General features: G+C 55.7%; 53 protein-coding genes and 1 pseudogene (1 of these 54 running past the window's edge). 33 read left to right on the top strand and 21 right to left on the bottom strand.

All coding sequences use genetic code 11. The annotated features are described in order from the left end of the window. From NUV89_RS00280 to NUV89_RS00260, 5 genes are all read right to left on the bottom strand, one after another. On the bottom strand, window positions 1–680 hold the 5' portion of the coding sequence (locus tag NUV89_RS00280) for a GGDEF domain-containing protein (protein ID WP_257779833.1). It extends 505 nt beyond the left edge of the window; the window shows 680 of its 1185 coding nt (coding positions 1–680); the start codon lies at window positions 678–680; its stop codon lies off the left edge, out of view. A 98-nt stretch (window positions 681–778) separates the two neighbouring features. Next, entirely contained in the window at window positions 779–1183 is a 405-nt protein-coding gene (locus NUV89_RS00275) for a hypothetical protein (RefSeq protein WP_257779832.1), read from the bottom strand. 146 nt (window positions 1184–1329) lie between these two features. Beyond that, on the bottom strand, window positions 1330–1860 hold the full coding sequence (locus tag NUV89_RS00270) for an adenylate kinase (protein ID WP_257779831.1): 531 nt from the start codon (window positions 1858–1860) through the stop codon (window positions 1330–1332). Window positions 1861–1924: 64 nt separating this feature from the next. Continuing rightward, complete coding sequence (locus NUV89_RS00265; protein ID WP_257779830.1) at window positions 1925–2293, bottom strand: hypothetical protein; 369 nt, start codon at window positions 2291–2293, stop codon at window positions 1925–1927. A 59-nt stretch (window positions 2294–2352) separates the two neighbouring features. After that, a complete protein-coding gene (locus NUV89_RS00260; protein WP_257779829.1) occupies window positions 2353–2916 on the bottom strand; it encodes a hypothetical protein in 564 nt (187 codons plus the stop codon). Window positions 2917–3341: 425 nt separating this feature from the next. Here NUV89_RS00260 and NUV89_RS00255 point away from each other — a divergent pair, with 425 nt between their 5' ends. From NUV89_RS00255 to NUV89_RS00185, 15 genes are all read left to right on the top strand, one after another. After that, on the top strand, window positions 3342–5318 hold the full coding sequence (locus NUV89_RS00255; protein ID WP_257779828.1) for an FAD-dependent oxidoreductase: 1977 nt from the start codon (window positions 3342–3344) through the stop codon (window positions 5316–5318). Window positions 5319–5396: 78 nt separating this feature from the next. Further along, window positions 5397–6284, top strand: coding sequence for a nitrilase family protein (locus NUV89_RS00250; RefSeq protein ID WP_257779827.1), 888 nt, complete (start codon window positions 5397–5399; stop codon window positions 6282–6284). A gap of 13 nt (window positions 6285–6297) precedes the next feature. Further along, window positions 6298–7494, top strand: a complete 1197-nt coding sequence (locus NUV89_RS00245; RefSeq protein ID WP_257779826.1) for a hypothetical protein — start codon at window positions 6298–6300, stop codon at window positions 7492–7494. A gap of 408 nt (window positions 7495–7902) precedes the next feature. Beyond that, the gene (locus NUV89_RS00240) at window positions 7903–8457 is read left to right on the top strand and encodes a phage tail protein (protein WP_257779825.1); all 555 of its coding nucleotides are present in this window, start codon (window positions 7903–7905) and stop codon (window positions 8455–8457) included. Window positions 8458–8494: 37 nt separating this feature from the next. Continuing rightward, window positions 8495–9067: a phage tail protein gene (locus NUV89_RS00235; protein ID WP_257779824.1), complete on the top strand. Its 573-nt coding sequence runs from the start codon at window positions 8495–8497 to the stop codon at window positions 9065–9067. 27 nt (window positions 9068–9094) lie between these two features. Further along, window positions 9095–9646 (top strand): phage tail protein, encoded by a 552-nt coding sequence (locus tag NUV89_RS00230; protein ID WP_257779823.1) that lies wholly within the window; start codon window positions 9095–9097, stop codon window positions 9644–9646. Further along, window positions 9643–10173 (top strand): GNAT family N-acetyltransferase, encoded by a 531-nt coding sequence (locus NUV89_RS00225; protein WP_374684447.1) that lies wholly within the window; start codon window positions 9643–9645, stop codon window positions 10171–10173. The genes NUV89_RS00230 and NUV89_RS00225 overlap by 4 nt, the downstream gene beginning before the upstream one ends. Before the next feature lie 181 nt (window positions 10174–10354). After that, entirely contained in the window at window positions 10355–14506 is a 4152-nt protein-coding gene (locus NUV89_RS00220) for a putative Ig domain-containing protein (RefSeq protein WP_257779821.1), read from the top strand. A gap of 305 nt (window positions 14507–14811) precedes the next feature. Further along, window positions 14812–17469, top strand: a complete 2658-nt coding sequence (locus NUV89_RS00215) for a LuxR C-terminal-related transcriptional regulator (protein ID WP_257779820.1) — start codon at window positions 14812–14814, stop codon at window positions 17467–17469. Window positions 17470–17639: 170 nt separating this feature from the next. Beyond that, window positions 17640–19724: a hydantoinase/oxoprolinase family protein gene (locus NUV89_RS00210; RefSeq protein ID WP_257779819.1), complete on the top strand. Its 2085-nt coding sequence runs from the start codon at window positions 17640–17642 to the stop codon at window positions 19722–19724. A gap of 13 nt (window positions 19725–19737) precedes the next feature. Beyond that, on the top strand, window positions 19738–21396 hold the full coding sequence (locus tag NUV89_RS00205; RefSeq protein WP_257779818.1) for a hydantoinase B/oxoprolinase family protein: 1659 nt from the start codon (window positions 19738–19740) through the stop codon (window positions 21394–21396). Between the two features lie 63 nt (window positions 21397–21459). Beyond that, complete coding sequence (locus tag NUV89_RS00200) at window positions 21460–22350, top strand: hypothetical protein (protein ID WP_257779817.1); 891 nt, start codon at window positions 21460–21462, stop codon at window positions 22348–22350. Between the two features lie 33 nt (window positions 22351–22383). Continuing rightward, entirely contained in the window at window positions 22384–23205 is an 822-nt protein-coding gene (locus tag NUV89_RS00195) for an aspartate/glutamate racemase family protein (RefSeq protein ID WP_257779816.1), read from the top strand. Window positions 23206–23226: 21 nt separating this feature from the next. After that, a complete protein-coding gene (locus NUV89_RS00190; protein WP_257779815.1) occupies window positions 23227–24096 on the top strand; it encodes an MFS transporter in 870 nt (289 codons plus the stop codon). Window positions 24097–24120: 24 nt separating this feature from the next. Then, window positions 24121–25920, top strand: coding sequence for an AAA family ATPase (locus NUV89_RS00185; RefSeq protein ID WP_257779814.1), 1800 nt, complete (start codon window positions 24121–24123; stop codon window positions 25918–25920). 115 nt (window positions 25921–26035) lie between these two features. Here NUV89_RS00185 and NUV89_RS00180 read toward each other — a convergent pair whose 3' ends face one another. Next, complete coding sequence (locus tag NUV89_RS00180) at window positions 26036–29830, bottom strand: hypothetical protein (RefSeq protein WP_257779813.1); 3795 nt, start codon at window positions 29828–29830, stop codon at window positions 26036–26038. A gap of 238 nt (window positions 29831–30068) precedes the next feature. Between NUV89_RS00180 and NUV89_RS00175 the strand changes: the two genes are divergently transcribed. Continuing rightward, window positions 30069–30554, top strand: coding sequence for a hypothetical protein (locus NUV89_RS00175; protein ID WP_257779812.1), 486 nt, complete (start codon window positions 30069–30071; stop codon window positions 30552–30554). A 291-nt stretch (window positions 30555–30845) separates the two neighbouring features. Next, window positions 30846–31436 carry an ImmA/IrrE family metallo-endopeptidase gene (locus NUV89_RS00170; protein ID WP_257779811.1) on the top strand — a complete coding sequence of 197 codons (591 nt, stop codon included), beginning with the start codon at window positions 30846–30848 and terminating at the stop codon, window positions 31434–31436. Window positions 31437–31469: 33 nt separating this feature from the next. Here NUV89_RS00170 and NUV89_RS00165 read toward each other — a convergent pair whose 3' ends face one another. The 3 genes from NUV89_RS00165 to NUV89_RS00155 all read right to left on the bottom strand — a co-directional run bounded on the left by NUV89_RS00165 (window position 31470) and on the right by NUV89_RS00155 (window position 32912). Continuing rightward, a complete protein-coding gene (locus NUV89_RS00165; RefSeq protein WP_056789399.1) occupies window positions 31470–31682 on the bottom strand; it encodes a hypothetical protein in 213 nt (70 codons plus the stop codon). Between the two features lie 12 nt (window positions 31683–31694). After that, window positions 31695–32102, bottom strand: a complete 408-nt coding sequence (locus NUV89_RS00160; protein WP_257779810.1) for a hypothetical protein — start codon at window positions 32100–32102, stop codon at window positions 31695–31697. 252 nt (window positions 32103–32354) lie between these two features. Continuing rightward, a complete protein-coding gene (locus tag NUV89_RS00155) occupies window positions 32355–32912 on the bottom strand; it encodes a hypothetical protein (protein WP_257779809.1) in 558 nt (185 codons plus the stop codon). 298 nt (window positions 32913–33210) lie between these two features. Between NUV89_RS00155 and NUV89_RS00150 the strand changes: the two genes are divergently transcribed. The 3 genes and pseudogenes from NUV89_RS00150 to NUV89_RS00140 all read left to right on the top strand — a co-directional run. After that, the gene (locus tag NUV89_RS00150) at window positions 33211–33678 is read left to right on the top strand and encodes a transcriptional regulator (protein WP_257779808.1); all 468 of its coding nucleotides are present in this window, start codon (window positions 33211–33213) and stop codon (window positions 33676–33678) included. Window positions 33679–34003: 325 nt separating this feature from the next. After that, window positions 34004–35005, top strand: a complete 1002-nt coding sequence (locus tag NUV89_RS00145; RefSeq protein WP_257779807.1) for a metallophosphoesterase — start codon at window positions 34004–34006, stop codon at window positions 35003–35005. A 68-nt stretch (window positions 35006–35073) separates the two neighbouring features. Further along, a pseudogene (locus NUV89_RS00140) lies at window positions 35074–35682 on the top strand (histidine phosphatase family protein); the annotation flags it as partial. A gap of 845 nt (window positions 35683–36527) precedes the next feature. Here NUV89_RS00140 and NUV89_RS00130 read toward each other — a convergent pair. Next, window positions 36528–36776 (bottom strand): CsbD family protein, encoded by a 249-nt coding sequence (locus NUV89_RS00130; protein WP_082340961.1) that lies wholly within the window; start codon window positions 36774–36776, stop codon window positions 36528–36530. Window positions 36777–36963: 187 nt separating this feature from the next. Here NUV89_RS00130 and NUV89_RS00125 point away from each other — a divergent pair, with 187 nt between their 5' ends. Genes NUV89_RS00125 through NUV89_RS00115 form a run of 3 tightly spaced genes read left to right on the top strand, consistent with a single transcriptional unit; the run spans window position 36964 to window position 38236 of the window. Next, entirely contained in the window at window positions 36964–37173 is a 210-nt protein-coding gene (locus NUV89_RS00125; protein WP_257779806.1) for a hypothetical protein, read from the top strand. Beyond that, the gene (locus NUV89_RS00120) at window positions 37170–37637 is read left to right on the top strand and encodes a hypothetical protein (RefSeq protein ID WP_257779805.1); all 468 of its coding nucleotides are present in this window, start codon (window positions 37170–37172) and stop codon (window positions 37635–37637) included. The genes NUV89_RS00125 and NUV89_RS00120 overlap by 4 nt, the downstream gene beginning before the upstream one ends. Window positions 37638–37690: 53 nt before the next feature. Then, complete coding sequence (locus tag NUV89_RS00115; RefSeq protein ID WP_308220179.1) at window positions 37691–38236, top strand: SH3 domain-containing protein; 546 nt, start codon at window positions 37691–37693, stop codon at window positions 38234–38236. A gap of 173 nt (window positions 38237–38409) precedes the next feature. Here NUV89_RS00115 and NUV89_RS00110 read toward each other — a convergent pair whose 3' ends face one another. After that, window positions 38410–38658 carry a hypothetical protein gene (locus tag NUV89_RS00110; protein ID WP_257779804.1) on the bottom strand — a complete coding sequence of 83 codons (249 nt, stop codon included), beginning with the start codon at window positions 38656–38658 and terminating at the stop codon, window positions 38410–38412. Between the two features lie 650 nt (window positions 38659–39308). Between NUV89_RS00110 and NUV89_RS00105 the strand changes: the two genes are divergently transcribed. Continuing rightward, a complete protein-coding gene (locus tag NUV89_RS00105; protein ID WP_257779803.1) occupies window positions 39309–39983 on the top strand; it encodes an HAD family phosphatase in 675 nt (224 codons plus the stop codon). A 677-nt stretch (window positions 39984–40660) separates the two neighbouring features. Here the strand turns inward: NUV89_RS00105 and NUV89_RS00100 are convergent. Both NUV89_RS00100 and NUV89_RS00095 read right to left on the bottom strand, forming a co-directional pair. Further along, a complete protein-coding gene (locus NUV89_RS00100) occupies window positions 40661–41800 on the bottom strand; it encodes a glutathione-independent formaldehyde dehydrogenase (protein WP_257779802.1) in 1140 nt (379 codons plus the stop codon). A gap of 195 nt (window positions 41801–41995) precedes the next feature. Next, complete coding sequence (locus tag NUV89_RS00095) at window positions 41996–42841, bottom strand: SDR family oxidoreductase (RefSeq protein ID WP_257779801.1); 846 nt, start codon at window positions 42839–42841, stop codon at window positions 41996–41998. A gap of 245 nt (window positions 42842–43086) precedes the next feature. Here NUV89_RS00095 and NUV89_RS00090 point away from each other — a divergent pair, with 245 nt between their 5' ends. Continuing rightward, the gene (locus NUV89_RS00090) at window positions 43087–43290 is read left to right on the top strand and encodes a hypothetical protein (RefSeq protein WP_374684449.1); all 204 of its coding nucleotides are present in this window, start codon (window positions 43087–43089) and stop codon (window positions 43288–43290) included. A gap of 7 nt (window positions 43291–43297) precedes the next feature. Here the strand turns inward: NUV89_RS00090 and NUV89_RS00085 are convergent, their stop codons facing one another. After that, window positions 43298–43546 (bottom strand): hypothetical protein, encoded by a 249-nt coding sequence (locus NUV89_RS00085; protein WP_257779800.1) that lies wholly within the window; start codon window positions 43544–43546, stop codon window positions 43298–43300. A 3-nt stretch (window positions 43547–43549) separates the two neighbouring features. Further along, complete coding sequence (locus NUV89_RS00080) at window positions 43550–44260, bottom strand: glycosyltransferase family 2 protein (RefSeq protein WP_257779799.1); 711 nt, start codon at window positions 44258–44260, stop codon at window positions 43550–43552. A 204-nt stretch (window positions 44261–44464) separates the two neighbouring features. Here NUV89_RS00080 and NUV89_RS00075 point away from each other — a divergent pair, with 204 nt between their 5' ends. Beyond that, window positions 44465–45001 carry a cupin domain-containing protein gene (locus tag NUV89_RS00075; protein ID WP_257779798.1) on the top strand — a complete coding sequence of 179 codons (537 nt, stop codon included), beginning with the start codon at window positions 44465–44467 and terminating at the stop codon, window positions 44999–45001. 156 nt (window positions 45002–45157) lie between these two features. After that, window positions 45158–45568: a response regulator gene (locus tag NUV89_RS00070; protein ID WP_124528251.1), complete on the top strand. Its 411-nt coding sequence runs from the start codon at window positions 45158–45160 to the stop codon at window positions 45566–45568. A 123-nt stretch (window positions 45569–45691) separates the two neighbouring features. Here the strand turns inward: NUV89_RS00070 and NUV89_RS00065 are convergent, their stop codons facing one another. Further along, window positions 45692–45976 (bottom strand): DUF1652 domain-containing protein, encoded by a 285-nt coding sequence (locus NUV89_RS00065; protein WP_257779797.1) that lies wholly within the window; start codon window positions 45974–45976, stop codon window positions 45692–45694. A 223-nt stretch (window positions 45977–46199) separates the two neighbouring features. On the opposite strand from NUV89_RS00065, the gene NUV89_RS00060 reads away from it, so the two are divergent. From NUV89_RS00060 to NUV89_RS00035, 5 genes are all read left to right on the top strand, one after another. Continuing rightward, window positions 46200–46454, top strand: a complete 255-nt coding sequence (locus NUV89_RS00060) for a DUF6555 family protein (RefSeq protein WP_257779796.1) — start codon at window positions 46200–46202, stop codon at window positions 46452–46454. A gap of 149 nt (window positions 46455–46603) precedes the next feature. Continuing rightward, entirely contained in the window at window positions 46604–47377 is a 774-nt protein-coding gene (locus NUV89_RS00055) for an OBAP family protein (RefSeq protein ID WP_257779795.1), read from the top strand. A 198-nt stretch (window positions 47378–47575) separates the two neighbouring features. Continuing rightward, a complete protein-coding gene (locus NUV89_RS00050; protein ID WP_257779794.1) occupies window positions 47576–48682 on the top strand; it encodes a Gfo/Idh/MocA family protein in 1107 nt (368 codons plus the stop codon). A 93-nt stretch (window positions 48683–48775) separates the two neighbouring features. After that, window positions 48776–52204, top strand: a complete 3429-nt coding sequence (gene ligD / locus NUV89_RS00040; RefSeq protein ID WP_308220178.1) for a DNA ligase D — start codon at window positions 48776–48778, stop codon at window positions 52202–52204. Window positions 52205–52226: 22 nt separating this feature from the next. After that, window positions 52227–52451: a DUF2188 domain-containing protein gene (locus NUV89_RS00035; protein ID WP_124528245.1), complete on the top strand. Its 225-nt coding sequence runs from the start codon at window positions 52227–52229 to the stop codon at window positions 52449–52451. Window positions 52452–52551: 100 nt separating this feature from the next. On the opposite strand, the gene NUV89_RS00030 is transcribed toward NUV89_RS00035, so the two are convergent. Further along, complete coding sequence (locus NUV89_RS00030) at window positions 52552–53010, bottom strand: Hsp20 family protein (RefSeq protein ID WP_257779793.1); 459 nt, start codon at window positions 53008–53010, stop codon at window positions 52552–52554. Window positions 53011–53251: 241 nt separating this feature from the next. Further along, the gene (locus tag NUV89_RS00025; protein WP_257779864.1) at window positions 53252–53662 is read right to left on the bottom strand and encodes a phosphate-starvation-inducible PsiE family protein; all 411 of its coding nucleotides are present in this window, start codon (window positions 53660–53662) and stop codon (window positions 53252–53254) included. 304 nt (window positions 53663–53966) lie between these two features. On the opposite strand from NUV89_RS00025, the gene NUV89_RS00020 reads away from it, so the two are divergent. Beyond that, a complete protein-coding gene (locus tag NUV89_RS00020; protein ID WP_257779792.1) occupies window positions 53967–54107 on the top strand; it encodes a DUF2256 domain-containing protein in 141 nt (46 codons plus the stop codon). A gap of 43 nt (window positions 54108–54150) precedes the next feature. On the opposite strand, the gene NUV89_RS00015 is transcribed toward NUV89_RS00020, so the two are convergent. From NUV89_RS00015 to NUV89_RS00005, 3 genes are all read right to left on the bottom strand, one after another. Continuing rightward, the gene (locus NUV89_RS00015; RefSeq protein WP_257779791.1) at window positions 54151–54516 is read right to left on the bottom strand and encodes a histone-like nucleoid-structuring protein, MvaT/MvaU family; all 366 of its coding nucleotides are present in this window, start codon (window positions 54514–54516) and stop codon (window positions 54151–54153) included. A gap of 451 nt (window positions 54517–54967) precedes the next feature. Continuing rightward, window positions 54968–56185, bottom strand: a complete 1218-nt coding sequence (locus tag NUV89_RS00010; protein WP_257779790.1) for a DUF1444 family protein — start codon at window positions 56183–56185, stop codon at window positions 54968–54970. A gap of 262 nt (window positions 56186–56447) precedes the next feature. After that, on the bottom strand, window positions 56448–57230 hold the full coding sequence (locus tag NUV89_RS00005; RefSeq protein ID WP_257779863.1) for a DUF4253 domain-containing protein: 783 nt from the start codon (window positions 57228–57230) through the stop codon (window positions 56448–56450). Between the last annotated feature and the right edge of the window lie 78 nt (window positions 57231–57308).

The following is a 57308-nucleotide window of genomic DNA, read 5'->3' as shown; positions in this document are numbered from 1 at the left end:
AGAATGCCGGTCAGCACATCGCGCAACGCCAGGTATTGAAACCGCGATTCACTGCGCTCCTTGGACAGCAACACCAGGCCCAGCGAAATCATCATGGCCGTGAACGTGCCGATGCTCACCGAAATGGTTTGCTTGAGATTGCTGACGTCATAGCGCATCTCTGCCGCACCGCCGCCGAACACCGCCACCACACGCATGCCCAGGCCAATCAGGCTGATGCTCGAGCCAATTATCAGCAACAGGCGCGCCCGCCCCTGGGCCGGGATGTAGCGCAGCGTCCAATAGATAATCAACGCGCACTGCAACATCAACACAAAGGTAGCGGCGAGCATGCGCGGTTCCAGGGTGTCGATCAGGCTGGCCATTAACACCGCCATCAACACCGCCGGCGCAAACGCCCGCCACCAGGCGACTGGCAGCTCAACGATGCGAAACACGCTGGCACCGTAAAAAGCCAACGCCACGGCCAGCAGCGTATTGGCGACGCCGTAGGTAAACCACAACGGCGCATGCCCGTAAAAGGTGTAGCCAACGTAGGCCAAAGCGTGGGCGAGCAAGCCAAAGCCAATGGTGAGCAGGCTGTCACCCCGATTGAACTGGCCGACCAGGATCAGACAAAACGCCATGATCGTCGCCACCAGGGCGACACAGGCAAAAAGCGTGGGGGTATGGGCGATCATGGGGGCTCACCGGGCGCTGTCAGCAGCTGTTGTGCTGGCTAGTCTAGTTGAGCGGGCCCGGCGTCGATATGGGTTTGTCGGTACGGTGTTTCGTGGTGCTACAGCGTGATTGAAGTTGCGGGGTAGAACAGCGTGTTGAGCACGAACAGGATCATCCAGAAGCCAATTTCCAGGGTTTCGGTAATCGGCTGAATGCGCTTCAGCGCGCCATAGACATGCACGACAAACATCAACGCAAACACCACAAACAGCACATCGAAGGCGTAGCTGAAACAGGTGCCGGTGGTTGCCGAACGCAGCATGGTCGCTTCCACCACCAGGATGAAAGCCCCCAGGCAGCGGCCAAAATAGATCGCCAAATGCTGGTGCTCGGGAATCGTCCAGCGCATGGCGCGTGCCCAGGCAATTGGCGCGATAAAAATCGGCAAGGCGAAAAACAGCGTCGTGGTCACCATCAGGGTGGTGATGTAGAGATGGCTGTATTGGGCGTAGTAACCGAGCATTGTTAACGTCCTTGTCCATGGGCAGTGTCGGTTGGCAGGATTGCAGCCGAAAATGCTCAAGTCCAATGGAAACAGGGCGTGCAGGACCAAAGAGAACAGGCTTGGGTGATTGGGATTAGTACGCAAGGTGGGTGTGGGAGCAATGGCTACGACAGCCGATGAACGACATCCGCAACCATTTTTTCAGCGCGGCTCATCCCATCAATCCGTAAGACCGGAGCCGCTTGCCCTGACAGCCACGCCTCATGCCACGCGCGGTTGCGTCCTGAAAAGCTCGGGTCGTCGTACTGCGCGGCCCACTCGCGAAAGGCGATGTGTATCTCATGCATATCGCCACCCGGTGCGATCCGTTCGCCAAAACGCTGCTTCTCGCGTGCAGCCAGCCGCTCCAGGCGAACGGGCGTGGGTGTCACAACGAATACAATCAGATCGACAGCGGCAATCAGCGCATCGCCCCAGTCCATGCAGGAGCCTGTCAGCACCCACTCATCGCCACCGAATGCTTGCTGGATTAATGGCACGCGCTCACTGGCGGGTCGCTTGGTCGTGAACGGTGGGTTGGTGGGCATCCAGTAGAAATCATCGACATCGACGTGGGGCATGGCGAGTTGTTTGGCGAGGTTTTGGCCCAGGGTCGTCACGCCTGCGCATGAGGCGCCGGTGATGTAGATCCGCATTTCTTCCCCCGTGAGTACAACGCATTGTTGAGTTCAGCAAACCAGCGTGACCCAACGTACCCATTCACTTTCGGCGCCGCGTCGCAAACAGAGGCAGCCAAAGGAACACCAAGCCTCCCGCCAGAATGCCGACCCCAAAAGTGTGCATAAAACCTTCTACGTTCATCGCGATGGTGGCCACGCCTGCTGCCACCCCGGCAGTGCCTACGATTCGAATGCTTTTACTCGGCGATTTCAATTCCATTGCGTTGAGGCTCCCTTCAAATAATTGGCTGAGTCTATCGCACTGCATCCGGTTCACATCCGTGCGAAAGCGGCCAATGAGATTCTTGATCTGGGGGATAGAGGCCAGAAACACAAAAGCCCCGCTTTCGCGAGGCTTTCGTCTGAATCTTGGCGCAAACCAGGAGTTCGAGCCCTGGGAGTGCGGCATCCTGCGAAGCCTTTTCAGCGCTTCCTGAGTGGCAAAAGACGCACTCTGACGTGGAGTCGTTATTTGGCTTGGCGAAGCACAAGCTGCGACAGACGAGTCTTGACTCGGAAGCAGAATTCACGAATTTGGAATTGATAAGCGGGCATGACCATGTAGTTCAAATCCGAGCCCAACGAGTCTTTGACTTCCATGTACTTGGCAGTCTTGGCCGCAATGGCTTGGTATTCGGCCTCGTACTTCACGTAGGACGCTTTGTTGTAGAGCTTCAAGACATCCAGCTCTTTACGGCATTGCTCAGCGCGATTCTGGTTCAGATTCGTGTCTGCTTCTGACTGATCCGCGTCGGCTGAGGCAGCGGTTCGCGAGTCATAACTGGCGGCCGCAGGAGCTGCCTCGTAACGCACGGTGTAATTGGGTGGTGTCGAAGGTGCGACTTCAGGTGGTGCTGGCTGGACGACGGCAGGAGCTGGAGTCACTTCAGGTTTTTCTGGAGTTTTCGTAGCGCATCCCGCGAGGGCAAGGCCTACCACTACAACGATGCCACACATTTTATCCATCGGTTTCACCAAAAAGTAATTACGGCTGGCTGAGTCGTTAGGTTCTGGGTAAAAGTAATAACTCATTGAATGATCGAGTGTAATTTTCTACCAGACTCAAGGCGCTCAGCCTCTCTTCCTTGAGTACACAGACGAAGGATAGTAGTAAAAAAACAAAGAGATGACGAGTAAAAGCTCGTCAGAAAAGCGACAAATTTGATGGGATATTTTCTGTGGGGTTGGCACCCCAGTTCGGCTACAAATTTTTGACCATCCAAAGTGCCAACACAAATGCGGTGGCATTCGTACAGCGGATGGGCTTTACGCCTTTCGACAAAGAGCGACATTGGGTCGGATCAATACCTGATATTCGGCCGCCCTGACTACACGCTGAGAGATCTGTGCGGACCGCCACAAAGAATTACCACCCAACATTTAACGCTCTTGGCTACTTTCACTCGCCATTGCTAACTGCACGCCCGCCCGGTCGTGCAGACTCTGGAGCGTGAACCATGACCATCGGATCTACCTACGATTATCCGGCCCTAATTGCCAAACACTTGCCAACAGACGATAAATCTGTATGGCGAGGGCGCTTCCCAAGCCCGCCGGACTTATGTTTCAACTACCGAAAACTGGTTGAACACGAATCCGGTATCGCCACCGCCACTCAGCCCGATTACAAAATCTGCATCGTCGGAGCCGGTGTTACAGGGTTGACCGCCGCTCGGGAGCTATTTCGATGCGGATTCAACAACGTGACATTGCTGGAGCAGTCCCATCGCATTGGCGGCCGCCACTTAACGGTGCTTAACACCGGACAATCTCCCTTATTAGGTCAAACACCCTTCGAGATGGGCGCCATGCGTATGCCAATGTTCAACCGGGCGGGCGAAGCACCACTGGAGGGTCAGTCGTTATTGGCTTACTACTGCAAGCACTTTGAGTTGCAGCTTTCGGACTTTCCCAACCCAGGTTCAGCTCATGTCCGCAGTACCGGCATTTACCTGCGCGAAGGTTTACTGGAGAGGCCGTCAGAACCGCAAATGCTGATTTGGAAAAATCCTGAGGGTGACATACCGCCTCCAACGGAGAAACTACAGCAGGTGTATGCCAAGTGGCGCCACTTTGCCGATCAGATGACTCGCCAAGTCGCGCAGGTTTACGGCACACCACAATGGGAATCACTGTGGGCCACAATCGTCGCGCGCTACCAAAATCTGTCCTTTCGCGATCTTGTCACCTTGCCGAGCCAAATCTGGAACGCTGATCACCCTGATGATTTTGGTGGCCTCGGCATGAGCCCGGAGGAATCCACGATTTTCTATTCCATCGGGATTGGCGACGGCAGTTGGGGCGCGTTCTACGACACCTGCTGCCTCTACCCCCTACGCACGGCGATCTTCGGCTTTAGTAGCCAGTTGCAACTAGTACATGGCCGTGTGGACGCCGAAGGCAACCCCATGCAATCGCCGTATCTGGGCGTCCCATCGCTGGTTGACTGCAATGGCCTGGCGTTTGACCCACCGCGCTATCTCGGCCTGGCTGCGCTGGATGAGTGCTTGTTATTTACACCGACAAAAGCCAATGGCCCTTCGTTTTACGACCATTGTCGGCAGGCCGGTGAAGGCTTTCTGACCGACAGTTCGGTGACCCGCCTGACCAAACTTGAAAACGGCCAAATTCGCGTGACCTACGACTGGAATGCCAGCAATCGCAGCGATAAATCGGAGCGCCATGAAGACTTCGACGCCGTAATCATGACCCTGCCCTCCTGGATCATCGAAACCCATATCCAACTGGAAAATTTCAGTCAGCCAATGCTGCCGTACGCCATCACCAACGCTTACAAAACCGCTCACTGGGAAACCAGTTGCAAGGTCTACGCCCCGCTGAAAAAGAGCTTCCTGTCGAAAAACAAACAGATCCCACAGATCATGGTCACCGACAGTTTTGTTCACGACGTGTACACCTACCGTTACCACGACGCCTACCCCTACGACTGCATTTTGCTCAGTTACACCTGGGAGGACGACGCCAGTAAGTTGGCCTCGTTTGACGATAAGACCCTGGTCAAAAAATGCGTCGCCGAACTGGATCGCATCATGTTGCGGTCCAGCAATATCAAAACTCCGATTTCGCCGTACATCGCGACCAAGCACGCGGTGGTTCAACGCTGGATGACCGACAAAAACGCCTTGGGCTGCGCCAAGCTGTACCGTGCAGGCACTTACTACGACGCCGTCAGCTTGATGAAGTACAACCGCGATTACGCCCACGTTTCCGGGCTCTATCTGTCAGGGGAATCGTTTTCTGTGGATGCCGGTTGGACCGAACCGTGTTTGCGGGGAGCTATTGATGCGGTCATTCATCTGTGTAACACCACTCAGGCCAATTTCAATGGTGGCTTTAGTCTGAACGATTACCCGAACTACCAGGCTCAGCCTTTTGGGCAACAACCTACATCTCTCGCGGAAGCGGACTACTGACGAGCATACAAAAAAGACCTCCTACTTAAGCATCCGCCTACTTCGCGGATCCAAAAACAATAAAAAGAGGTCTGAGCCATGAACGAAGCTACCAGTCTTGTGCGCGTCGCTGTAGTGCAGTTCGACCCGCAAGTCGGCACTCAAAACCGCCAATCCAACCTCGACACCAGCCTCAGCCTGGCCCTGCAAGCTGTGAACAACGGGGCCAACCTGATTGTGCTGCCGGAGCTGGCGAATACCGGTTACCTGTTCAGCAATCGCCAGGATGCCTTTGAGCATGCCGAGCCCATTCCGGACGGGCCGAGCACACGGGCCTGGATAGACTTTGCGCAGCACCATCAGGTCTACCTGGTCGCAGGCCTGGCAGAACGCGAAGGCATGCAACTGTTCGACACCGCCGTGCTGCTCGGCCCGGATGGGCTGATTGGCAAGTATCGCAAGGCGCATCTGTGGAACAAGGAAAAGCTTTGGTTTACGCCCGGCAACCTGGGCTTTCCGGTGTTTGAAACACCCATTGGCCGCATCGGCTTGCTAATCTGCTGGGATATCTGGTTTCCCGAAGTTCCGCGCATCCTCACCCAACAAGGCGCGGATATCATTTGCAGCCTGAACAACTGGGTGTGGACCCCACCGCCGCTGTTCGACGAAGCCGGCAAATGCATGGCCTCGTACCTCACCATGACCGCCGCCCACGTCAACAACGTGTTTATCGCGGCCGCCAATCGGATCGGGGAGGAACATGGCGGACGTTACCTCGGTTGCTCGCTGATTGCCGGCACCAACGGCTGGCCGATCGGCAAGGTGGCGTCGCCCAATGAACAGGCGATTCTGTATGCCGACATCGACCTGTCGAGCGCGCGCAGTGCACCGATCTGGAATGACCTGAACGACCTGCAGCGCGACCGACGCGTCGACCTGTATGACCACATGCTCGGCTATTGCCAGCACCCCTGCCTGCCGCGCTGATGGGGACAGGATCATGGACTCTATTTCGGCAAATCCGTCGTCAGGCTCGTCTGTGCGTTATCTGGTGATTTTGCTTGCGGTGACAGTCGCCGCAGTCGGGCTGATCGCTACCTTATCGGTGCTGTATTCGGCCTCCGCAACGGTTTACTGGCCCGGCTACAACGACATGGTGGCCAGCCTGCCCTCGCCCGCCGCATGGCTACGTTGGGTGGTCGGCGACATCAGTGAAGTGGCGTTTTACAAACACGAGTTTGCCTCCATTGGTTTGTTGCTGGGCGGCGCGTTCGGTTACTGGGCCAGCCGTTACGCTCAAGGCTGGCAGGGTTTCAGCATCGGGTATGGCACGGGGCTTTGGCCGTGGCTGGTGACCAGCTCATTGCTAGGGTTATTGCTGAGTAATGCGCTGTGGGGCTGGACGGTGACGGCTGAGTCCTGGCAACCCACCTTCGCCGCATTTGTGTCGTTACCGGCGGCGATGGTGTTGCTGTTTGGTGGGGGTTGGAAGGTCACGCTAAATGGCGCCGTGCTTGGCGCGATCCTAGTGACGCCGAGTTGCCTGTTGTTCGTGAATTACCTGTGTATCCCGCTGGGGCTGCCGGTGGTGATTGGCAATGTGCTGGGGATGGCGCTGGGTAGCGTGGTAGCGTTTTTGCTGTGCCGGACGTTGCCGGGACTGGTCAGTCGCCAGCCAGACGTCGCGGACGAAGTGCCGTTGCCCGCACCTCAGCAGGCGCCAGACTACGGTATACGCTGGACATTCCGGCGGGTATTGGCGGACTTTTCCGAAGCGCCGTTTTTTGGCAATGAGTGGGCGAGCCTGGGGTTGATCGTGGGGGTTCTGTTGGCTTACGTGTTGAATCCCCTTAGCCCAGCCTATGGGTCAGGCTGGTTGCCGCAGTTGGTCGCAGGCCAAGCGCTGACCTCGTTGCTGGGCATCCTGTTATGGCGGCGGCAGTGGCGAAAACGCGGGTGGTATCCGACCTATGTGCCGCTGGTATCGGTGGTGCCTGCGGCGGTGCTGACCCATGGTGGCAGCCCTGCGGTCATCATTGTCAGTGCCACGCTGGGTGCGATGATCGCCCCGCCGTTGGCCTGTGCGATTGCCGCGAGGTTGCCGGGGTACATGCATGCTTATATTGGCAATGTGTTGTCGATGGCGGTCAGTACTATGGTGATCGTTCCCATTGTCGGCGCGTTGCTTGCATTTTAGATCGCGACCCATAGCGAGCTTCTCCCAGAGACTCGCGTACGCGGATAGCTGCAGCGGCGGTAGGTAACTACCGCTCCCACCGCGCCCCGAACGGATCTCGGATGGGTGCTCTACCCGAGGTACACGAAATGCCCATTCGCCACAGCATCACCCACAAGATCGACAAGAAGCCCGACGGCAGCCCGGCCTCCCCTCAACGTCCGCGCGATTGACAACAGACACCAACCTTTACGTCGTACGAGACTGCCCAGCGGCGGGCAATACAACACTTTTGCGCGGAAGTTCAATTACACCAATAAATAATGTTTGCGAAGTAAATTAAAATCTGTTTATTGTGCGAAACGCGCCTTTGCTGCTGCGAATAAGCACAGCTTTCTGACGCCAATAATATTTTCAAGGAGGAAAATAATGGACCCCTTTGTCGGTGAAATTCGCTTGTTCCCCTGGGGCTGGGCGCCTTCAGGTTGGCTGGCCTGCGAGGGTCAGATTTTGCCCATCAACAGCAATGTCGCCTTGGCCTCCTTGCTCGGCAATCGCTATGGCGGCGATGGCAAGACCACCTTCGGTTTGCCAGACCTGCGCGGCCGTGCGGCTCTAGGTCAGAATTGGGTGCCATCCATCGCCCCGAATCCGGTACTTGCCGTGCATCCCCTGGGCAGTTCCGGCGGCACCGAAACGGTCGCCCTTGGCGCCAGCAGCCTGGCTACTCACACCCATGGAACCCACGTTTCCGGCACTGCCGGCACCTTGACCACCCCCGCCAGCGGCATTCCGGCTGTCAGCTCGACTTCCACCGGCGCCCTCTCCAAACCGACCTACATCACTGCCGCCGGGTCGACCTTGGTCACCTTGAACAGCGCCACCGTTGCCCCCCCCCCAGGGACCCCGGTGGCGAATATGCAGCCCTCGATTGTCGGATGCTTCTGTATCGCCACGACCGGCATCTATCCGCCGCGCCCGTAGCCGCACTGTTTACAGACCCTCAAGCAAGGAAACTGAAATGTCTGAAGCTTACCTCGGAGAAATCCGCATGTTTGCCGGCAACTATGCGCCACAAGATTGGGCGCTTTGCGATGGTTCACTCGTGTCCGTCAACGCCTATCAAGCCCTGTTTTCAGTGTTGGGCACCCTGTATGGCGGCAACGGCGTGACCAACTTCGGCCTCCCGGACTACCGCGGTCGCCTGCCGATCGGGCAAGGCACCGGCCCCGGCCTGACCCCAAGGGTGCTGGGCCAGGCCACAGGCGTCGAAACGGTGGCCCTGACATCCGCCAATACCCCCGCCCACACCCATGCATTCGTGGTCAGCAGCACCCTCGCCACCTCCACGACCCCGGTGCCCCCCGCACCTGCGGCACCGTCCAGCCAGACCTTCGGCCAGTTTCCCGGGGTCGGGGTGATCAAAGGCCTTTATAGCGCAGGCACCAACACCGCGCCCTCGGTCAACCTCGATGCAAACTTTCTCGACCCGGCTGCCGGCGTGGCAGTGAGCGCGCCCCACAGCAACATGATGGGCTCGCTGGCGATCAACTACATCATCTGCCTGGCGGGCATCTACCCGACTCGGCCGTAAGCCTATTTTTTCAAGGAACGACCGCTCATGGATGCTTTCACCGGTGAAATCCGCCTGTTCTCTTTTAACTTCGCGCCGCAGGACTGGGCTTACTGCGACGGTTCGGTTCTAACGGTTCAGCAATATCCCGCGCTCTATTCGGTCATCGGCAATACCTACGGCGGCAGCGCGGGGCAGAACTTCAAGCTGCCCAACCTCAATGGCCGCGTGGCGATGGGCGCCGGCAATGGCCCGGGGCTGCTGCCCCGGCCGATTGGCACCGCGGTAGGCGCCGATGAAGTGACGCTGCTGCCGTCCAACATTCCCAGCCATACCCATGCGGTAAACGCCAAGGACGGCACCGATAGCACGACCGCCCTGGATACACCCGATGGGTCTGCCTATCTGTCGCAGCCGCGCAACGTGCGCGTCTACAACGACGTCGCACCCGCCTCAGGCGATCCGACCCTGGCGGCCGGCACCATCGGTCCCGCCGGGCAAATGACGCCCGGTAGCAGTACGACGCGCAGCACCTTGCAACCGTTCCAGACATTGGCCTACTGCATCTGCCTCAACGGCGAATATCCCGTGAGGCCATGATGAGCATCTCCAGGGCCCCATCCCAGTCGCTACGACCCTGTCGCAGCGACCTCGTTCTGCGTGCGCAGACCACCGCCGACCTGGACTTTCTCCAGGATCTTTTCGTGACCCGTCGCTGGGCCGAAGTCAGCGCGGTGCCGGGCTGGAGCGACGCGCAGCGCCGGGCGTTCCTGTACTCCCAGGCGCAATTGCAGCGCCAGCACTATGAAAAGCACTACCCCGGGGCGGATTTTCTGGTCATCGAATATGCAGGTGCGCCCATTGGCCGCCTGTGCCTGGACCGAAGTGCTAGCGAGTTGCGCGTCGTCGACATCGCCCTGCTGCCGGCATGGCACGGCCAGGGCATAGGCAGCGCGCTGCTGCATTCGCTGTTGAGCCAGGCCGATGCCCAGCGCCAAGTCTGCAGCTTGAGTGTCGAGCAAGGCAGCCGGGCCCGCCGGCTGTACGAGCGACTCGGCTTCGAGCCCTGCGGCGAAACCGGCATCCATACCCAAATGCGCCGCCCTGCACGGGTACACCGGGAGTAGCCAACCAGAATCGTCAGCGATACGAATACTTGAACACACCGTTTTACCGGCAGTGACAGCAACATGATTTTCCCCGGCTAACAGTCATGCTGCTGGCCAGCGATATCTGTGCCGTCTGACAACTAATGACACTTGAACTGGACACGACCCCCACACGGGTCGTACGGCAGGAAGCCTCAACATGATAAAAATGCTCACCACCCGCGGTGCCCGGCTGGCATCAGTCTTCCTGCTCGTCCTGACCTTGCCCCTGGCCCTTCAGGCCCAGGCCGCCCCGACCATTACCAGCCCGGTATCGGGCTCCACCCTGCCGTCGGTAGCCGTGGGTCAGTCCATGAGTATCCCCATCACCTCCGTCGGGGGCGCAATGCCGCTGGACCAGTGGGCAGAGTGCAACATCGACGACCCGAACTACGATGGCATCACCCCCTGCCTACCGCCGGGGCTGGTCCTCGACGCTTCGCTCCACAGTTCATCGACCACCCTGCATGGCACACCGACCACTGCTGGCACCTATACCTTCAGCATTTCTCTGAATGACGGCCTCAACCAGGCCGGGATCGCCACCTATACCCTGGTAGTCACCAGTTCCGCGCCCCCGACCCTGACCTCGGTCGCCCCGAGCAGCGGCAGTACGGCAGGCGCCACCTCCGTCATTCTTACCGGCACCAACTTTACCGGCGTCACGGCGGTGACCTTTGGCGGAGCAGCCGCCACTGCTTTCACCGTCAACAACGCCACCACCCTCACCGCCACCACCCCGGCCCACGCCGCAGGCGCAGTGAATGTGATAGTCAACACCGCAGGCGGCAGCGCGACCCTGACCAATGGCTATACCTACACCGTGCCCGCGCCCACCGTCGGCCCGGTCAGCGCCACGGTCGCCGCCAACAGCAGCGCCAACCCGATCACCCTCAGCCTCAGCGGCGGCGCCGCCACCAGTGTCGCCGTCGCCAGCGCGGCCAGCCATGGCAGCGCCACCGCCAGCGGCACCAGCATCACTTACACGCCAACCGCCGGTTACTCCGGTGCGGACAGTTTCACCTACACCGCCACCAACGCCAGTGGTACGTCCAGCCCGGCCACCATCACCCTCACGGTCAGCGCGCCAACGATTGCCGTCGGTCCGACCACGCTCCCTAGCGGCACGGTAAGTACGGCCTATAGCCAGGCACTCACGGCGAGCAACGGTACTGCGCCCTACACTTACGCCATCACCAGCGGCAGCGTACCGACAGGCTTGAGCCTCAGTGCAAGCGGCACCCTCAGCGGCACACCCTCCGCCGCTGGCACCTTCAATTTCACCGTGACCGCGACCGACGCCAACAGCGCGACCGGAGCACGTGCTTACTCCGTGACCATCAGCACCGCCCCGCCGATTGCCGGCGCCGTCAGTGCCATGGTCGCCGCCAATAGCAGCGCCAACCCGATCACCCTCAACCTCAGCGGCGGCGCCGCCACCAGTGTCGCCGTCGCCAGCGCGGCCAGCCATGGCACCGCCACCGCCAGCGGCACCAGCATCACTTACACGCCAACCGCCGGTTACTCCGGTGCGGACAGTTTCACCTACACCGCCACCAACGCCAGTGGTACGTCCAGCCCGGCCACCATCACCCTCACGGTCAACCCCCCTACGATTGCCGTCGGCCCGACCACGCTCCCAAGCGGCACGGTAAGTACGGTCTATAGCCAGGCCCTCACGGCCAGCAACGGTACTGCGCCCTACACTTACGCCATCACCAGCGGCAGCGTACCGACAGGCTTGAGCCTCAGTGCAAGCGGCACCCTCAGCGGCACACCGTCAGCCGCTGGCACCTTCAACTTCACCGTGACCGCGACCGACGCCAACAGCGCGACCGGAGCACGTGCTTACTCCATGACCATCAGCACCGCCCCGCCGATTGCCGGGGCCGTCAGCGCCATGGTCGCCGCCAATAGCAGCGCCAACCCGATCACCCTCAGCCTCAGCGGCGGCGCCGCCACCAGCGTCGCCGTCGCCAGTGCGGCCAGCCATGGCACCGCTACCGCCAGCGGCACGAGCATCACTTACACCCCAACTGCCGGTTACTCCGGTGCGGACAGCTTTACCTACACCGCCACCAACGCCAGCGGGACCTCCAGCCCGGCAACCGTGACCCTCACGGTCAGCGCGCCAACGATTGCGGTCGGTCCGACCACGTTCGCTAGCGGCACGGTGAGTACGGCCTATAGCCAGACCATCACGGGCAACGGCGGTACTGCGCCCTACACGTACGTCATCACCAGCGGCAGCCTACCAACAGGCTTGAGCCTGAGTGCAAGCGGCACCCTCAGCGGCACACCGTCAGCCGCTGGCACCTTCAATTTCACCGTTACCGTGACCGACGCGAACAGCGCGACCGGATCACGTGCCTACTCCATGACCATCAGCACCGCCCCGCCGATTGCCGGCGCCGTCAGTGCCAACGTCGCCGCCAACAGCAGCGCCAACCCGATCACCCTCAACCTCAGCGGCGGCGCCGCCACCAGTGTCGCCATCGCCAGCGCGGCGAGTCATGGCACCGCCACCGCCAGCGGCACGAGCATCAATTACACCCCAACCGCCGGTTACTCCGGTGCGGACAGCTTTACCTACACCGCCACCAACGCCAGTGGTACGTCCAGCCCGGCCAGAGTCAGCCTGACCGTCAGCGCGCCCACCCTGGTCCTGACCCCAGCCTCCCTGGGCGCCGGCACCACAGACAGTCCCTACAGCGCGACTTTCAGCACGTCCGGCGGCACCGCGCCTTATACGTACAGCATCACCGGCAGCCTGCCGGCCGGCATCACCCTGAACACCACCAGCGGCGTGCTCAGCGGCACACCGACGGCCAGCGGCAGCGCCAACCTGACCATCACCGTTACCGACGCCAACGCCGTCACCGCGTCCCGGCCGTATACCCTGACCATTGCGGCCGTGCCCATCACCCTACCAGCGTCGAGTCAGATCCTGGCCTCGGGGCAGACCGCCACCGTCGACCTGACCCAGGGCGCCACCGGCGGCCCATTTACCCTGGCGAAGCTGGGCACCGTGACCCCCGCCTCCGCGGGCCGGGCAATGATGATGGGCCCGTTCTCGATGCGTTTCGTGCCGTCGGCGACCTTTGCCGGCACCGCGATCGTCACCTTCAGCTTGCAGAACGGCAGCGGCTCCGTTGCCACCAGTTCCATCAGTTTTATGGTCGCAGCCCGCCCGGACCCGAGCAGGGATGCCGAGGTGATCGGCCTGCTCAACGCCCAGAGCCGCGCCGCTGAGCGCTTTGCCAGCACCCAGATGGACAACTTCAACCGCCGTCTGGAGCAGTTGCATCAAGTGTCCTGCAACCGCAATTCGTTCAATGCCAGCGTGAGAAAAGACGGAAAAGAGGTGCCTATGCAGGCAATATCCAGCGCCGTTCAGAAACAGCTAGGCGGCTCGGCAAACACCACCGACGAAGAGAAGAGAAAGACCGCAGCCGAAGTCGAAGACGGTTGCAAGCAAGATGCCATCGCCTACTGGAGCGACGGTTTCATTAACAATGGCTCGACCCACGCTCGCGGGGCGCGAGACAACAGCTTCACCACCCTGGGCCTGAGTGCCGGTATCGACTATCGCCTGTCGCCGACCGCGATTGCCGGTGTCGGTATCGGCTACGGCAACGACCGCAGTGACATCGGGGACAACAAGACCCGCAGTGACGCCGACGCCATCGGTATTGCCACTTACCTGAGCCTGAACGTGGCGCCCCAGGTATTCATCGATGGCCTGGTGGGCTACAACCGCATCAGCTTCGACTCGCGGCGCTACATCACCGGCAGCAACGACGACTACGCCAAGGGCTCCCGTGATGCCGACCAGTTGTTCGCCTCGCTGACCACCAGCTACGAGTACCGCCAGGGCCCGCTGTCGCTCACCCCTTACGGACGCTTGAACGCCAGCACCACGCGCATGGACGCCTTCCGTGAGAACGGTGGCGGCATCTATGGGCTGTCCTATGAGGAGCAGCGGCAACAGAACTTCACCTCGTTTATCGGCCTGCGCACGGGTTATGACGTGCCGACCCGACTTGGGGTGATGACGCCAAAAGTCGGGCTAGCCTGGGGCCACAACTTCAGTGGCAGCAGCGATTACAAGATGCGCTACACCGACCAGGGCGACGACGGCATTCTCTATCGCTTCAAGCCCGATCCGCTGGACAGCGATTTTGCCAACCTCGACCTTGGCCTGGACTTCAACCTGGGTCAGGCCTGGCAGATGGGTTTCTCCTACAAGACCGCCCTGGGCAGCGACGAGCGTAGCGACACGTTCCGCATCGGCGTCAACGGCAAGTTCTAGCCTGCACCAACGGATGACGCCGGTCCCGGCGCCATCCGCCCCTGAGGTTTTATCCATCCAACATCGAGTCTGAGGATTAGCGGGGATGAACCTACAGACGCACGGCAATCGTCTGGAGCAACCCTCAAGCCAGCGGCCTGCAGGTCAAAGAATTCGGGCACTCACACCCCGAGGAAAACTGATAGGGCAAAGGGGCTGATTTGTCGTGCCTGAGCCTTGGAAACTGCGGGTAACACAGTCAATCAACAGCTCGTGTAATTTGCTGTTAAAACGCACCCAATAGATCTTCATTGGTGCGCCTCACCATGAACCAAAAATCCCCCCCTCGCTCATCCAATGCCTGGTACTGGATCGGCAAACTCACACCGCCGCAGCTCTTGCTCACGTCAGTTGCGCGGGAAGCGCTGTTAAACTCAATGCAAGCAAACACACTTGTCCCGCTGACGCTGCTGACCTCCCCTGCCGGCTACGGTAAAACCACCTTGCTGATGCAATGGCACGCCGCGATACACCAGCAAGCGCCGAAGGTCCTGGTAGCTTGGCTATCAGTGGACGAGGCCGATGCAGACCCCAATCGTTTCCTCGCGTACCTGATCCTCGCCCTGGACCATGCTGGCGTTGCGCTGGCGCATTTACCGCGCCTGGCAGCCTCGCAAGCCCTGGACGTGCAGCCACAGCGCACTATCCAGGCGTTGCTGCGAGCACTCGCAGAGGAAGATCGATCAATTACATTATTTCTGGATGACTATCACCTTGCTGCCAGTCCCGAGGTAGGTGCGCTGCTGGGTGTGTTAGTGGAGCAAGCCGCGCCGTGGTTACGCTGGGTAGTCGCCAGTAGAACACGCCCAGACTGGCCACTATCGCGCTGGAAAGCCAAGGGTTGGGTGCATGAAATCAGTGCACGGGAGCTGATCCTGTCCCTTCGTGAGGTGCGCGCCATTCTGGGTGAGGCTGTGGATGAGCACGACGTGTGCCGAGTGCATATTGCGACCGAGGGATGGGCCGTGGCGGTGCAGTTGGCGCACCTGTGGCGAACCAGCATTGATGGCACATCGTATGGTTTGACGGCATTCTCCGGGGGCGTCACGGAGGTTGCGAACTACCTCACCGCGCATATTTTCAACAGCCTCTCAGCGGACTGCCAATCACTGTTGCTGCAGACCTCGCTGCTGCAACGTTTCAACGCCGATTTGACCGATGCGGTGCGCGGCCGCCATGACAGCGCTGACCTTTTGAGACAACTGCACCACCTCGACACGTTACTGATCCCCCTGGACCCTGAACGCCAATGGTTCCGCTACCACGCATTGCTACGTGACTTCCTGCGCCTGCGTATCGACAGCCATCAAGCCCAAGTCATTCACCGCGCCGCTGCACATTGGTTGGCGCAGCAGAGGGACTGGAGCCAGGCCATCCATCACGCGCTCAAGGCGGGCGACATCCCACTGGCGGTGAACCTTGTAGTCAGCGCAGGCGGCTGGGAACTGGTGCTGCACCATGGCATTCGTTACGCCCAGGGTTTATTGAGTCAGTTCGACGCCGTTACCTGTAACACACAGCCTGACCTCCTGCTGCTCCAGGCCTACCTGCACGCCAAACTGGGAGATCACAAACTGTCAGCGCAACTGTTGCACCTGGCCCGGTGCTCGGTGATCGGGGATGCACGACTCACCCGCGACTTTCACGTTATCCAAACGCTGGCGGATGCTTATCAGGATTGCTTTGAGCGCCTTGATACCGATATTGCGACGTTTCATAGCAGCCCTTACCCCCTCGATCAGACCCTCGCGCAAGCCACGCTGGAATGTGTGCATGCACTGGCGGCTCTGACTCGCGGCGAATGGGTATCAAGCCTGCGCATCATCAGTGACGCTCACGTCAAGATGCGGGTGATCGCCAGCCCGCGTGGCGAGAATTACTGCCGAATCCATGAAGCACAGGCTCTGGCAGTATCGGGGTCTATCAACGAAGCCAGCACATTGGTAGACGAGGCACTGGCATTTGCCGACAACCATTTTGGTCAAGAGAGTTCGTTACGGGCACTGGTCGGCTGCTTCAAGGCGCGCCAGCTGTATTGGCAAGGAACCTGGTCCGAAACTCAGCCGTGGCTGGATGACGGCTGGGCAGCTTTGGAACACGCCGATGGCTGGCTGGATGTGGTCGCGGTGACGGCAGAGGTAGCGTGGCGTACTCGGTTACGCAGCCATGGATTGCATGCCGCACTACAGGAGCTAGATCATGTGGACCAACTGGCGCGCGCGCGCCAGTGGCCACGGTTATCACGCCTGGTACAAGCCTGGTCGATCGACGCCCAGGTACAGAGCGGGCAGTTGCACGCCGCTCGCCAAGCGCTCCTGCAGGCCAATCTGCAACAGATTGCAGATCAGCGCGAAGACTGGCGCAGTCAGGAAGCTGCCAGCCTGGCGTTGGGCCGTTTGCAGTTACTCAGCGGTTGCTCGGGGGCCGCATTGACAGGCCTTCAACGAACGGCTGAGGACATGGAAAACAAAGGCTTGCGTCTACCCGCCTGGCGCTTGAGGTTGATGGCCTTGGCCGCAGCGAGCAAAGGCCAGCGGCTCCAATCCGAAGAGCTCGACGTGGCTCTGGCCCCGATCATTCAGTACGCCCTGCCCGGCCTGTTGCTGGAAGTCGGCCCTTGCCTGCTGCCGGCTTTGGAGGCCTATTCCCAACCCACAATGCGACTGACTGCAACCATCACGCGACTGCGCGGCTGGCGTTCGCACCCAACGCCGGTGCAAATGTCACTGAGTGGCAAGGAAACCCAGGTACTTGAGCTGCTTGCCAGCGGTCAATCCAACAAAGCCATCGCCCTCGCCCTGGATATCTCCGAGAACACGGTGAAGTTCCACCTCAAACACCTGTTCGCCAAATTGGGCGTGGACAACCGCACAGCGGCAATCAGCGCTGCGATACGCCAAGGCCACCTCAACACCACCGTCTAAGTCACCAACCTACCCAGGCGGGTAGGCCTTACCACCTGTTGGCCAGCGACCTACCCGCCCCGCCCGTGGCCCCCCATCAACACCCTGCCTAGCATCGTTTCCATCAGCAATGAGGGACGCGATGCCGTCCCTCTTCTGCTTCCGACAAGACACGATCCAGGAGACGAACCGTGCAGAAAAGCCGAAAGACCGTGCGCGTAGCCACCGATGTGGGCGGCACCTTTACTGACCTTGTGTATTTCGAAAGTGATCCCGCCACCGGCAGGCAGACTATTCGTACAGCGAAGGTGGACACCACGCCTGCGAACTTTGCCGAAGGCATTCTCAACGTCATCAAAAAGGCACGAGTAACGCTCTCGGAAGTCGACTTCCTCGCCCACGGCACCACTGTCGTCATCAACGCGCTTACCGAACGCCGTGGGGTCAAGACCGCACTGATTACCACGCGAGGCTTTCGCGACATCCTGGAAATCGCCCGGGCCAATCGTCCGGACTACTTCAACCTGAAATGGGTCAAGCCTGCGCCGTTTGTACCACGCTACCTGCGCCGGGAAATCGCCGGGCGCCTGCACACCGATGGCCGTGAGCGCGAGCCTGTAATGCTTGATGAACTACCCGCCATCATCGAAGCCTTCCGCGCCGATGACGTACAAGCCATCGCTATTTGCCTGCTCCATGCCTATGCCAAGCCCGATCACGAGCAGGCGGTACTGGCCGAAGTGAAGCGGCTGTGGCCTGAAGTATCGGTGGTCGCTTCACACCAGATCACCCGTGAATGGCGTGAGTACGAGCGCTCCAGCACCACGGTGCTGTCGGCCTACGTGCAACCAATCGCAGCGCGCTACCTCGATGAACTGGAGGCGGGCCTGCGCAGAGGAGGCTACGCGGCCCCCCTGTACATCATGCAGTCCAATTGCGGCGTTGACAGTGTGGCTCACGCCAGGGACATCCCCATCACCATGGTCGAGTCCGGGCCAGCCAGTGGCTTTTGGGCCGCTGCCGAGCTGGGGCGCTTGATCGGTGAGCCCAACCTGCTGGGGCTCGACATCGGCGGTACCACGGCCAAATGCGCACTGATCCGCAACGGCCAGGTCGCAATCAAAACAGACTACTGGATCGAACGTGACCGCCAGAATGCCGGTTACCCCATCATGGTCCCCGTGGTTGACTTGGTGGAAATCGGCAACGGCGGCGGTTCCATCGCCTGGGTCGACGGGTTTGACAAGTTGCATGTCGGCCCGCAATCGGCGGGCGCCTTGCCCGGCCCGGCGGCCTACGGCAATGGTGGCACCGACATCACCACTACGGATGCCAACCTGGCATTGGGCCGTATCAACCCGGCGTATTTCTGCGGCGGTGAAGTGATGGCCGATCTACAGGCCGTGGCGGACGGCTTTAGCCTTCTCAGCGAACGCCTGGAACTGCCGGCCGATGAAATCGCCCGTGGCGTGGTGCGCCTGGCCAACAACAATATGGTCAATGCCCTGAAACTGGTGTCGCTCAGCCGTGGCCACGACCCTCGCGAGTTGACCCTGATGGCCTTTGGCGGTGGCGGCGCGCTGCATGCAGTCGCTTTGGCTCAAGAGTTGGGCGTCAAAAAAGTTATCGTTCCGCGGGGTGCCTCGGTGTTTTCAGCCTGGGGCATGACGCTGTCGGACTTGCGCCGCGATCTGTTTATCAACCGTTTTGTCGACACCACCCAGCCACAGGCACAGGCCCATACCCAGGCGTTTCTGAACGAACTCATGGCCTCGGCCCGTGAACAATTCATCGCCGAAGCGGTGCCCCCGGAGCGAGTCGACGTGAAGGTGCATTGCAAGCTGCGCTACCAGAACCAGGAACACTCGGTGGAAGTGCCGCTGGACGCTGACGAACAACTTGACCGCGACTGGGCACGTATCGAACACCGCTTTCACACCCTGTACGAGCAGCACTACACCTATTGCCTGGATGCCCCCGTCGAGATCGTCGGCTTCCATCTGGTCGCCACCGCTCAAATTGACAAGCTGGTTCCCGAAGCCCTTGCGGTGACCGGGCGCACGCTTGAAGCCGCACGCAAAGGCCATCGCGTCGTCGATTACGCCACCGATGGCATCCATGACGCGGCCATCTACGACTACGCCCTGCTGGAACCCCAGATGTGTTTCGACGGCCCCGCCATCGTTGAAGACGCCGGCACCACTGTGGTCGTTCACCCACACAACCGGGTGCACGTGGACCGCCTCGGCAACCTGCACATCACGATCAACGGCTGACGGGAGTTTCGCCATGCACACGCTCGATATCTTTACTCGCGACATCATTCAAAACTCGCTGCAAGCCATTGCTGACGAAATGTTCGTCGCCATGCGCAAAGCCGCCATGAGCCCGGTTATCTATGAGGTACTGGACATGGGCACCGGCATCACCGACGCCAACGGTGAGATCGCCAGCTCCGGCGCAGGTATTCCGGCCTTCGTCGGCGTGCTGGACAAGGCCGTCAAACAGATCCTGCTGCAACATCCCTGCCCCGGTGAAATCGAAGACGGCGATGTGTTCATCTGCAACGATCCCCATAGTGGCGCTGTAACCCACCTCAACGATGTGGTGCTGGCCATGCCAGTGTTTGCCGAGGGCAGGCGCGTGGCCTGGACCGCCAACATTGCCCACTGGAACGATGTGGGCGGCATGGTCCCCGGATCGATGTCGACCCAGGCGACCGATATCTTCCAGGAAGGCCTGCGCCTGTGCTCGGTCAAGTTGGTCAGCCGTGGCCAGGCGATTCGCTCGGTGTTACAGATCCTGCAGGCCAACACACGCATGCCTGACTTCATGGAGGGAGACCTGTGGGCTGGCGTGGCCGCCGTGCGCGGTGGAGCCTCGCGCCTGCGTGAGTTGACGGAAAAATACGGCACTGATTTGTTCTTGCTGGCGATGCAGGACTTCATGGACCTGGGCGAAAAGGTTTCTCGCAAAGCCTTGGCCGACTTACCGAACGTCAGTCTTTGCCTGGTTGAACCACAGGATGATGGCAGCCTGTTCACGGTGTCGGTGCAGATCCATGACCGCGAACTGACGATCGACCTGCGCGATAACCCTGACCAGTGCGCCGGCCCCACCAACCTGAGCCGGGATGGCGCGGTGGTCGCCGCCCAGATGGCATTCAAAGCCCTGACTGCCCCGCAAGGCATCACCAATGGCGGCACTTTCCGCCCGCTGACGGTGCTGACCCGCCCAGGTTCGCTGTTCGATGCCCTGCCGCCTGCTGCCGAAGGCTTCTACTTTGAAAACCTGATTCGGGTACACGATCTGATCCTGCGCTGCCTGGCCCAGCAGTTTCCCGATCGCTTGCCGGCCGGCAATTTTGCTTCGGTGTGCGCCACCATCATCGGCGGCCGCCATCCGGACACCGGTCGCGCCTTTACCCTGGTGGAGCCGGAAATCGGTGGTTGGGGCGCCGAGTCGGGGCGCGATGGCAACAATGCGGTCTACTCAGGCCTGCACGGGGAAACCTACAACTGCCCGGTGGAAGTCTGCGAAGCCCGCTACGGCCTGTATGTCGAGCGCATGGCGTTGAACGACGAATCGGGCGGGCACGGTCAGTACCGTGGCGGACGTGGCATCTGCATCGACTATCGCGTGCGTGCCGATGACAGTTTCCTGACCTGCGGCTACACCCGCTCAGTCGTCCCGCCCTGGAGCTTGCAACAAGGCCTGGACGGCACCCCCAACTACGTCGAAGTGCTGCGCAGCGACAACCCGCCGGAACGCTACGCCATGGCCAGCAGCATCCCCCTCAATGCCGGCGACCTGGTGCGGGTACGCACCGGCGCAGGCGGCGGCTATGGCCCGCCCGCGGCGCGCGACCCGGCGGCTGTGCGCGACGACTTGAAGAATGGCTACCTCGACGCGCAAACCGCCCGCGCCGTGTACGGCGTCATGCCCTGATCCGACCTGCCGCCACTCGGCGGCATTCCAAGCGTTCACCTACAACAATAAGAGAGAACCGTCATGCTGCAACATCCACTCTCGCGCTGCGGCGCTGCGTGTTCATTGGCAATGGCGTTGGGCAGCAGCCCTTCGGTCCAGGCCGAACAGTTCATTGGCTTTGGTCAACCGGGAATACCGGGGCGCTGGGCGCTGGAAACCTTCCCGGTGTTCAACCGCAACGCCGACGGCAACGTGCGTGCCGGCGGCAATACGGTCCTTGCCTATTTTTCCGAGACTGGCTTTACCGACACCACCCGCGACCAATTGCAGTTCTGGGTCGGTGCAGCACCCGGCTACGCCAGCACCAACGGCGCGAAGAACACCAGCCCATGGGGCATCGCATCGCCCAACCTGGGCTTCGCCTACTATTACAACGTGGTCGAACCGAGCACCGAATACGGAGCGTCGGACTACACCACGTTCTGGACCAACCCGACGCTGTCAATCGAGTTCCCCAACGGCAACAACGACGTCGCAGGGTATGGCGCCTTCGCCAACCGCTATGCAGTGAGCTTCAGCCTCGCCAACTACCTGCGCGTCGGAAAATTCGCCGCCACCTTCACTCCGGTGGGTATCCATTACGCCGCGCGCAACCGCAACAGCACGGATTTCGGCACCGGCGATCCCAAGCGCCTGCAAGGCGGTGTCAGCCTGTGGTTGGCCAACGTTGCCGCCGGTTATCTCGTCACGGATGACCTGTGGCTGGGGGTGCATCACGTCTACCACATCAACAATCGAACAGCCTCGGACTACGCCGAATCGCGGGTTGGCAAGATCGGACCGTCGATGACCTACACAGGGTTTTCCAAACAGGGGCTCTACGTGTCTGCAAATCTGAATTTCGACTACTACCACAGCGCCAACCTGGCCCATTCCAATGAACTGACCATGGCGCTGGTGAAGTTCTTCTAGCCCCAACTGTCCCCCTATTTGAGGAAAAGCCCTATGCACACCCCAACACCCACGCCCTCACCGCACGATGTACCGGTGACCGTACGCTGGCTGAACCCCATTGGTTGCTCGATGTTCGACGCACCGATCGCCGACTTGCTGCATGGCATCAAGCAGCCTTCGACACACATCGAGGTGGTGTCCTTCGACATGCAGCCCAGCCCCACACACTTGGAGTACCGGGCCTACGAGGCCATGACTTACGAGCGCACGGTACGCATCGCCCGCGATTGCGCTCAGCAAAATATCGATGCGCTGGTGATTGGCTGTTTCTACGATCCGGCGCTGGAGGATGCCAGGGAAATCTCCGGCAATTGCCTGGTCATCGCCCCTTGCCAGGCCAGCCTGCAGATCGCCGATCAACTCGCCAACCGTTATTCGATCATCGTCGGGCGAGACAAATGGATGGAGCAAATGCGCGAGCGCGTTCGCGGCTACGGCGCGGCGGATCGACTCGCCTCCATGCGCGCGCTGGGCATGGGCGTCGATGAGTTCCAGAAAGACCCGGCCCTCACCCGTCGCCGAATCATTGAACAGGCTTTTTTGGCCGTTGAGGAAGACGGTGCGGAGGCCATCATCCTTGGTTGCACGATTGAGTTTGGCTTTTTCGAACAGGTGCAGCGTGAGGTCGGCGTCCCCGTGATCGACCCGGTGGTCGCCGCGTTCAAGATGGCCGAGGCCATGGCGGGCATGAAGCAGCGCTTCGGCTGGAGCCCCAGCCGCGTCGGCAGTTGCGAGCCACCACCGGAAGCCGAAATCAAGGCCTTTGGCCTGTTTCAGGGTCCGGTGCCAATTGGTAACCGTGTGCAAGCCTAGCCCTTACTTGGAGTACTCCCTATGAGCGACGTCACGCCAATGCCCGCACAAGGCAACTACACCACCACTCGGCAAGTGGGCGATGTATTCAGAGACGTACCCCTGACCCGCGAGCACCTCAAGTGCTGCCTTGCCCTGTTCTTTGTGTTCGCCATTGAGGCGTGGGAGATGATGATTATCGTCTACACCGCGCCGCTGATCGCCCTGGATTTTTCCCTGGATGCGCTCGCCGTCGGACACCTGATCGGCGCCATGTTCATCGGCATGCTGTTGGGCTCGCTGGTCTGGGGCAAGCTGGCCGAACGTATCGGACGCAAGGGCGCGGTGGTCTGGAGCCTGGCCAGTTACGGCGTGATCTCGCTGGCAAGTGCGTTTGCCCCCGACTACGCCTCGCTTTACGCGTTAAGGCTGCTTTCGGGCGTGGCCGCAGTCGGCATGATGGTGGTGACGTTTGCTCACTATCAGGAACTATTGCCAGTACGCCATCGCGGCGCGCTGACCGTGTACCTGGCCTCGGGATGGCCAATCGGCATGCTGCTGGCGCTGGGCGCGACCGTATGGCTGATGCCCTATGGTTGGCGCACGATCATTGCGGTGAGTTCACTGGGTGGGCTGTGGGCATTAGTGGTGGCGCGCTGGGTGCCCGAGTCGCCGTACTGGCTGGCCAGCGCCAAGCGCCAACCGCAGGCGCGCGCGGTCATCACCCGATTAAGCCGCGGCACCGTGCAAATACCTGAGGATTGCTTGCTGCAAGTGGACCAAACGACGTTAGGGCGCCAGCGGGAGCTGTTTTCACCAGCGCTGTTCAGGATCAGTGCGTTGCAGATCCTGGTGAATTTTACGTTCTCCTGGGGTTACTGGGGCTTGCAGACCTGGTTGTGTTGGCGCTGACGCCGAATTGAACCAGTTGCCGATATGTCACTGACCCAGTCTGATTCCTCGAGAACCATTGCCAACGCTGGATTTCTGCTGCTTGGGGTGGGGCAGTCTTGCGCCAGCACGTGGGTCAGTTCTGTGTTGGCATCTACAGAAGGGCGTCAAATCGCGATCATCACCTATACAAATGCTGCATCCGAGGAAATTTCCCGCCGTCTTGAACACGATCCATTGGTGGTCGTATCAACTATCCACGCGTTCTCTTGGCGGATGATTCAAGGCTTTAATACCGACATTCGTGAGTGGCTTAGGGCCAAGCTCACGCAAGATATTGGCGAGCTTAATGAGAAGCTCGGAAAGGCTCGAGGGCAAAACAAGACATTTCTAGCAAATCAAGCATCAAGGGATAGCAAAGCTCGTCGTCTCGATTCCCTAGATGAGATATCGACATTCATTTACAGCCCTACTGGTGACAATCGCGGTAGGCAAGCCCTAAATCATAGCGAAGTCATTCAAATGGCCGCTGCTTTTATTCAGCAGCCTCCATTGCTGAACGTTATGGCGGATCTGCATCCGGTAATTTTGATTGATGAGAGCCAAGATACTTATGGGCCTCTCATGGACGCTTTTCTGCAAGCACAATCCCTCATCCCTGACCGTTTTTGTCTCGGGCTTCTCGGCGATACCATGCAGCGTATCTACAACGATGGGAAGGTGCGCTTGGAGGAAGCGATCCCTCGAGACTGGGCTGTGCCCGAAAAACGTATGAACCGTCGGTGCCCAACACGGGTCGTTAATCTGATTAACGTAATTCGTGCGAGCACAGACAGCCATCAGCAGAAGCCAAAGCCTGACGCTATAGAAGGCACGGTTCGAATGTTTTGCACCCAACAGTTACCAGGTCAAGGTTTCGAGTTGGAGGAAGACATCGCACAGCGCATGGCGGCCATCACCGGCGACGCTCAGTGGGCAACTGGTAAAGACGGAAGAAAATCTCTGATTCTTGAACACAAAATGGCCGGACGCCGAATGGGGTTCGAGGGTGTGTTCACACCGTTGTATGGAGTTGAGCACCTGCGAACGGGGCTACTGGATGGAACACTGCCAATCTTGAAACTGTTCTTCGAACGGGTAGCCCCTATTCTTCAAGCTGCCAAGACGAACAGTTTCAGTCTCATGGAGGCTGTGCGGCTTCAATCTCCGCTTCTCGATACTAAATCCATAAAAGACGCGCCCGACCAGTTAGCCTTGCTTGATAAAGCAGGATCAGCAACTGAGTCGTTGTGCGAACTATTCAATTCCCACGATCCCCTGATCGGTGAGGTGGCTCATGCTCTGTTCGAAACAGGCCTACTAGATCTCCCTGATCGCCTTGTGACAGCTCTATTGCTGGGCGCCACAACTGATGATCCTCCCGACACATCGGATCGTGATGCATTAGAAACACATGCATACCGGACTTTACTGGGGCGCCCTTACTCGGAAATGGCTGCGTTCGCTGGCTATACCGAGGGACTATCCCCTTTTGACACACATCAAGGTGTGAAGGGACTGGAGTTTCCAAGAGTCATGGTTATCCTCAATGACGAAGAGGCAGGTGGCTTCCTTTTCAGTTACGACAAGCTGTTGGGGGTCAAGCCTGCTTCAGACAGCGATGTAAAAAATCAACGCGAAGGCAAAGATGACTCTTTGGCACGCACTCGTCGCCTGCTGTACGTCACTTGCAGCCGGGCCGAAGAAAGTCTCGTCATTGTGGTTTACACCGCTCAGCCGGCGACGGCGAAACAGCGAGTGATTGAGGCAGGCTGGCTCCAGCCAGAGGAGATCGAAATCCTATGACCTCCTCTCGCAGCTAGTTGGCCGTTAAAAGAACTGGGGGTTATTTCCTCGCTATGGAGTGCGCCACCTTTTGGCTTGGCATGCTATTTATTCTCGGTAGGTTGAAACTCCCTGCCTAGAGCCTGCCAACACGTTTGGTATAGACCGTTAGGTAGTCTTTTTCCGGCTTGATTTTGCCTACAAAACCACGATCATTGAGCGCCTGACAAAGACGAGCATCAAGCTCCGAATTCGGCAACCGCACAGTACGTTTATCCCCCAACAACTCAGCATATCCACCGGAGAGCGAAGCCAACATCGACGAGGTCGTAGCCCAATCGACATGCAGTTTGAGAGCCTGATGCAATAGCTCCTGCTTTTCACGTTGCGGAAGACTGACATCGCACGCCCGCGACGCAATGATGCTTCTGCAATTCCGAGGCATGATGAAGTTCTCGGCATTAGCCCTGGCGCACACCAATGCAAGTTTCCCGACTACAGCCACGTGACCAGCCTCTTCTCGCTCAACCAAACCCTCCCACATCACGGCAATATCACCAATAGGGACAATGCGTGCGGCGCTGATTAAACCGACAGTCTTCGGATCGAGCTTTCGCAGGTCGACATAGTCACGGGCTTCAGCCCAGCACCTGATCAGATACGCCGCCTCTGCGGTAGGAGCATTGTTGACAATTTCCTCAAGAACTTGGCCATCGAAAAGCACGAAATGAGCCTGGGCCAGAAACGCCCATCGGTCAGCCGATATGTTCAGCCCTGCGAGAGACTCAGGGCCGACAGAGGTACTCCCGAAAATTTCATCGAGCGAGTCATCGTCAAGCTCCGAAGCCAGTAAATAAGCTTTCAGGTCATCCGCCTCATCTCTCGCATCATCCCAAAGCCGCTGAGCTTCACGGGCGTTCCTAGCAAGGAATGCTGTGAAGATGTCTCCGATACGATCCTGTTCTTCCTTGTCAATCGATTCAGATGGAGTCTCTGTTGGCCTTACAATGATGCGGATATAGTAGCTCCACGCAGCATTTGGAACGAAGGTAACACGGTCTAGTTCTAGAGCCTTCTCCCAAATGTTATCGGTGAACCCTTCCAAGTCATCAATCAAACATTCAGTGTGCTGGAACAAACTCTCCTGCACTTCTTGATCATCCTCTACTAAGCCGAGAATGAACCTTAGGGACTCAGTGTCTTCCTGGAGCTTACCTTGTTGCGTCATCAGCTCGAAGATGAAGTCTTCAGGAGCTATCTCAATCAATGAATCAATTCCTGCGAGACCCAACGCTCGAAGGCGCTTGCAAGAGACATCTCCCCTCTCGTCCGCAAACGTTTCAAGGATCAATGCCATCATCGGGAGACTCAGTTGCAAGCAGCCCCAGCCAATCAATTGCGTCAGCGTACTCGCACCGACCTCTGCGGAGAGATTATTGAAGCGAACAGGCTCGCGGCGAAGCCACGCCCAGCCATCGATGTTCGAGGCCATACCTGCGATCAGGTGGTTAACAACTGTGAGACTGGCAATAACTTCAAGCAACGGCTGCCGATGAGCCATAGCCTCAAGGTGTTGTTGAGACAACGCGTCCATGATCCCGCACACCAAAGCCTGTCGAGCGTCAGCCTCCTTGAATCGCTCAGTGCTCAGAATCACGGTGAACAACTCGGGGGCGAGTGCATACACAGCGCGAACGAGCGGTAACCTAGCATCCCCTGCAAGAATGATAGATACAGCCTCAGCCAATCGGCCCGCATTCTGATGACCGCTTTGCAGGATGACGTCCAGCTTTTGCGTTCTTGTGTCGGACAGCTCAGTCAGTGGCGCCGATAGTGAGAGTTGAACAATTAGGTCAGAGATAATGCCTTTGCCATCCCCGAGAGCATCATGCTCCAATTTGCCAGCCACTCGCTCAGGATTCCGGACTGGCGATGCGACGTCGAGAGTGGCACGTCGCCTGAGTGCGAGAATCAGATTCTGATCGTCGCGAGTCAGCGAGCCTTCGTAGAAAAATCCAAGGTAATCTGTGTAGTCGGTGTCGAGATAGCCAGCGCGCATTAGGTAAACGACGATATCCATTCCTTGCAGCCGCTGGTCAATGATTGCTCCATAATCACCACGGGCGGCTTCACGGAACGAAATCGTCTTGATCTCGGTGAGCTTCCTCTCTGCCGCCCCAATGGCCTCATCCATCGACTTCATGGACTGATGAATCCATGCGAGACGAGTACGATAGGATGCCCGTGTAAGCGCATCATTTGGACGAACAATATTTCCAACTGGGTGGTGATGCGTCCACTGTGAAAAAAGGGTGCCTTTGAGTTGCTCAGCCTCAGATATTTTATTGAAGACCTCGTCCTGTAGAAATTCGTTGAGGCTTACCCGCTCAGAACCGTCTACTAGAACGTAATTTGCACCGTCTATTCCGCTCGCCCTCAGCACCTCGAACCAGACACTTAACCTAAGATCGATTACGCGCTCTTCACCGTGTTTCTCACGCTGGGACTTTTCTTCGATTAATCGTTCGAGCTCAGCGAGTGCCTGCGATGGTTGGTTAGCCCAAGCAGACAACCCCGTGAGCAAGCCGTACACCTTCCCTCTCCGCTTAACCAGCTCTGCAAATTCTTCTGGATAGAGGTTCCTGAGCACCACGATGGCAAACAACTTGTTTTGATCCAGCTTGAGGCCACCCTGGGACAGCAGGCTCGCAAAAATGTCGTACTCATTGACGATGTTCTTTATCAGCCGCATCTCATCTATGTAATAGCAGACGGTCTCCACGAGAATTGGGTCAAGATCAGTACCCAGCTTTTTGCCATCAACAGCCCGAGTCATCATGAGCTCTTGAAGCTTCTCCCTTGAGTTTTCAGAATTGACGACAGGGATCACCGGGATAATCAGATCAAAAAATTTCGTCTTGTCGGTGACGGTAAACAGCTCATCACGAATAGCGTAAATGAAGTGAACAGGTCGAGTAATTTGCGGCGAGTGCCGGATAGTGAAGTTGATCTCGCGCAAGCGAAAAAATATTTCCTGAGTTCCGAAACGATCCAGATCCTCAATCACCACGACGCGGACATCGCTTCGTTCAAAGCAATAGATAATTTCATCTACGTTCTTGTGGAGTACGGATCCGTGATTCACGGCCTCTAGCTTTCCACCTTTTAAGGTTAAGCCGTCGATACTGAACATAGATAGAAATTTGAGTCCCGAATAGAGAAGATACAAACCACCCAGCCCTGTTACCGAGACTGCCAGCCAACCCGGGATCATTAACAGGCTCGTCAGCAACCAAGCAGGATCTAACGCAGGTACCTCCTTCAATGTAGGGACATAAAGCCGCAGGCACGCAATGAGCATTACTCCCCAAAAAATCGTGCGCCTAGCGATGCTACGCCCTGATGTCTGGACAATTCGCTTGAGCCTGGTTTTGGGTACGCGTGCAGTTGGCACGGCGTAAAGGAGCTGCTGGACAATCGTTTCCTCGATCCTTGCGATCAAATCGCTTGAGGTATTACTCTCGCCGGAATCCTGTACTGACTGGGAGCTTCTGGCTGAAGTCTCAGAGCGTTCAGCGTCCGAAACCGTCAACGGTGGAGGTGCATCTTTGCTGAAGGTTGCGAGTGAAACATAAGCCGTTTGAAATTCTGGATGCCGCTCAAAAAAGGTCTTCAGGACACTGCTCTTACCTGCCCCATATCCACCGGTAAGTGCGATGTTCAGAACCTCATCCTTTCCCAGTGCGCCAAGCAATTCGCGCTCATAGCGATCAAAGTGGTCACTATCGATGAGGACTGGTGTGAGTGGCTCAAAAGACCCTGGCGACGAAGACGCGGAGCACAAAGATTGGAAGATGCGGATCCCTTCTTTAGCAGCAACCAAAAAAGCGGAATATTTTAGTTTGATACTGGCGGACAGTCCCTGCGACATTGGTAATCCTGGCTTTAGACATCCATGCCTTTAGGCTTGGGTATCTGCAAAGTAATTGAGCACCAGCTAGGCCAGCGCCATCTTCTATAGCGGCTATATGCCATAATTAGCACGCTTTGAGCCAGCAATGCTTTACACGCCTAGATATTCAGCATTCTCGCGACCACACTGATGACAGTTGTTCGCCCAGCTTTGCTCAAGGACGACATCAAAGCCACGGCTCGCATAGGGCAGTTGAATGAAACAGCCTCAGTTCGACTTTGACCTCAAACGCGTCTCCCGCGAAAACTACATAACAGGCAAAGCCGCGATCAATTTCCCCTATCCAGGAAGCACCACGGGTGGGTGGCATTTCCTTTCCTATTTTGATCGGGAATCCGGCGAGACCAAAGTGTCATTGGCAGGCATCCATTATCCTGACACCGCAGCCTACTTTGGTGACCTTGGCATCATCGACGTGACCGATGAGCTAGCAAAGCGTGGATGGTCTGTGGAGGGCCGACGTCTGTTCATGGCCGATCACTACCGAGCCGCTGCGGACATGATCTTTAGATGGGCATTGAGTGAGTCTAATCACTGCAACGTAGAGATCGATGATTGGTTCCCCTCTCGTGCGGAAAGACAGCGACTGCTAGAGACTCTAGATACAGCAAGGTCAAAGCTTTCCGAGGTTGGCCGATGGCAAAAAGTGGAAGCGTGGCTGCGTACGCAAACCTTGAGCTAGGGTAGTCGGTAGTCTAGATCGCAACAGAGCAAGCACCGAGATGGGTTCTGGGCTGGAGTATCCAGCGCACGAGCACCGGGAGCCCACTCATGTCTTTAGCCCGACATCACCTTGGCATTACAGGTCGTTGACAACACTACATATGGTGATTATGTCTGCAATAGCAGCACATCATATGGTGTAAAAAGCTATGAACCGTGAAAGCATTCAGCAAGCAGCCCATCGTCTTATAAGGAAATTTGGGACAACCAAGAACGCCTATGGCCAAACCGACACCTGACGCCATTTCAGATGCTGGCACCTGAAGTTGCGGCCCATATTTTAGGACTTGATTACCAGCTCCTTCCTGACCTGGGTTCTCCACTGTTCGGGCGAGAGGGAGAGCGCTTCAAGGCTGCTGGCTTAATGAATCGCTCGATTCGACGCATAGCAGTTTCCACCGAATTCCCGATGAATGTAATTCGGTTCACTGGCGCACATGAGGTCGGTCACTTTGTGCTTCACGAAGATGAGGTGATGCATCGTGATAAGCCTTTGGACGGATCGGCACGAGGACAAAGTCGTCCTCCCAAGGAAAGGGAGGCTGATTACTTTGCGGCGTGTTTTTTGATACCAGCCCGACTTCTACTGGATGCTTTTGCTGCTCAATTTCAAATGAAGGGCCCCTTCCCCTTCACCGATACCACCTGTTACCACCTCAACCCTTCAGATCCATGGTCGCTTCTGAACGCAGAAAGGGATTCGCTTGATCGAGAGATTTCGCTGGCAAGGTGTGCCCGGTTCAATAACCGTAATTTGATTCCACTTTCGGTTCAATTTGGGGTTTCGGATATTGCGATGGCGATTCGAATCAAGGAGCTTCAGCTAGTACGCTGGCCTTAGCATCTATCCCCCTTGATGCTCTAGTGCCGATGTTCAGTGGTGCGTCGGCCAAAACAAGTCCCTGGTTGGTGGGGTTTCAACGAAATCGATGGATGTACTGAGTTCGTCTTGCATGTGCTCGAAGACTTTGTCGAGACGCGGATGAGCTTTCGATTCTCGCAGTGCATTCACTAACTCCAGAAGCTCTCGCCCTTGGGCTAGCGGCATCTGGATATCGCAGTACACCGTGTCATCGTCTTGTCCCATGCCCTCACCCGCTCAGTCTTTTTTAGATTTATTTCTTGCGGCCCTATGCTGCTCCAGGTGTCCCATCTCTGCTTCCCAACTCGCCAGGAATTTATCCCAGCCTGAGGCGTAAGGCCCATCGACCAACCTGGTCGACCCGACGCTTGCCTGGTAGAAACGCTCTCTCCAGGGTTGCGGAATAGTCTGCTCCAAAATGATGATGATTCCGGAGTTATGGCGCACCACCGAGACAGAGTTACGAACCTCAGTGAGCTCCAGTAGCCTATCGTTACAGGGGGTGTCGTTTGGCTCTTGGTCGTCGAGATCATCAAGGATGGCAAGAAGATGGGATGCGTTGGGATCACCAGGACGGAGGCTGGCAAGTGCCCACAGAGTCCTTCGCCTAGCGCCCTCAAGCTGACGGAGTTCATCGTGGGTCATTTCAGCCGCATCCTTGTTGATTTGATATCGGACAGTAGCTATGGCGTGCCGCCTGCGGCGGGTGGCTGGCGTGAACCGAGCCGTGGCAAGCCACGTCTCGACCCTCCGGGCTTTCATCCAGCACGCCTGCGCGCTCCGCTTGCCTGCTGAACTGCACGGTAAGAATAGTCCTGCGCAGCAAGACATGATTCTGACTGCGCTCTCTAGCGAGGGGGCAAGCGTGGCGCATACCCCACCCACTGCCATCCTTTTTTATTTATAAAACTTACTGAAGCGGCTCGAAAGAGTTGCTGGCTCAATGGTTTCCCAGCTTTCTGGATCCGCCGTAACGCTGAACATTAGCCAAGCCCGCCACAGAAAAAAAGCAGCGACCATAGTCGCTTCAATTGTCGCAAATACAGTGGTGTTGTACATGTAATTCGGGTCATCTTTGCCAAACAGCATCAGCACTGGAAATATCGATGCAAACCAGCCTGCAACGAATGTCAGACAAAAAGCTATAGCAGCCGTAAATGCCATAAAAATAGGAACTTGATATCTATAGTGAGTCGCGAACATTTTTTCGCCGCTCTCTTTCTGAAGTCCATATATAAAGCCGTCGTTTTCTTCTTTTTTTCTTTTATTTTTAAAAACGCCGTACAACGTCACATTTTCGCCAGCCTCAAGTTCGTCATAAAGCTTATTCGTCAGCTGTAGTTTTGGTATCACGGCCCCATTAATACTGACATTAGCCTTATAACCGCCACTTATACGATCCGTATGCCGAACGTAATCGACTTTCCCAGAAAACTTCACGCAATCAAATTTCATTACTACCTATCCCTGCCTTCGGTCAAAAAATCGCATTCGGTTCATGCCAGGAAGCCTTCGATCATGGTTGCAGGTAGGCATGCGGAGGCTATCCAATGCACGCTCTATGGAGCGGCTCGCATCAAGGCCACCGAGCCATGTCCCACCACCCGCTCTCCTGATCAAACCATCGCTCCTGACACCGTGACGCCTTGATCGACGACCGCCTGACAAACCTAATGCCACGATAATATCACTATGGTCTGTTTATCGAAACACGCTTGCCGTGGCTCTATCCTCAGTTTTGAGGATCCGACTCATGCATCTGAAAGAAGCGCTGGCAGGAGCATTGCGTGGAGCTCGTGCTCATCAGGGTTTAAATTACGAAGAGTTGGCGGGAGCAACGCACAGAACGTACGTTGGGAAGCTTGAGCAGGCCCGAGCGAATGCGACGCTGGAGAAACTGGATGAGATCTCTGACTACCTAGGCCTCGACCTTTTGACTATGGTCACTCTCGTCGTTGCTGCGCAGGGTGAAGAACTCCCGTCAGAGGCTTTACAGCGTACTGCCTTGCGTGTCAGGGAATTCGAGATGTCTGGAGGGTGGCAGTTGGTGGAGGAGCAATTCAGTGATGGAAAGCTCATCAAGCGCTCCCAGGGTAAGCCTAAGCAGCCGCTTAATGCGGATTACGTTCGAGCCCTGAAAGCGCAAGGTTTCGACAGAAAAACAATCGCTGAAAAACTCGGCATTGCCAGAAGCACAGTCCAAAAATATTGGAATACATAAGTCTGCAGAACATCAGCAATCCTTCAGTCTGAGCAAATCGCGGTTTATGGCGCGCCCTATCGGGTCGGCTGTCGTAAACCATGCCATGGCTGACGCCAAGTCATGGCCCTCTGGGCTTCCATCCTCGCGTCTCCGGCCTTACTGGCCTGCGCGCTCCGCTTGCTCTGGTCATTTTCATCGACGGAAGAAATTCGGTATACCTCAGCCCTGCGCAATAGAGTGCAGTCATCCTGTCCGTCCAGATTTCTGTTGGAAGGTGCAGTCGCGGGGTGGACAATACGGGTTTGGTCACTTGATAGATGGCCACTGAGGAAGGAACCCGCGCATGAGTCAGAAAGTCCTGAGGCTTCCCCGGAACGAGGTCGGTCGCGACTTCGTTATCGGTGACATTCACTTCAAGTCGATTGATCTCTCCAAAGGATTGATGAAGCTCGGTTTCGACAAAACTATCGACCGAGTCATTGGGGTGGGTGATCTCATAGATCGCGGGCCTGGAGTCCTCGACGGTCTGAAGCTTCTTGGTGAGCCGTGGTTCTTCACCGTTCAAGGTAACCATGAGCAGATGCTTATCAACGCTTACAGGGAAAACCCCAGCGCTCGTTATGTAGCTCATGGTGCAGGCTGGTGGTCGACCATCGCTGACGAATCGAAAGAGATGGTCATTGGGAAGCTCGAGAGCCTTCCCACAGTCATAGAAATCGAATCCCCTCGCGGTTTGGTTGGCGTTGTTCATGCTGATGTCCCTGCTGGGATGTCATGGGTCGAATTCACTCGAGACATATCAGTCCCTGCTGTAGAAGAGATCGCGCTATGGGGGCGCGAGCGGATCAAAAAGCATCATCGTGAAGGTGTCAAAGGGGTCTGGCGTGTGTGCACGGGGCACACCTGGATTCCGGAGCCTGTTCGGCTAGGGAACGTTCTTGCACTGGATTGCACCGGAGGGGGTGAAGGGCCACTAGCTGTCTATTGCGTTCAGGCGGACACGATTTATGTGGAGGGGCGCCCCGTGTCTCTTGACCAGTCGGAGGCTGTTACCGAGCTATTGGACGAACTTGAGCAGGCTTTAGGTCATCTTAAGGCCACCACCAACACTAACAAGCTAATTGAGTCACAACGCTTGAGCCATGAGGCCGACGAGTTAGCTCGTCGAGTGAACACTACCTGGCTGACTTTGCGTTCGGAAATTGGTGAGTCTCAGAAGTTGCTTAATGCGCTTCACGGACTCAGCTTGCTCACCGGCGAACGAAGGTTAGCTAAGCTCGAAGAGCTGAAATTCAAGCATGCCGGCACCCAGATTGAGGGATTGCTGTCGAGGCTTCTTGATTGAGGGTTGAGTACCAGTAACCTTGGGGATCTAAGAGAAATGATGGCCGAATCTGTGCGAGTAGTTCGTAAATGAAGCATGTGAGACTAATACGACATGGAGAAAGCGCTGCGAACGCGGGCGAAGCCACTTCAGATCACGCGACCATTACTCTCACTCCGAGAGGAGTTGAGCAAGCGCAGCTGGTGGCATTGTCGTTCAACCATGCTCCGGCTCTGATCGTTGCCTCGCCTTTCACCCGAGCGCACTCAACCGCTATGGCGACAGCAGCGGTGTTTCCTCATATCCCTTTTGAAACGTGGCCCATCCAAGAATTCACTTACCTTGAACCCGCGCGGTGCACTGGCACAACCGTCGCTGATCGGCGCGAATGGGTGGAGGCGTATTGGGCCAAAGCAGATCCTGGTTTCATGGATGGTGAAGGCGCTGAGTCATTTCTAGCTTTCATAGCTAGAGCTCAGTCTTTCCTGGAGCGTCTTGCTGAACATCCCGCTCAAGACATCGTAGCGTTTTCGCATGGTCAGGTTATCAACGCTGTAGCCTGGCTGATTGAGCGCAAGCCGCTCGGCATTGACGGCGGAGCTATGGTGGACTGGCATGAGTATGAGATCGCGAACCACGTGCCCAACTGTGGTGGTTACGTGCTATCGAAAGATGCCGACGAAGCCGGTTGGAGAGTAAGCCGGTCAGCCCCCGAGGAGCCACAAATGGATGACGCTTGGCGTGTGCCGGGCAGAGCCTATCAAATCGCTCGTGATCCTGAGCGCCGGCTCATCGAAGAGCGAGCCGAGGCTCTCTCAGTCGCAGGCTATCCGCTGCCAGGTGATGATCCGGCTATGTACGCTGAGCAAAGGCTGAAAGCTGCCAGAGCGGCTGCTCGTTCATCCCAGGTAGGTAGCGTTAGCGAGAACACTGCGGCTGAGCTCTCAGCGAGAGAGGTATGCCAGTTATTGCGAGAGGTCACCTTCGAGCGACGGACGATTACCAAGGTGAGTCAGGCGTCTTGGGATGAGATTTATGCGGGCCATTTCGCGGTGAGCGTCGATGGGTGGCGGCTATCGATCTACAACGACTGTGACACGCTCGAATACTGCGAAGAGTGCATCAGCCCTGATGGGCGGCGCTGGTCGTTTAACTCTGGGGATCGATTTGGCACTGATCCGGTTGCACTGCTCAGTACATGGGAGCATCAGATGCTTGAGCGTATTCTGAAGGCGCTCTAGGGAGCCAAGGTCAAGCGTGCCTCTACGAGGACGGCTGTCGCGAACCAAGCCTCGCCGTTGCCGAGTCTTGGCCCTGTGGGCCTCCATCCTCCCGCCTACGCGCTCCGCTTGCTAATGACCCCACGTCACCCCTCCACAAGATTTGTGGCCCAATAGCCTCGTCGTACTTCGGACGTGCTGCTTGGATGGAAGTGAGTTGTGCATACCAGCCCTCGCCCTTGCAACCCAATATGGACAGTTCTAAAGGTGAAGGCGATAAACGTAAAAACGGAGCCCCCCTGTCGAAACGTCCTTTTCCTTACTCAGCGCCGAAAGAGACGGTCTAGAACCAGCAGCGCTACTGCACCAATCGCGATTGCAGCAACTGGTTTCTCTTTGACGAACGTAGATACGCTGTCCAGCGCATCGCCATAGGTTTGGGTCAGCTGACCAGCAGCTTGACGTCCAGCACCTTCAGCTTCCAACTTCGAATCACCAAACAATTTTCCGACTGCGCTCTGCGCTTTGCCGGCAACCTTTTCTACAACGCCTTCAACTTGTTCGCTCTTCATGATTCACCAAACCTTCGTGTGTGATTGAGTAACCCAGAAAAACCTGGGCTTGAAGCAACCTGCATAGAGTTAGGGGAACGGGCGTAATGATTAGTTCAAAGTTGATGAGCCTAAGGATTTGTCCGCAAGACACCTCACCATTTCTTGTGCTGCGCTATGCTGAGCGGCCCTGAAGGAGATCACGCCAATGTCAAAGGAATACTCGTTGTCAGATGTGCTGGAAAGGATGTACGAAAACCAGCTCGCTCTCGAAGCTGCACTCATGGAATTGACCCTCCATGTGGAGGCTCACGGACATGCGGATGTAGGAAACAACGTCCGTGGCGCCCTTGAAACCATTGGCGAAAACGCCGGACATATCAAGCAAGGTCTAGCCCGGCTCAAAAAACTCCCATGAGGCAGCCGCTTTTTGATTTTGATCTCAAACGTGTCTCACGCGAGCACTACATAACCGGGAAAGCTGCGATAAATTTTCCTCATCCGAGAAGCACAACTGGTGGGTGGCACTTTTTGTCGTACTTCGACCGAGAAGCAGGAGTGGCGAAGGTGTCGCTTGCAGGCATCCATTATCCAGATACCACTGACTTTTTTGGCGATGCGGGCGTAACTGACCAACTGTTTCACCGTGGTCGGTCGGCAGATGGGCGAAAACTATTTATGGCTGATCACTACCGAGCAGTAGCCGACATGATTGCGAGATGGGCGCTGAGCGAGTCCAAGCACTGCAATATTGAATTGGCTGAGTGGTTTCCGTCAGCAGGCGATAAGCAACGATTGCTTAGTCTCGTGGATACTGGGAAGTCAAAGCTTCAAGAAATAGGAAAACTGGAAAAGGTGGAGCTTTGGCTCAGCTCGCAGTAACGTCAATGGAGCAATAGGAATGCAGCCCGCACAGGGCGAGCACAACGAGGGCAATGGATATGCGCAAAAAATCTCAACCGTGGCTTGTCCCGCTTCTAATTCTTATCGCTGTCTTATGGGCAATGGGCACGAAAGACACACCTCCAAGCCCAGCTAAACCAAACCCACCTCCTCCCGTTAATACCCTGGTGTCAGCTCCCCTTCCTGAGACCCAGCCTCTCCAAACCCAACTGATCAATCAATATGTGAACGCTGATAAGCTGAACATCCGGAGTCAGCCTGCTGGAAAGGTGATTGCTTCCATGAAACGGGGTGAAAAGGTGCAGGTGTTTGAAAGGAAAGATGATTGGGTTCGGATAAGCGCCGATGGGCAACCGGCTAAATGGCTGTCATCTAAAAGCCTCTGCGATGCGGTGAATTGCTACGTAATCTCCAGGCCGGAAACAACTCGCCCTGCACGCCTTTCACCTCCGCCGACACCTAGGCAAACCCCGAGCTACGGATCTTCCTGCCCTTGTTCATCTGGAACAGTCTGCATAGGGCCACGGGGCGGTAGGTACTGCATTACCTCAGGTGGGAACAAGCGCTACGGTGTTTAACCGAAGGTCGCATCCTTCGCGACAACCCCTGGATCCAGTCGATGTTCTAATGTCTCAGGTAGATTTTACTTCCACATTAGACGCGTGGCCTTACTGCCATAAGCGCTATTGATTGAGCCTTGATCGAAGGCAGCACATCCTGAGGAAGCTAGGGCGTTAAGCCCTAGCAGATCTCACTTTTTCTTTTTTGCAGGTTTCTCTGCCTTGTCTGATTTCTTCGCCTTTTCTGGCTTGCTATCAGCTTTCTTTACAGATTTCTTCGGTTCGGAGTCTTTTTTCTTGTCTTTCTTTTCGGAAGACTTTGAAAGAGCCGATGCCGCTGCAGATTTTTTTGCTGATGAGGACTTTTTGTCTTTAAAGTCCTTGCTGGCTTTCGAAGTTTCACCTTTGCTTTTCTTGTCGTCTTTAGCCACGTTGACCACCTCTCAGAGTATGCCGTTGTTGGCAAAATGCCTGTGCAATTCTTCACAAGCTAATCATTAGGTGAGCGCGTTCACGGGCGGTTCAAATTTTTATTGCGTTGAAATAGACAGGCCGATTTGGTCACGTCTTTCCTGATCAACGTTTTCAACAGCCCTATACTAGGATAGTACGACGCGACGGCGAGCAATCCGTCCTGGTTTGCAGCAGAAGTGGCATGAACACCGCCCTCTCCCGCCAAGCATATGGCGTCCGGAATGGCAATTGCGGTCGTCAGTGGTCTACCAACCGTCAGATCGCCCAAGGCGAAGCTCACGTCTATAGCTACTTGGCTGGACGCATGGGCTGAGGAAACGTCACACGGATTCAAAAAGCCATGTTGTCGGCCCCGACCACCATTCTCCTTAGAACACCCGAATCGTCCAGAAATAATGAACGCGTCGCTGCCTCAAGTCTCAGAACTGTATGCGGGCATGCGGGCCGTCATGACGATGAGAGAGCTATTCGAGAAGATGATGAGATTCCCGATGGGGATCGCGCCGCACCCGGCCCTGCGGATGTCGAACGAATGCCAACTGCTAGGTAACGATTTACTCGCATGCTCCTAACAATATACCCACAGCGCCAACTCTAATGAATCTGGAGGATTCCCATGCGACCTCAAACAACTTTTATATTCGACCTTGATGGCACGCTGACCGACAGCGTGTACCAGAACGTAGCCGCATGGAAAGAGGCACTCGATTCCGAGAATATCCCGCTGGCTATGTGGCGTATTCATCGGAAGATTGGTATGAGCGGAGGGCTGATGTTAAAAACCTTGTCCCGTGAAACGGGTGTAGAAATTACTGATGAGCAAGGAAGAATCTTAAGTAAAAAGCATGCGGCTGCGTATGAGGCCCTCAAAAGCCAAATAACGGCACTCCCAGGTTCAGTCGAGCTACTAAAGACGCTCACCCACGAAAATATACAGTGGTGCATCGCAACCAGTGGTGGCGTTTCTACAGCCAAGATCAATTTAAAGGCGCTGGGTTTAGACATTAACGAAATTAATATAATCACCCGCGACGATGTCAAATATGGAAAGCCTGATCCAGATCTTTTCCTTGCCGCAGCGCAAAAGCTCAAGGTACCCATTGAGGACTGCTTAGTGGTTGGAGACGCCATATGGGACATGCTTGCAGCAAGGCGGTGCAAAGCGACAGGTGTGGGCTTGCTCTCAGGCGGCTACGATATTAGCGAGCTAGAAAGAGCGGGAGCCCTGAGGGTGTACGAGGATCCTCAAGACCTATTGCAACATTTAGAGGAAATAGCATCCCGACCTTGATTTCCGACAATCACTTTCAGGGCTTTTTATCAGCGGATTGATGCGTTTTCGCCGATAACCTTTCAATGCTCTGGGGGGGTTGCAGCCCCCAGCGCCGTACTGGAACTCACTTCACTTGCGCAGGTGAAGTAGGCTCGACAACGGTAACCAGTAGCCCTTCAGGACTTTGGATGCAGGGCAGGAAACCTTCAGTTCGCCGCGTATCTAGCCAGCCCCTGACTTTAAGCACATCGAAAATCTGCCCTTGATCCATCAACGCGAGAATCAGCTCGTCTGAGATTCGATACCGACCGCACACCGGACAGTCACGCTCTTCCCACGGGCCGTCGCACATAACGCGTTGTGCAACTCCCACACAAATCAGGCAATTCATCTCGATCACCATTTTATTGTTGTAGTTATCTCTGGCCCAGGATGTTCACTCCTACCTGGGCCGCCTAGCTGCCCTACTTATTCTCGTCAGACTTTCCTTCCTGCATTTGGACAGAAGACTTGGTGCCACTGGAATTGTCTTTCGTGGCGTTATCCGCGTTGTCAAAGCATCCATGAAGCATGAATACACTGCATAGACATAAGCACATAGATAGCTTTTTCATGATCATTCTCCTGCTAGCTGTTGAATCTTTTCTACTGAAGAGGCCGGCCCAAAGGGAGCCGGCGAAGCCGGAGGTTGGCGTTTAAGCTGCTGGCTTGAGTACAACCTTCGTCCAGCCATCGTCACGTGCGTCGAAGTGCTTATAGGCATCTGGGCCCTCGGCAAGCTTGAGGCGGTGGGAGATGATCTGAGAAGGTTTTGCTCGGCCATGGTGGATTAGCTCAGCCAGGCGACGGTTGTAGACTTTGACGTTGGCTTGGCCCGTTCGAATCTGCTGCCCCTTGAACCAGAAAGCGCCGAAATCGAAAGCCATCTTGCCTTCCTTAGCCAGCTCATTTTTGGCTCCTGGGTCTTGCGGTACGAACACACCTACGACGCCGATGCCTCCGGTCGCTTTGGTCGAAGCGACAAGGTTGTTCATGGTCAGGTGATTAGCTTCATGACCATGGCGGTCGCAGCACTGATAACCCACGCACTCGCAACCGCGATCAGTGCCCTTGCCATGGGTCAAGTTCAAGATCTGATCCACCGCCTCTTTCTCAAGCGAGTTGATGGGCGTAGCGCCCATTTGAGCAGCAAGCTTCAAGCGGTCAGGATGATTATCGACTACGAACACCTGAGAGGCACCCTTGATCATGGCCGAGTGGGCAGCCATCAAACCAACTGGGCCGGCGCCGTAGATGGCAATACTTTCCCCGGGAAGGAGGCCTGCCAACTCGGTTGCATGCCAACCAGTCGGGAAGATGTCGGAGAGCATGACGTAATCTTCTTCACGTTCTTGCGCGTCCTCGGGCAACACCAGGCAGTTGAAGTCTGCATAAGGCACTCGAAGTAGTTCAGCCTGCCCCCCCTGATATGGGCCCATGTCAGCGAACCCGTAGGCCGCACCCGCGTTGCCTGGGTTAGCGGTCAGGCAAAACCCCGTCAGGCCTTTTTCACAGTTTTCGCAAAAGCCGCAGCCGATGTTGAATGGCAGGCATACCCGATCTCCTACCTTGACCCGATCTACGCCGGAGCCTACTTCGATGACCTCGCCCAGATTCTCATGGCCAAACACTCTGCCCGTTTCAAAAGAAGTACGGCCTTCGTACATGTGCAGATCAGATCCGCAGATGTTTGTGGCAGTCACTCGCACCAGAACGTCGGTAGGTTTTTCGATTTTGGCGTCCGGCACATTTTGCATACTAACGTCACGAGGGCCGTTGTAAACGATGGCTTTCATTGCATTCTCCCAGAAGCAAGACGAAAGGGAATTTTCGTCAGCACATGTTTAATCTGTCTGATAGAACGAATCGTATGTTCAAGAAATCCCCCTCAAGTCTGACGAGTGGTTAATCAAAGTACAGAATAAATCAATCTAAAATTGGGGCACCTGGGGTAAGGGGGCACGCGCATTGCGAGCCCCCTTGCCCAACACTTAAGATTTGACCGGTGTGCCAGGCTCTATGTCATACGCTTTCTGAACCAGTTCAGCGCGCTTACCCAATCCTTCATTGCTCTTGCGAGTCCAAGCTGAATCCATCTGCTTGCGCTGCTGGTCAATAATTTCTTTAGGCTCAACATTTCGGTAAGTATCGATGGTGCCGGTTATCACGCCGATGGTCGTTTCAAAGACCGGCTCCGGATCATATTGTTCGTGAGGGAACGCCAGTGTGCTGTAGTCGAAAAGGCGCTGGGACGGGTCGTCCTGCCAAGTCTTCCATGTCTCGAACATTCGGTCATTGAACCCGGTAAGAAAGGGCCCTGGGTTTACCGTAGCCACCTCGATGCCGAACTCCTTGAGCTCGAGACTCATGGCCTCCGCGATAGCCTCCACCGCGTGTTTGGATGACGAATAAGCACCGGCAAAGGGGTCAGCGGTGAGGCCTGCAACCGACGACATGAAAATAATCTTGCCCTTCTTCTTCACAGCCATTTTTTTCGCAATGAGCTGAGTCAGCATCAACGGCCCGATCACATTAACCTCATACTGACGGCGCAGATTCTCAGCTGGAATGTCGACAGTCGCTCCGCCTTCCGAAATGCCCGCGTTATTCAACAATACGTCGACGTCCCACTCAGCAGCTTTCAATCTATCGCCTTCGTGAGAGACATCGAGCTTCTCTATTCGGAGGCTAACGCCACGCTTCCTGGCTTCCTGCTCAAGGACGTGTACCTGCGCCACGATCTCCACACCAGCGATAACGTCCAGACCTTGCTTGGCCAGTCTGAGGGCTACTTCGAAACCGAATCCCGTACCTGCACCTGTAATTAGAACGGCCATAATTTTCTCCTGGAGAGTGATATCAAACACGCGGCTGGACGAAGGACACTTCGTTTGCACATGAGGTATCTGTCCGGTAGTGAGGCACGCGCGTTCAAATCTTAGGTTCCTGGTCTGACGAATGGTGACGAATCCCGCCCTGCAAAAAATCTGAATCATTCGCCAATTTGCTCCTCTCTCTTTTAAACCGCCAAGAGGTTGAAGGAGTGATCTTGAGTTATCTGGATTGGGTGCAGTGGCCAGCTATGGCAGTGACAGTTATCGCGGCGTGGCTTATCGGCTCTCAACGCCCCGCGAGAAGAATGGCGGGGTTCTTCTGCTTCACTTTGAGTAATGTTCTTTGGGTCATTTGGGGTGCTTACGCTGGGGCCTACGCATTGATCGTACTGCAGGTCTGCCTCTGTTCGATGAACCTGCGCGGCTTTAAAAAGAACTTTCAGAACCAGTAATGGGGATTCATCCTGAGGTCTGCCTTCCGCGTTGATTTTTCCTGAACCCGCGTGCGTTCATGCCTAGCAGAATGCACTCAAGCACGATTAATCCAAAAGCATTTGTGTGCCATCCCCATACAACCCATAACGCATTGCTGAGGATGAACCCCCAAAAGGCAATCATGCGTCGGCGCGGTTGTTGAGATCCGATAAACCAAGCCGAGATGACGGTCACGACCATAGCGGGCCATTGCACCCAATCGATCAAGTCCAAAGGTCACCCCGCTCCGAGGCTTGAATCAGGACTTATGAAAGGCTCGGCTCCAATGTGCGTATTGGGAGGCATAAGGGAAGCCAGATAGTCGCCAAATCCACCACTACACTTATAGTCCCGGCGCGCACTGGTGATCACAGGGTTGGTGGCTGTCCAGACGATATGCGCGCCAATCCTCTCGAGGTCTGCAACCAGCTGAACGTCTTCGTGCGCAATCAAATGCTGGAACCCGCCAGCATTCCGATAGGCCTCGGCACTCAGTCCAAGATTGGCCCCATGGATGTGGCGATGATTCTCGATGAACTGGTATAGCGCGAGGTACTTGGTACGAACAGCCTCTCCATGTCCACTCCAGCTGTCCACCTCAACCGTTCCGCACACCGCGTCGGCTCCAAACTCAATCTGGCGCGCTAGCCAATCAGGCGGTACAACGGTATCGGCATCCGTGAATGCGAGCCACCGAGCACCTGCTTTAAGTAACTGCTCAGCCCCAACGGCTCTTGCCTTACCCACGTTTCGAAAGCAGACATCTACCGACGTTATCCCCTTCGCTGTTACCACTGCTCCCGTGTTGTCGGAGCAATGATCCAATACGACGAGTATCTCAACCGGTTGCCCTTGAAGAGAAGGATGCTCAGCGGCAAGCACCATGGCGTCCAGGCAATCGCCCATAAGCCGTTCTTCGTTATGGGCAGGTATCACGATCCCTATCATTGACATTCCCTCAGCCTGGCACAGTGTCTCCAGCAATCGACACTGCGCTCATGCAGAAGGTTTAAAGTATCTGGATGTGCGACTTCGACCAATTCTACAGTGAGGCATGAAATCCTATTCGGCCCAATCGCAAGTAGGAACGAACATGCCGCCCTCCGTTCATATCTTTCAAGCAATGTATTTGTCCACCGGGGAGATGCCTCCATGAAAAATACTCGCCAAGTGGCAAGTACCTTGAAGACCCTTATGCTCAATCCAAATGACTGGGTACCCAATAACCGCCGCCTCCCGGTCATCATTTACGAAAGTGCGATCTCTGTGACTGGTAACGATCCGGCAGCACTTTTTGAAAAGATATTTTCAGCTCATGGCTGGCCTCCCCAATGGCGAGACGGTGTCTTCGGCTACCATCACTATCACACCGAAGGACATGAGGTATTAGGTGTCGTGAGTGGCCAAGCACGCTTAATGTTGGGCGGGCCCGATGGGCAAGTCGTAGAGGTGAAAAAAGGAGATGTACTGCTGCTTCCGGCTGGGACGGGTCATTGCAATCTCGGGTCTAGCGCAGACTTTCTCGTCGTGGGTGCCTACCCACCTGGCCAGCACGCAGATATTCGACGTGAAGCTCCTAGCGAAGCGCAGCTTGAGAATATCGCTACCCTGCCATTTCCCGAACATGACCCAGTTCTTGGTAAGGATGGTGGGTTGACCAAGCACTGGGCGATTGGACAGCCTAAATAGGCTACTAGGCGAAAAGCCCAAGCAAAGCCGGTCGCCTGTAGCACTGAGAAAAATTATTGTCTAAAATTTAATGATCCGGGGCAGAACTGGGGTTTGCGAATACACTCAGAATGACTTCGGAAACGCTGAATATAACTCGGCTAAGGGCATTTAAAAGTGAAAGTAAATTGGGAAGGGCTATTACCGATCCAAGGAGAAATAGTCGTCGTAGAAGACGATCCCACGCTAAGGCTGCTGATGGTAGACATTGTTTCTGAAATTGGAGCGACAGTAAGGCAGTTCGATTCAGCTGATGATGCCCTAACCTATCTACTTCAGGCTCACGAGAAATGTCGTATGGTGATTGCGGATCACGGCGTACCTGGGCAGATTCAGGGAACAGAATTTATTGAAATGGTTAGAGGCAAGTGGCCATCAATTGAAGCGATTCTTACTTCAGGATATGCCCTTGATCTCACAACTATCCCACCCGCGACAATCTATCTGCACAAACCGTGGTCTTTGGACGAACTGGTTATCTCTGTAGCTGCCTTACTACAGCCTGGTCATCCACTCAGGAAGACTTGAGTATATCCTTCCTTAAAGACGCCAGGCTCACTGCTCCGGTTGGGAAATAGTAGCCCCGAAACCCGATTTCCTGCCCAGAGCGAGCCCCTAGCAGCACCTTGGGCCTTGATTCGTCTGGGCTCTCTATTTTGAAACGAACTCAGGCTTCCTGCCCTCATCGATGGCTGTTTTAGAAAAACTCACTGAACGCTCTGTCATCTCACTGCGCAGCTCCCCGATCAAATTCGCGATTGCGCGACTTGAGTTCAGGCCGCTGGTTGTTACTGAGGTGACTAGAAGGTCAACACGACCAGAGGTCGGCTCGAATACTTTGATCATCAACGACCCGTCAGGGTTGACGGTGCAATGGCAAGACAGCGGCAGAAAACCGCATTCAATAATATGTCTAAGCTCAAGCGCGGAAATCATCAGAGGGGCTCCTTCAGCCAACGTTGAAAATCAGGGCTCAATTGAGAGTAGCCGCGTAGCGTAAAAGTGCTTACTCGCCCGGATTTTTTTCCAAGTGAACCGTTTAACCTTCGATTTGGGTGACGCACATTCATAAAACGCCATACGCGTTCGAAATAGCCAAAAGGGAGTTGAATTTTTCCTAATGCAACGAATCGATCCTTATGGACGTTACGGAGGCTTTATGAATACTGATCTCTACATCATCGAATACCAGCTCCACGGCGAGCGAAAGTCAATCATCATTCGATCCAAAATGATGCGCAATGCAGATGCCTGGCACTGGGCAAGCTGTGACGCCGGTATCTCTCCAATTCCCAAACCTGGTCGACCTCCTTTGAAGCTAGTGTCGAAACCGCAGGCTGAGCAGTATGGCCTTTCAGACGTGAGATGGAAGGAGTCTGCAGCACCTAACTGGACTGAAATCGCTACACCGTGAACTCAGGATGGGTGCAGCACAGCCAGTTGCTGTCATTAGCAAGAGACGGAGCGCGGGGTGGATCTCACTCTCTCACTGCGGCCAGTTAAGAATCTCAAAACAGCTTCGAAACCGTCTCGTTTGGAATAATTGATAGAAAGGAATCGTCAATGAACAGCGTCATATATCGGGCTGCTTTCAAAGCAGTCTTCCCAATCCTTCTCGCAGTCTTTATCGCTTTGCTTACTGCTTGCGCAGGCAATAACTCGGACTCCAATGTTGTTGCTCCTGGCGATATCAAATCGCCCGCCACGCAGTCCCTTGATGCCGGCGCGGCCTTGCTTCAATCACGCCCTCCGATAGACGCATTGAATGCGTACCTGGACGGCTTCCATTTTTATAACGGCCACATGGAAGCCCAGATGGAGGCCCACCATTACTGCGCTATCCTCAATGAGGAAGTTATCCAGTGCGTGATCTACGATGGCAATCGTAAGGACGCCAAGCTGATGGGGGTCGAGTACATCATCAGCGAACAATTGTTCGCAGGCCTTCCCAAAGCCGAACAAGCGCTTTGGCACAGTCATGTTCACGAAGTGAAATCAGGTCAGCTCGTAGCGCCTGGGATCCCTGAGGTAGCCGAGCATGCATTGATGGAAAAACTCGTCCATACCTACGGCAAGACGTGGCATACCTGGCATACCGACCTCAATAAAGACCTGCCCCTTGGCGTTCCTCAGCTCATGATGGGCTTTACAGCAGACGGGCAAGCGGATCCACAGATGGTTGCAGATCGGGATCGTCGATTCAGGTTGGATAGCGCGCAGAAGAAAAAAGCTCGAGCGGACATACCGACGCCCGTCGTTGCGCCAGGCGCGGATGCGTGGAGTCAGGGTGAGGTTTTTCAGATAGTGGATCCGACGAACACACCTCATCAACACTGATTTCATCACTGGTATTGGCGTAATGGCTCCAGCCATTGACGACGGCGCTCGCTCGTAGGCTCCCGAAAAACGTCGCCTGCAATGACAATTTTGAATCGGTACCTGGTTTCCATCTGCACGTAGATGGAACTCCAGGCTTCTACGATGGCCGACATTTAGCAGGCGACACGTTGATTGCCTAAACACAAGGAGGCTCACATGCCCGATTTGAACGGCAAAATTCGTTACGCAGTGGTCGGCGGCGGATCGATTTCCCAAGGTGCCTTTATGCCAGGGATCGGACAGACAGAAAATTCCGTCATGACTGCCCTTGTAACGGGTGACCCAATCAAGGCAGACAAGCTCGCCAAACGCTACGACCTGAAAAGCTACAGCTATTCGCAATACCCCGAGTTGTTGGCATCCGGTGAAATTGATGCCGTCTACGTCGCTACGCCCAACTTCCTGCACCGTGAATTTGTAGTACCCGCCTTGGAAGCAGGCATACATGTGCTGTTGGAAAAGCCGATGGCCGCGAACGAGGATGATTGCGAAGCGATGCTCGCAGCGGCGCAACGCTCGAATGCAAAGTTTATGATTGCTTACCGCCTACACTCTGAGCCAGGCACTCTGGAAATGATCGAGCGCGTGCATTCCGGCGACTTCGGGCGACCTCGCCTGTTCACGTCCACATTCACGCAGACAGTGAAACCAGCGAATCATCGGATGCAGAACGGCTTTGCAGCAGGCCCCGTACTGGACATGGGGCCGTACCCGCTGAATATGGTGCGACAGCTATTTGGTGATGAGCCCATCGAGGTCAGCGCGGTCGGTACGACTGCACCCGGCAGTAAATTGGGAACCCCTGATACGGTGAGCGTGTGCCTTAGGTTTTCCGAAGAGCGCATGGCGCAATTCACCATCAGCTACACCCTTCCAAGCAGCGAACGTTTCCAGCTCATTGGTACTGAAGGCGAAATCGAAGCATCTCCCTGTTTCGGTTACGGCGAGGGTGTAGGTATCACCTACCGCGCCACTATCGGCGATCAAACCCATGAGCACTCGCATCCCGTGGTTGACCAGTTCGCGGGGGAAACAGCTTACTTCTCCGACTGCATCCTGAATAATTTGGCACCAGAGCCAAGTGGTGAAGAAGGCTTTAGGGACGTTCGGGTTTTGCTAGCAGTGGAACGAGCCTTGGCGACTGGCCAAACTCAGAAGCTTGATCCCCTACCTAATAAGCCAGTACCGAACTCCGACCAAAAGCGCCACTTTGAGCTCGCCAAAGTCCCCGATTACATTGACACAGAATCGCCCACTGAATGAGGAGACACCCATGACGTACAGGGTGAACAGTGCAAAAAAGCCGCGCACGTGTGAACCCCTAAGAATCATTAGGTAAGTTGAGGAGTTCGGGCAATGCAAAACCTCAAGATCGCCACATTCAACGTCAACGGCATAGGAGCGCGCTTGCCTAACCTTCTGCAATGGCTTGAGAAGGAGCGACCGGACATTGTATGTCTGCAGGAACTGAAGGCTCAGGATAAAGCTTTCCCGGCGGGCGATCTTGAGGCGGCTGGCTATGGTTCGCTCCACCATGGCCAAGCCGCATGGAACGGAGTGGCCATTCTTGCGCGCGACTCCGAACCCCTTCTGATTCACAAAGGCCTGCCAGGGGCGGAAGACGACACGCAGTCTCGATACCTAGAAGCTGCTGTCCATGGGGTGATCGTCGGGTGCCTGTATCTCCCAAATGGAAATCCGCAACCGGGGCCAAAATTCGATTATAAGCTCAGGTGGTTTGAGCATCTGATTGCGCATGCAGAAACACTAAAAGCCAGCGAACACCCTGTTGTGCTCGCAGGTGACTACAACGTTGTGCCCACCGACTTTGATATCTACAACAACCGCTCATGGCTCAAGGACGCCCTCCTTCAGCCGGAAAGCCGTGAATGTTTCCAAAGGCTGTTGAGCCAAGGTTGGATCGACTCTGTGAGGCACCTTTATCCGGAGGAGCGGGTTTATACGTTCTGGGATTATTTCCGCCAGCACTGGCAGAAAAATTCTGGTTTGCGCATCGACCATCTTCTGCTGAACCCGGTGCTTGCTCCCCACCTGAAGAACGCCGGCGTGGATGCATGGGTTAGGGGCGAAGAGCATGCCAGCGATCACGCCCCGACATGGATTGAGATCTCATCTCGAAAAACCAGGTCAAAAAGGAAGCCAAGGAAAAACCCAGGCAACGCGCAAGCAGCAACGCAAACCGGTAACACCCTTGATGAATACAATCGTAAGCGTGATTTCGATGCGACCTCAGAACCGTCGGGTACCGCAACAAAGCGTAAGCCAGCAAAGAACAAAACCGTTGAACCGGCTGCGCTGCAGTTTTGCATACAAAAACATGACGCGACTCGGCTGCATTACGATTTTCGCCTTGAGCTTGGCGGCACCCTGAAAAGTTGGGCAGTGCCCAAGGGCCCTTCGCTCGATCCCAAATCCAAACGCCTGGCTGTACACGTCGAAGACCACCCTCTCGACTACGCAACGTTTGAAGGCACGATACCGCAAGGCCATTACGGCGCTGGCGATGTCATTGTATGGGATCGCGGTATCTGGAAACCCTTATCTGATCCAGCTGAGGCCTACGCTAAAGGTCGACTGAAATTTGAGTTGCAGGGCGAGAAGCTTGGCGGCATATGGAACCTGGTTAAGACGCATATCCCTGGCAAACAGGAGCAGTGGTTTCTGATCAAACATCAGGATGAATTCGCTCGACTAGAAAGCGATTACGATATCGTGAAAGCAGAATCACACAGCGTACTCAGCGAGCGCACTATCGTGCAGAAGAAGCGCTCCGGGAAATCGGCCCAACCAAAAACTGGCGAGAAGGCCCCTGCTCCGCCCGCTAAGCCGAGAACCACACAGCTAGACAATGCCCACCCATCAGACCTGCCCGATAGTCTGAAACCTGAACTGGCCACGCTTGTGGATTCCGCCCCGGATGGTGATTGGCGATATGAGATCAAGTTCGACGGCTACCGCATCATGGCTAGGGTGGATCAAGGTAAAGTGCAGTTGTTCACTCGCAATGGCCATGATTGGACTCATAAGCTCCCCCGCCAGGCGGAAGCGATTGCTGGCCTCACATTGGAATCGGGCTGGCTGGATGGCGAGATGGTTGTTGCCAATGAGCAAGGCGTTCCTGATTTTCAGGCTCTCCAAAATGCCTTTGAGCTAGGCCGCAGCGGCAACATCATTTTCTACCTCTTCGACATGCCTTTTCTCAACGGCATGGATTTACGCGAGGTGCCGGTAGAGCAACGCCGCGAAGCCTTAACCAAGGTTCTGGAGCGCAGTGAGGATGAGGTACTTAGGTATTCGGAAGACTTCGCCGAAACGCCGGAGGCACTGCTGAACAGCGCCTGCCAAATGCAAATGGAAGGCCTCATCGGCAAACGCGTTGGCAGTCCCTACGTATCACGTCGCAGCGGCGACTGGATCAAGCTCAAATGTAAACGTCGACAGGAGTTTGTAGTCGTCGGCTATACCGAGCCAAAGGGTTCGCGCAGTAAGTTCGGGGCTCTGCTATTGGGTCTGCACGACGTAGACAGCGGCGAGCTCAAATACGCTGGCAAAGTCGGTACTGGATTCAACCAGGTGACACTGAATACGATCTACGAACAGTTAACCCCCCTTGAAGCCAAGAAGCCTGCTGTCGTAAACCCTCCCACCGGATTCGAAGCAAAAGACGTGCATTGGCTTAAGCCGTCGCTTCTGGCAGAGGTCGCCTTTGCAGAAATCACAAAGGATGGATCCGTAAGACACGCAGTATTCCAGGGCCTGCGCAATGACAAACCTGCAAAGTCGATCATCGAAGAGCGCCCGGCCCCTGCCCCAGAAGTCGAGAGAAAGTCAGAAGAAAACCAATCGACTGAAGTGAAAGCCAAACGTAAAGCCGGCGACGATGGGTCAACAAAGATCCGACTCACGCATCCCCAGCGCGTGATTGACCCGAGTAGCGGCTCGACCAAACGTGACTTAGCGGATTACTACATTGGCATCTCTGACTGGCTTCTGCCGCAGTTACTAAATCGCCCTGTCGCGCTGGTGCGCGCTCCAGACGGGATCGGCGGAGAGCTATTCTTTCAGAAAAATGCAGAGCGTCTGGCAATCCCTGGGATCGAAATCATCGGCAAAGAAGAGACGGGTCACCCTGTGATGTTGATCAACAACATTGAGGCACTGATAGGCGCGGTTCAGATGAGCACGATTGAGCTGCATACCTGGAACGCCGTATCCAAGGATCTACATCGCCCTGATCGATTTATCCTAGACCTTGACCCCGATCCTGCTCTGCCATGGAAAAGCATGGTGGAGGCGACCCAGCTGACATTGACGGTACTGGATGAACTAGGCCTTAAATCTTTCCTGAAAACAAGCGGTGGTAAGGGCATCCACATTGTCGTCCCTTTGACGCCGAAAGCAGACTGGGACACGGTGAAAAGCTTTAGCCACTCGATTGTTAAACATATCGCCAATCTGCTTCCAGATCGGTTCTCTGCAGTTTCTGGCCCCAAAAATCGCGTGGGACGGATCTTCATCGACTATCTGCGCAACGGCTTGGGCGCGACTACGATCTGCGCCTATTCGGCACGTACTCGTGATGGACTGCCAGTGTCAGTGCCGATCTTCCGAGATGAGCTAAAAGAGATCAAAGGCGCTAACGTCTGGAACATACAAAACCTCCATCAACGTCTAGGCGAGCTGGACGTCGATCCATGGGCTGATATGCCTAAAACAAAGCAAACCATCACGGCCCAAATGCGCAAACGCATCGGGCTTAAGTAGCACCAACTGCAGGAGAAATGAGATGGATAACTACCACATCACGCCCACTGAAAATGGTTGGGCATTAAAGAAGCAAGGCGCAGAACGAGCGTCGAAAACGGCCACTACAAAGGTCGAGATCATAAAGCTTGCTACTGAGTTTCTTGATGGAAAAACAGCATCGCTGAAGATCCATAAGGAAGACGGTACGATCCAGGAAGAGCGCACGTATCCTCGGAGCGCCGACCCGAAGAAAACCAAAGGCTAGCGGTCGAATTACTTGGGGTGCTGAACCCCACCACTTGCTCGCCTCTGAGGTTGATTAAAGTAGATGAAAAAAGGCGCTCCGGAGAGCGCCTTGAACAAAATTATTGCAGGCTTACCTGACGCTGGTCTGGCTTGCTGGCCGTACCGATCTGGATGCGTTTTGGCTTGGCTTCTTCGGGAATCACTCGAAGCAGCTCGATTGCCAATAGACCACGGGTGAGCGATGCACCTTGCACTTCGATATGGTCAGCCAGCCGGAAGGACAAGCGGAAGGCCCGTTGCGCGATGCCTTGGTGAAGGTAAGTCACCTTCTCGTCGCTTTCACGTTTTCCACCAGAAACGTTCAGTACGCCATTTTCAACCTGAATGTCTATGTCCTCCTCAGTAAGACCCGCCACTGCAATCACGATGCGGTATTGATCATCACCGTGTTTCTCGACGTTATGAGGTGGATAGGTATTACCAGCCTCGCTACGAAGCGCCGATTCAAACAGGTCGTTGAAGCGATCAAAACCCACAGACTGACGAAACAAAGGGGCCAAAGAAAGAGTAGTAGCCATAGCAAAATCTCCTGAGTTTTCTCCAAGTGATTTAAGGCGCGACCCGTTTGCGGCATCGCGTAAAACCGAAAATAGGTACTCCCAAAACATTTTCAAGGGCGTCTCGAGAAAAATTTCCCAATCAAATTCTCGGCGTAAAACTATGGGCACACCGTGCCGCGCAGGCGCAGGTCAGAACCGATTCTCCCTGGCCAGAACGCCTCGGCAGCGAGCGAATTCGTCAGCTACTGGGGAGCAGCTTCTACTCAGACAGGTCGCGGTGCCGCAAAAGCGAGCAAAGCAGGCCGAGTACCAACGTCGCGAAACCTAGCGCCGCGATGGTCGAAGCCGGAGTAACGCCCGAATCCAGGATGACAAATTTTCGGCTCAGGGCCAGCAATGCAATCATCAGTACCGTTCTCACCTGCACGACGCTGTTTCGTCTGAGGGCGGGCCGTACTATCGAATGCTTGAACTCCAAGGCAATCAGTACCGTGAAAATGGAGCCGAATAGCGCTTGGAATGCGTTGTGATCCAGCGGATCAATGGCTCCCCCTATCAGAAGGGGTACTACATTCCTGCAAAGCTGCAACACGGCGATAACGATCACCAGCGCTATGATCAGGCTCAGCGCCAGCACCACCAGTTGCTCGAAGCGTTCATAGGCGCTCATCAAAGCCCACTGGATTTTAAAGTTTTTGAATGTCGAATTATTCTCACGATTTTCTGGATGAAGCTTAGACACGACCTCTCTCCTCTTGTCTTGGAGGACTTATGTAAGACGCTCGAAGTCAGTTTATGAAAAGATAGCGATTGCCTTGAGTTTTAGGCCTGTTGATCTGCACTTAATATGCCTCTTGGTGCATGGGCCGAATCCAATTTACCTGCTGGGTAGACAAACACCGGCGGGCTAAGATGCCCACCGTTGCACAGTTTGACCAAGTAGGGGCACACGAACTTAATATCAAGGACGCCTCTTGAAAAAGTCAGAGCTTCCAATCAAAACCTGCGTTACCTGTGGGCTTCCTTTCACATGGCGAAAGAAATGGGCACGTTGCTGGGACGAAGTACGCTATTGCTCGGAGCGCTGCAGACGCAGCAAATCCCCCAAAACCTGAATAAAAAAGGGCTCTTTGGGCCCCTTTTGTGTTCACGCGAGGTTTACTTGGTCAACCAGGACTCGACGGTATCGGAGCCGTGTTCAGCTTTCCACTCTTTCAAACCTTTATGATTGCCACCTTTCGTTTCGATGATCTCACCGGTGTGCGGGTTCTTATAGACTTTCACCTGGCGGGCCTTGCGCGTGCCCGCTTTCGGCGCGGCTAAAGGAGCGCGCCGACCGGCTTGCGGATCAAGCAGATTGATCACGTCCTTGAAGCTGTAGCCATATTTTGCGAGCAAATCGCGCAGCTTCGTTTCGAACTCAATTTCTTGCTTCAGGCCCGCGTCACCCTTGAGGTTTTCGAGCGCTTGGAGTTGTTCGGCGAGGTGTTTTTCTAGCTGGCGGAATTCTGCGAGTTTGGACATGGTAGCTTCCTAAGCAATTGGTACTGTCAAGTCACAATAGAATAGACACTTGAATGAAGCAGAAGTATCAATGTTTAGATTCTATAAACTGCTCGGGTACAGAACGTCGAAAAGCGCTGAGTAGCCGACGCAAGCGGAGCGCGCAGGCTGGCACAGCCGAAGGCGTGAAGGATGGACGCCCGCAGGGCCGAGATACGGCGGGACGCGGGAGCTCGGTTCGCCACAGCCTGCCCGCGCACAGCGGTTCGCCAACTGAAGTAAGTCAGTCAGATCTTGCGGCCCGACTCAGTAGCGCTAGAGAAGCCACCAACCCCACATCGGTAAACTCCCAAATTTTCCCACCAGGATAAGCAATCAAAATGGGGAGTGTATCGTAATGATAAATTGCGACTGCTGCTTTGCCAGCTCAGCGATACCTCCATTGCAGTGCGCCAGAGTAGTAGAGCACTGATCACAAGGTAGTCAGGCGATTAAGCTGCTCAACCGAAGGAAATCCCAGTGTCCGATAGCGACGTGGATAGCCCGCTTCTGTAGCCAGCAGATCGCCAAGCTCGGATTCAAGTTCACTCCAGGAGACGGTTTTGACTGTCGCTTCCCCACCCTCAACAGGTTCAACCAACGCGACGCGATCTGTCTTGGGCAACAGCGTCAGCACACCTTTTGTCCAGGCGCTCATCGATACCGTCTGGTTTGGTTGGTCAGCCATTTGGAAGAGGTTGTAGGAGGCGACGAAGATGTCGATGCCCTTTTCCAGATTGAGCTTGTCGAGCAACTCTTTCTGATTGGCATAATTACTCTGCAGCAGCAAATGCTCCAGTGTAACCAACCGACTGCTGACCCCTTCATCATCACAGTTAAACGGTATGATATCGCGACCTTCGTAGGTGTAAATATCGGTAGAGACAGCACGCCCCCTTTCAAGAGCCTGGAAAGCAAGCTCTACCATCTGACGAATTCCCTGTTCGTCCTTGTCTCCAGTGACCATCAGGACGTCTCGACTGGGCACCATGAACACTGGCCGACCTTTAACTGGCACGCGCTGAAGGACATCTGGCAACAACACCCTGCTGGTGTCGTACCCATCCGCCCACTCCCCCGCGTATAGGCCTGGAATAATCTCCCCGAAGGCTTCGTTTGTCGTATCACGCAGGTTCTCGATGGAGATCTTTACCGCCTCTTCCATCGTCACACCCCAATGTGCTTCGGGGCCATTGGTAAGGGTGGCAGTGGACTCGGGCGAATCGACAGCAAGCAGAATAACGCAGTCTCGGCCCAAAGGCTGTGAAACATAATCGTACTGCTTGTCGCCATTTTTACGGGCGTGTTCCAGTCGAATTTCTTCAAGCATGGCAAGGTTGCGAATCACCGGACGCAGCTGTGCTTTGACATTATCAAACACAGTCTCGGTTTTTCTATCCGCCTCTAACAGCGTCGATACGTATCCTGTCAGAACGGCGGATTTCTGTGCTTTGTCTGCATTTTGATAGTCGCGAAAGGCATTATGGAGATTGAAGTACGATCCATCCCCATGGCGGATGCGGAACTCGTTCTTCTCAAAATTCAGATTCTCGCTGAAGCCAACTTTACGAGTCGAATCAATAAATTTTTTGGCAAATGCTTCATCAGTTAGCGGTCGATTGAAGAATTTGTCGAGCAGGGAAAAAAGCATGTACAGAATCCTTTTTGTCAGCAGGCAATTGTAAACAGCGGGAATTGGGCAGGCTTAAACTTGTTCAGAGCTTGGGACGGCTGCTCTCCATATCGACAGCTATCAGACGAAATTGACGTTACGTAGCGGAAAACGAGCAGCGCCAATCATGTGCCTGATTGTAGTGGATGTGTGGATACTGCCCTCCTACGAGGCGGCAAAAAGCTCCAGACCTCTCACATGCTTTGTTAACTATTCAGCCGGACTTTGGATGCGACGAAGCTCACTCCACGTAACGGAGCCAAAGATGCGTCCGACCGGAGATCGCCTGCGCAACTTTGGAAACACGTCCCTGTAGGTTTTCATCGCTAGTGTTATAGAGCGCACAGAAGTCTTTGGCTACGACGTTAGCAAGTGATGTATCAGGCGGTTCAGCACGAATGAAGCCGATGTAAGAAGCACCTACGCCCATCAACTCATAGCCATGCGCTTCTGAAAAATGACGCGCAACGGCAAAGTTTTTCGCGGGATCCAGATCCGAAGTGAAATAGCCATTCGGAAAAGCCGCGAGTGCCTGGCAGGACTGCTGAACGGGTACCAGGAGCGCTGAAAGAGGCTGCTCTAGAAGAGAGATAGGGTTGTTCTGGTAACCGATCCACTCCTGGAGGGCCTGCTGATCTAGCGTCAAACCATGAGTACAAGCATCCTCGAAAGACGTGGCTGCAACCAGGGTCATGAAATTGCGAAGACAGATTGTGAACTCCTCTTTCGTAGTCGGATAGCCTATGTATTCACCATTCTCAAAGCACTCTGGAGGCAAGCCCGCTATGTCCTGCTCCGATGCATCGTCCATCCCTAAATTATTGCGCACATGTCCCGAGGTGTAGCGGGCTTGGTGCAGATCATCGAGCGAGAACAGAGGTTTAAAGCCTGGATGCGCCTCAGCAATCTTACGACGAGCTTCGGTCAGATCGTCAAAGCTGGTAATCCCGCTCACGCCGTACTCATCGCATGTACCTACAGACGGATTATCACGCTTGCCGTTACCGCGAAATTCGATATCCATAAACCGTGGCCTGCTCCATTTTGGTAACCGTCCGGCCAGCACCCTCTCCTGACAGCCCTCCAAATTGGCCAAGATAGT

Source organism: Pseudomonas sp. 18.1.10 (assembly GCF_024655625.1).
Classification (GTDB): Bacteria; Pseudomonadota; Gammaproteobacteria; order Pseudomonadales; family Pseudomonadaceae; genus Aquipseudomonas.
Note: the sequence above shows the minus strand (reverse complement) of the source record. Positions and strands in the feature narration are given on the sequence as shown.

What these genes read in the sequence shown, in the direction of transcription:
- NUV89_RS00270 (WP_257779831.1), bottom strand. Translation starts at nt 1,860, where the DNA reads ATGCGGATCTACATCACCGGCGCCTCATGCGCAGGCGTGACGACCCTG.
- NUV89_RS00010 (WP_257779790.1), bottom strand. Translation starts at nt 56,185, where the DNA reads ATGCTTTTTTCCCTGCTCGACAAATTCTTCAATCGACCGCTAACTGAT.
- NUV89_RS00145 (WP_257779807.1), top strand. Translation starts at nt 34,004, where the DNA reads ATGAGTCAGAAAGTCCTGAGGCTTCCCCGGAACGAGGTCGGTCGCGAC.
- NUV89_RS00120 (WP_257779805.1), top strand. Translation starts at nt 37,170, where the DNA reads ATGAGGCAGCCGCTTTTTGATTTTGATCTCAAACGTGTCTCACGCGAG.
- NUV89_RS00090 (WP_374684449.1), top strand. Translation starts at nt 43,087, where the DNA reads ATGGCAGTGACAGTTATCGCGGCGTGGCTTATCGGCTCTCAACGCCCC.
- NUV89_RS00195 (WP_257779816.1), top strand. Translation starts at nt 22,384, where the DNA reads ATGCACACCCCAACACCCACGCCCTCACCGCACGATGTACCGGTGACC.
- ligD (WP_308220178.1), top strand. Translation starts at nt 48,776, where the DNA reads ATGCAAAACCTCAAGATCGCCACATTCAACGTCAACGGCATAGGAGCG.
- NUV89_RS00060 (WP_257779796.1), top strand. Translation starts at nt 46,200, where the DNA reads ATGAATACTGATCTCTACATCATCGAATACCAGCTCCACGGCGAGCGA.
- NUV89_RS00035 (WP_124528245.1), top strand. Translation starts at nt 52,227, where the DNA reads ATGGATAACTACCACATCACGCCCACTGAAAATGGTTGGGCATTAAAG.
- NUV89_RS00245 (WP_257779826.1), top strand. Translation starts at nt 6,298, where the DNA reads ATGGACTCTATTTCGGCAAATCCGTCGTCAGGCTCGTCTGTGCGTTAT.
- NUV89_RS00170 (WP_257779811.1), top strand. Translation starts at nt 30,846, where the DNA reads ATGCTGGCACCTGAAGTTGCGGCCCATATTTTAGGACTTGATTACCAG.
- NUV89_RS00230 (WP_257779823.1), top strand. Translation starts at nt 9,095, where the DNA reads ATGGATGCTTTCACCGGTGAAATCCGCCTGTTCTCTTTTAACTTCGCG.
- NUV89_RS00050 (WP_257779794.1), top strand. Translation starts at nt 47,576, where the DNA reads ATGCCCGATTTGAACGGCAAAATTCGTTACGCAGTGGTCGGCGGCGGA.
- NUV89_RS00025 (WP_257779864.1), bottom strand. Translation starts at nt 53,662, where the DNA reads ATGAGCGCCTATGAACGCTTCGAGCAACTGGTGGTGCTGGCGCTGAGC.
- NUV89_RS00030 (WP_257779793.1), bottom strand. Translation starts at nt 53,010, where the DNA reads ATGGCTACTACTCTTTCTTTGGCCCCTTTGTTTCGTCAGTCTGTGGGT.
- NUV89_RS00215 (WP_257779820.1), top strand. Translation starts at nt 14,812, where the DNA reads ATGAACCAAAAATCCCCCCCTCGCTCATCCAATGCCTGGTACTGGATC.
- NUV89_RS00080 (WP_257779799.1), bottom strand. Translation starts at nt 44,260, where the DNA reads ATGATAGGGATCGTGATACCTGCCCATAACGAAGAACGGCTTATGGGC.
- NUV89_RS00165 (WP_056789399.1), bottom strand. Translation starts at nt 31,682, where the DNA reads ATGGGACAAGACGATGACACGGTGTACTGCGATATCCAGATGCCGCTA.
- NUV89_RS00065 (WP_257779797.1), bottom strand. Translation starts at nt 45,976, where the DNA reads ATGATTTCCGCGCTTGAGCTTAGACATATTATTGAATGCGGTTTTCTG.
- NUV89_RS00235 (WP_257779824.1), top strand. Translation starts at nt 8,495, where the DNA reads ATGTCTGAAGCTTACCTCGGAGAAATCCGCATGTTTGCCGGCAACTAT.
- NUV89_RS00155 (WP_257779809.1), bottom strand. Translation starts at nt 32,912, where the DNA reads ATGAAATTTGATTGCGTGAAGTTTTCTGGGAAAGTCGATTACGTTCGG.
- NUV89_RS00255 (WP_257779828.1), top strand. Translation starts at nt 3,342, where the DNA reads ATGACCATCGGATCTACCTACGATTATCCGGCCCTAATTGCCAAACAC.
- NUV89_RS00185 (WP_257779814.1), top strand. Translation starts at nt 24,121, where the DNA reads ATGTCACTGACCCAGTCTGATTCCTCGAGAACCATTGCCAACGCTGGA.
- NUV89_RS00265 (WP_257779830.1), bottom strand. Translation starts at nt 2,293, where the DNA reads ATGCCGCACTCCCAGGGCTCGAACTCCTGGTTTGCGCCAAGATTCAGA.
- NUV89_RS00240 (WP_257779825.1), top strand. Translation starts at nt 7,903, where the DNA reads ATGGACCCCTTTGTCGGTGAAATTCGCTTGTTCCCCTGGGGCTGGGCG.
- NUV89_RS00275 (WP_257779832.1), bottom strand. Translation starts at nt 1,183, where the DNA reads ATGCTCGGTTACTACGCCCAATACAGCCATCTCTACATCACCACCCTG.
- NUV89_RS00225 (WP_374684447.1), top strand. Translation starts at nt 9,643, where the DNA reads ATGATGAGCATCTCCAGGGCCCCATCCCAGTCGCTACGACCCTGTCGC.
- NUV89_RS00055 (WP_257779795.1), top strand. Translation starts at nt 46,604, where the DNA reads ATGAACAGCGTCATATATCGGGCTGCTTTCAAAGCAGTCTTCCCAATC.
- NUV89_RS00160 (WP_257779810.1), bottom strand. Translation starts at nt 32,102, where the DNA reads ATGACCCACGATGAACTCCGTCAGCTTGAGGGCGCTAGGCGAAGGACT.
- NUV89_RS00095 (WP_257779801.1), bottom strand. Translation starts at nt 42,841, where the DNA reads ATGGCCGTTCTAATTACAGGTGCAGGTACGGGATTCGGTTTCGAAGTA.
- NUV89_RS00250 (WP_257779827.1), top strand. Translation starts at nt 5,397, where the DNA reads ATGAACGAAGCTACCAGTCTTGTGCGCGTCGCTGTAGTGCAGTTCGAC.
- NUV89_RS00005 (WP_257779863.1), bottom strand. Translation starts at nt 57,230, where the DNA reads ATGGATATCGAATTTCGCGGTAACGGCAAGCGTGATAATCCGTCTGTA.
- NUV89_RS00220 (WP_257779821.1), top strand. Translation starts at nt 10,355, where the DNA reads ATGATAAAAATGCTCACCACCCGCGGTGCCCGGCTGGCATCAGTCTTC.
- NUV89_RS00105 (WP_257779803.1), top strand. Translation starts at nt 39,309, where the DNA reads ATGCGACCTCAAACAACTTTTATATTCGACCTTGATGGCACGCTGACC.
- NUV89_RS00130 (WP_082340961.1), bottom strand. Translation starts at nt 36,776, where the DNA reads ATGAAGAGCGAACAAGTTGAAGGCGTTGTAGAAAAGGTTGCCGGCAAA.
- NUV89_RS00150 (WP_257779808.1), top strand. Translation starts at nt 33,211, where the DNA reads ATGCATCTGAAAGAAGCGCTGGCAGGAGCATTGCGTGGAGCTCGTGCT.
- NUV89_RS00205 (WP_257779818.1), top strand. Translation starts at nt 19,738, where the DNA reads ATGCACACGCTCGATATCTTTACTCGCGACATCATTCAAAACTCGCTG.
- NUV89_RS00015 (WP_257779791.1), bottom strand. Translation starts at nt 54,516, where the DNA reads ATGTCCAAACTCGCAGAATTCCGCCAGCTAGAAAAACACCTCGCCGAA.
- NUV89_RS00100 (WP_257779802.1), bottom strand. Translation starts at nt 41,800, where the DNA reads ATGAAAGCCATCGTTTACAACGGCCCTCGTGACGTTAGTATGCAAAAT.
- NUV89_RS00075 (WP_257779798.1), top strand. Translation starts at nt 44,465, where the DNA reads ATGAAAAATACTCGCCAAGTGGCAAGTACCTTGAAGACCCTTATGCTC.
- NUV89_RS00175 (WP_257779812.1), top strand. Translation starts at nt 30,069, where the DNA reads ATGAAACAGCCTCAGTTCGACTTTGACCTCAAACGCGTCTCCCGCGAA.
- NUV89_RS00260 (WP_257779829.1), bottom strand. Translation starts at nt 2,916, where the DNA reads ATGAGTTATTACTTTTACCCAGAACCTAACGACTCAGCCAGCCGTAAT.
- NUV89_RS00200 (WP_257779817.1), top strand. Translation starts at nt 21,460, where the DNA reads ATGCTGCAACATCCACTCTCGCGCTGCGGCGCTGCGTGTTCATTGGCA.
- NUV89_RS00125 (WP_257779806.1), top strand. Translation starts at nt 36,964, where the DNA reads ATGTCAAAGGAATACTCGTTGTCAGATGTGCTGGAAAGGATGTACGAA.
- NUV89_RS00115 (WP_308220179.1), top strand. Translation starts at nt 37,691, where the DNA reads ATGGATATGCGCAAAAAATCTCAACCGTGGCTTGTCCCGCTTCTAATT.
- NUV89_RS00190 (WP_257779815.1), top strand. Translation starts at nt 23,227, where the DNA reads ATGAGCGACGTCACGCCAATGCCCGCACAAGGCAACTACACCACCACT.
- NUV89_RS00180 (WP_257779813.1), bottom strand. Translation starts at nt 29,830, where the DNA reads ATGTCGCAGGGACTGTCCGCCAGTATCAAACTAAAATATTCCGCTTTT.